The sequence below is a fragment of the Bacillus sp. MBGLi79 genome (assembly GCF_002953915.1).
Window position 1 is genome coordinate 4,322,120 of record NZ_CP026521.1, and the last position, 57,671, is coordinate 4,379,790.

Consider the following 57,671-nt stretch of genomic DNA (forward strand, 5'->3'; position numbering starts at 1 on the left):
TGTACAATTTGGTGTAAAACCCTTGGTTGCGAATCAATTGTAAATGGTTGCCCATCTCTTGAATCTCTCCGTCTTTTAGCACTAATATGAGATCTGCATCCTTAATCGTACTTAGCCTGTGAGCTATGACAATGCGCGTGCACTGATTGAACATCTAAATGAACCGGCCGAAAAAAGGTGTGAAAACCCTGCGCCAGCAAATGTTTTATTTACGAATCTTGACCAGCTGCCGCTCCTCAAAATAAAACATGCCTGCAATTTCATCGATGTATTTCTTTTTATCCAGCTTGACATGCTTGCCCAGCTGAAGAGCCTTTAGATCAATAAAAAAGTCTAAGCGGTCGTCTTTTTCTCTGTCTTCCTCACCGTCCCAGCAAGAGTAAACTTCAATATCTTCGCCATCGGCAATATTTGAATTGATATAGCTGAATAGCGCTCGTATACCATTTCCGGGTCTATGCAAACAGCCGGTTGCCTCATACACAAACGGCTTGCTGAATTTTGTTTTGATCATTTCGTACCCTTGATCAAGCTCATCGATGCTAATCAAACCTTCTTTTGTTTGGTCCTGGAAGCTCCCCAACGGAAGCTCCTGATCGGCTGCAATAAAATGATGGAGTGTCAACTGTCTTCCCTCTTCTTTCCGGTATAAAAAAGAACCCTATTAAAGGGTTCTTCAAATCGCTCATTTTTCCTGCTCAGCAGTTATTTCCGTCAAGGTCGCACTGCAAGCCGTCAACAGGTTTTTGTTTGCTTTCTTTTTCGATCACCTGTTCAAACACTTCCCTCGCAGCGGCCCCGGCGATCCGTTCATTGCCAATGATAAATGTCGGAACGGCCGTAATGCCTGCTTCTTCGTAAGCGTGTTGGAGCGCCTTCCGCTGCACGTCCTGATATGTTCTGGAGCTTAAAGCTTCTTTAAAAGCCTGCTCATCCAGTCCGGCTTCTTTAGCCAGCGCTGTTAATACGTCGATGTCGCCAATATTTTGATCTTCCTGGAAAAAGGCTTGATAAACCCGGTCATTGTACGCTTTCGCTTTACCGTGTTCTTTTGCAAAGTGATAGCCTTCATGAGCCAAATCTGTATAAGGATGCGGTGAGACGTTTGGCAGCTTCATGTTGACGCCCCAAGCCTCGATTCGCGGCTTAATGGCGCCGTCCCACATTGCCAATTTTGATGGATCATTTAACGGATCAAGCTGCTCCGATGGGCGCGGCCTCAGTTCGAATGGCAGCCACTCGACTTCCACATCTTTGCCTTCGATCGCTTTTTCGAATTGGTCTTTTCCGAGAAAACAGAATGGACAGACATAATCGGAATATACTTTAATATTTATCGTCATGTTTTTCTTCCTTTCTTTATCATATTTTCCAACTATAGCTGGATTCTTCTTTATGCTAGAATATGAAAATGCAAAAAGATATAGGGCAAGCTGCCTTTTGTGCTGCTTTCACTTTCTGTTCAAAATCACTTGAAATGCCGATGATATGTAGCCTTTTTCGCCCAAAAAGCATATACAGATTGTGACATGATTCATTCTTTTTTCGCCTTGATCATCACAGAAAAACGGAAATCTGCTACTATGCTACAGGCTGATACCTGATTACTTTTGAACATTATGTTACATACCAAAAAGAGGCTGACCGCTATCAGCCTCTTTTTTTCTTATTTAGATAACATCAATGATTGCTGAGTGAAGATTTTCTCAACATCTTTTTGTGTATAAGCAGGGAAGTATTCACCGCCGCCTACTTTCGCAATCGCGTTCAGCTGGCCTTTGTATCCCTCTTTATAATCAAAACCGATCACATTCACAGTGATATTGTCTTTTTGCAGTTCCTTTGCTGTTTTAATCGGATTTCCTCCGCACGTTTCCTCACCGTCTGTCAACAGATACACCACTTTTTCCACTTTTGCGTCAAGCTGGTCAAAAGAAGATTTCGCCTCATTCAGCGCTTTGGCAATTGGCGTCCAGCCAGTCGGCCCAATTGTATTAAGAGAATTGAGGAAGCTTTGCTCGTTAAAGCTTTGGAAGCCGTATACGTTGCGAATGGCTTCACATGACTGAACTTTTCCGGAATTTTTATTGTTTCCTTCAGAGCCAAACACACTCATTTTCACCTGAGTTCCTTCTGGCAGTGAGCTTGCAAACTTTGAAATTTCTTTTTTGGCTGAATTAAATTTAGAGACACCGTCTATTCTTTTCGCCATACTTCCGCTGGCATCAAGCAAGACTGCCACGTTCGCAGGAGCTTTAGCCTCCGTTTCTTTCTTTTCAGCTGCAAAAGCAGGTGAAGTTAATCCAAATAACAATCCCGTCATCATGATCAGTGAAAATCTTTTCTTCATGTTCGTACCCCTTTACCAATTTGTTTCTGCGTGCAGATGTTCAACGCTGAACATAACCTATCGTAATCGACAAAAACCGAGAAATAAATAGGGCGGGCTTCCCCATTGCTGTTGTTTACTTTTGCATAGAAACCTATGTTTTTATTAGTGATTTCCACCTAACGCTCCTATGAAAAAAGAAGATTGTCCGCCTTTCGGCTTTCGTTATATGAGTCTGTCGAAGTCTGTCGACAAATGTGGATGACTTTACCACAATCTTAAAACCTGCAATCAGGAAAAAAGGACTGGTCCTTAAAGACTGCCAGAAGCTCCTCTAAACCGTTTCAACCGTCCTTAGATAAAAGACATTCAGGAATAGAAAAAGACGCTCAATGAGCGTCTTTTTCTACTTTTTCGCCATATATTTATTCAAAAACGAATCGGCCTCAGAAATTTGTGTGCCCTGATAATAGTACTTCACGATGTCATCAACCGTTTTTCCTTCTTTCGCCATAAAATTCGCTCCGTATTGGCTCATCCCTACACCGTGGCCAAATCCTCTCGTCGTGACTGTAATTGTGTCTCCATTTCGCTTCCAATCAAAATCGGCGGAGTTGAGACCTAGCTTTTCACGTATGTCTCTTCCTTTCAGCGTCTTGCCGTTAATGACAGCTGTTGCGACCTGGTGGCCCGGTGTCTCTCCGGTAATCCTTCCTACTGCGCTAGACCCATCCAGCTTGACGCCAAGCTTTTGCTCAAACTCTGCCGCTGTAAAGGTTTTTGTTGACTTATATTTCGGAGACTTTTTATCCCATGGGCTTTTGACACTTTTTAAATATGGGATAGCACTTGTCCAATAAGCTTCTGCATTCTCTGTGTAGCCATTGCTTGTGGAGAAAAAGGAGGCTTCAATCGGCTGGTTGTTGTACGTTAGGATTTTGCCTTGCGTACTGGCAACCGCATCTGTGATTTTCTTCAGTTTTGCTTCATAGCTTGTGCCCCACTGCTTTTTTAGCTCCGCTTTGTTTTTATACACCTGGAACATCTGTGTATCATCCACCAGTGAACCTTTAGGGGCCTCAACCGCTGAATTTGACACCATCAGTCTGACAATAAATGTTCTGGCGGCGAGGGCCTGGGCTTTCAGCGCTTCAGGTTTAAAGGTTGCCGGCATTTCGGAGGCGACGACTCCAATCACATACTCTTCAAGCGGAATGTTTTCTACGGATTGATTTGCGGTTCGATAGACGGGAATAGAAACAGGTGATGTCTTCAATGTTTCTGCTCCTTTCGATGCTGGTTTCGTGCTGACTGCTGTCTTTTCTGATTCTACACTGGCCCCCGCTTCCTTATTATGCTGGAACGGTATAACCAAAAGGGTGGGAACCAAGAGAATCAATGCACATAGTACGGATAGTGTGATTGCGAATTGTTTCATATTCAGCTGCCTCCTGCTCGGGATTCGACTCTAGTCTAGTCTATGGGCAGGGACAAGCTAATATGACTCTCGTTTTGGACAGAAACTTTATTTGTCATTTACGTATTCTTTTTTGCTATTTTGCGCATAATGATGATAATACACAAAAAATAAAAAACCAGTATGCCAGAGTGACATACTGATTTTCAAGTAAGTTTATGCATTTAAGTCAGAAACGACTTCTTTATTCTCTTGCTCAGAAGCAGACTCATCATTTACACGTTCGATGTCTGCGCCCAGAGCGGCAAGCTTCTTATGGAAACCAACGTAACCGCGGTCTAAGTGCTTCAGTTCAGTAACACGTGTATGACCTTCAGCCACTAACCCCGCAAGAATCAGCGCTGCACCTGCACGCAAATCAGTCGCTGCAACTTCAGCTCCCTGAAGCTGTACAGGACCGTTAATGATGACAGAACGTCCTTCAATCTTGATATCACCATTCATACGGCGGAATTCTTCCGCATGCATAAAACGGTTTTCAAAAACAGTTTCTGTAATCATGCTTGTGCCGCTTGCACGAAGCAGAAGCGCCATCATTTGTGACTGCATATCAGTCGGGAAGCCTGGGTGAGGCATTGTTTTGATATCAATCGGTTTCAGTTCTTTCGGGCCGATGACACGCAGGCCTTCACCTTCATCCTTAATTGTTACACCCATCTCTTCCATTTTTGCGATTAAAGAGGTAAGGTGCTCAGGAACCGCTCCTTTTACTAATACGTTTCCTTCAGTGATTGCAGCAGCAACCATAAATGTGCCCGCTTCAATACGGTCAGGAATAATATGGTGTTTTACGCCGTGAAGCTTTTCGACTCCTTCAATTTTGATGGTGCCGGTGCCAGCTCCGCGGATTTTTCCGCCCATGCCGTTGATATAGTTTGCTAAATCAACGATTTCGGGTTCTTTTGCCACGTTTTCCAGCGTTGTTGTTCCTTCAGCTAAAGCAGCTGCCATAATCAGGTTCTCTGTAGCTCCTACACTTGGGAAGTCCAGATAAATTTTTGCGCCTTGCAGTCGGCCTTTTACTTCAGCTTCAATGAAGCCATTACCGACTTTGATTTCAGCGCCCATTGCTTCAAAACCTTTTAAATGCTGATCAATCGGTCTGGAACCAATTGCGCATCCACCCGGAAGCGCAACTCTTGCATGACCTGTACGCGCAAGAAGCGGCCCCATGACAAGCACAGACGCACGCATTTTACGAACATATTCAAAAGGTGCTTCAGTTTGCAAAGCGTATGAAGCATTCACAGTCACTTCATTATTCTCAAAATGCACATCTGCTCCTAAATGACGCAACACTTCGTTAATTGTATATACATCGGAGAGCGTAGGTACATCACAAATTACGCTTTTTTCTTCACTTGCTAATAAAGATGCAGCGATAACAGGTAAAACGGCATTTTTAGCGCCTTCAACTTTGACTGTGCCGTTTAACTTCTGACCGCCGCGGACGATGATTTTTTCCAAGGTATTCCCCTCCGCGTCCCTAAATTCTCTATATTAATATTCAGTCGTAACGATTGGTGTGCCAACCGTAACGGTATGTTTTCCGCCCATTCCTGCACTTCTAAGTGCAATTTGCAAATTCATCTTATGTTTCGAGGTCATAATGTACTCTTCCCACTCATCTGTAAACGCAGAAATAGAAACGAAATTTGGCTCAACTACATGTTCTACTGATCTTGCTTGAAATTCATTTAATAACTGATTTGCTTTTTTTTGCAAAACAATATTCATATTATCATCTAAATGACCATTTAGACAAGTAAAAATAACTACTTTTTCTTGGAATATCCCAAGTGTCTCCCGTTCAAACTGTTCATATGTATCATTCCAGCTATCCGGTGTCTCAAGACTCATTTGCTCATATAATAAATACGAAGTTGGGTTGTGTTTTTTGAGGGTTGTGACAAGCTGCAGTCTAAAAGAAGTGCGATTTTTTTTGTCAGTATATGTGCCAATTGCCTTTACGACTTTATCTTCCTGTGCAATCGTCCAATCATATTGACGATACTCTGATTTTAAACGTTGCACTTTTTGATCAAATTCTTTTTCGGTCAGTGACATGTTTTGTTTTGCATGCAATGTCCACTTATCTATTGACACATCTTGGCGTTCCATCCCCTCTGCTATTTGTGCCAACGGCGTTAATTCACTCGCATGAATGGTATGGAAAACAGCAATGACGAAGCTTAACATGACGGAAATCATAATGGCGTGGCTTACTTGTTTTTTCTTCATGTTTATCTCTCCCCCTTATCCCCAGTTTTACCGGAGGCAAGAGGCGCCATACGTAAAAATCTTCGTCAAAACTCGAGCTATAGCTTCAACCCCGCTTCCTCCAACCATTCCCATGATGACGATAGTCAAAACCTATTAAAATAGATAGGGAAGCTGCTGTGAATAATTGAGGTAATCTAAAAAGAAATTCGCAACCGCCGTTCCAATAGCGATTGTCAGCAAAATCATCAGGAGTCTTGCCTGCACGACTTTGCCTTTTTTGATTAACGGATCTATATTGACGGCTTGCAGCGCCCACCAAGTCACTGCTATAAAAATCAGGTGAACGACAATGCCGATTGCAGCCTGCTGTCCCAATACACTCATCTATTACACTCCTTTCTCTGCGCTCATACCCTTTCTTATTATATAAGAAGCGCAGATAAAGATGATACATTTTATACAGAACGGAATAATCAGCCAAATCTAGGGCTAACCCCCACTTAAAGTGTGATTCTTTTACATGATATACTTTATTGGAAAGGAGCTGGCAAATGTGAATCATTCTTTTTTTCAGCCTGAAAAGCAATATGGTGAGGACCTGCCAATTTTTGAACAGGAATGGGAAGCAATTGCATTCTATTATGATTATAGACAGTCACAGATTGAAGAACTGAATGAATTGTGTCAGTTTTTTAACATTTCTCTTACCTATACGAGAGAAAGCCTTGAAGAGCTGGAAAACCTCTATTTTCAAAGTATACAAGAGCTTTTGCTTGCTGATTGGAATCTTCCTATTGAAGAATTCGAGAAAATGATCAGTGTTTATCTTATAGATTGCGTGATTGCCCGCCATGAAGATGCTGAATGGGTTGTAAAACCTTATCCGTATAAAGACGGCGCTTATACACTGGGCTTTAGAAGACATCGCAAATCGTGGAATACCATGAATACCTGTGATGGTTTATACTTGCGCCAAAAAGAGGATCGCCCGCTGCTGTCGCTGTTTGATTCTCTAGTGCGTTCATAAAAAAATCCTTCTCATAAAGAGAAGGATTTTTTTCTTATTTCCCTGCTACATCCAATCTGTTCAAAGCCCGCTGTAACGCAAGCTCAGCCCGACGAATGTCAGTATCATCTGATTGAGAATTCAAACGCTCCTGCGCCCGCTGGCGTGCAGCTTCAGCGCGCTCTTTATCGATGCCTTCCGCTGTCTCGGCAGCCTGGGCTAGGATGGTGACCTGATCAGGACGGACTTCTACAAATCCGCCGCTGACGGCAACCATTTCAGTCTGTCCGTCTTTTTTCAGACGGACAGCGCCGATTTTAAGAGGAGCCACGGTTGGAATATGACCTGGCAAAATACCGAGATCGCCGCTTTCGGCTCTCACACTCACCATTTCGATATCCGCATCGTATACTGGGCCGTCGGGAGTAACGATATTGACTTTAACGGTCTTCATGCTTTTACCCTCCTAGGACCAGATTAAACTTCTACACCCATTTCTTTTGCTTTCTCAACAACTTCTTCGATACGGCCTACAAGACGGAACGCATCTTCTGGAAGATGGTCGTATTTACCGGCTAAGATTTCTTTGAAGCCTTGTACCGTCTCTTTTACAGGCACGTAAGAACCTTTTTGTCCAGTGAACTGTTCAGCCACGTGGAAGTTTTGAGAAAGGAAGAACTGGATACGGCGTGCGCGTTGAACGACAAGCTTGTCTTCATCACTTAATTCATCCATACCGAGAATCGCAATGATATCTTGAAGCTCTTTGTAACGCTGAAGCGTTGACTGTACTTCACGTGCAACAGCATAATGCTCTTCTCCAACAATTTCAGGAGCAAGGGCGCGTGATGTAGATGCCAACGGATCAACCGCAGGGTAAATACCCATTTCAGTTAATTTACGCTCAAGGTTTGTTGTCGCATCCAAGTGAGCGAACGTTGTCGCCGGCGCTGGGTCAGTGTAGTCATCGGCAGGCACGTAGATCGCCTGGATAGATGTAACTGATCCAACGTTCGTAGACGTGATACGCTCTTGGAGCTGACCCATTTCAGTTGCAAGCGTCGGCTGATAACCAACCGCTGAAGGCATACGGCCAAGAAGGGCTGAAACCTCAGAACCCGCTTGTGTGAAACGGAAAATGTTATCGATGAAGAACAGTACGTCCTGTCCTTGTACATCACGGAAGTGCTCAGCCATTGTAAGGCCTGTCAAAGCAACACGCATACGTGCGCCCGGCGGCTCGTTCATTTGTCCGAATACCATGGCTGTTTTGTTGATTACGCCAGAGTCACTCATTTCATAGAAAAGGTCGTTCCCTTCACGAGTACGCTCTCCTACGCCGGCGAATACAGAGATACCGCCATGCTCTTGCGCGATGTTGTTGATTAATTCCTGGATTAATACGGTTTTACCTACACCGGCACCGCCGAACAATCCGATTTTACCGCCCTTGATGTAAGGAGCAAGCAAGTCAACAACTTTAATACCTGTTTCAAGAATTTCAACTTCTGTTGAAAGCTGATCGAATGATGGCGCCTGTCTGTGAATCGGATCCTTTTTCGCATCCGCAGGAACCGGCTCATTCAAATCAATATTTTCTCCGAGAACGTTAAATACACGTCCGAGTGTTACATCACCAACCGGTACTGAGATTGGCGCTCCTGTATCTACAGCTTCCATACCGCGCTGAACACCATCCGTAGATGCCATTGCGATTGTACGTACTGTATCATCACCTAAATGAAGAGCGACCTCAAGCGTTAAATCAATACCTACTTCGTTTTCACTTGCAGCTGGCTGTGAAATTTTAATCGCATTATAAATTTCAGGCAAGTGACCGTCTTCAAAACGCACGTCGACGACCGGTCCTAATACCTGGCTAACGCGTCCTTTCTTCATCGCTATCCCTCCTGACAAAATCTTCCTATTCTAAAGCGGCTGCTCCGCCGACAATTTCCGTAATTTCTTGTGTGATGGCTGCTTGGCGAGCGCGGTTGTATGAAAGCGAAAGTGAATCGATAAGTTCCTTCGCGTTGTCCGTCGCATTTTTCATCGCCGTCATTCTTGCAGCGTGCTCACTTGCTTTACTGTCAAGAAGCGCACCGAAGATTAAGCTTTCTGCATATTGAGGAAGCAAAACCTCCAGAACCTCCTCTTCAGATGGTTCAAATTCATAAGACGCCGTTCTTTTTCCGCCGCTGCTGCCCAAATCAGATAACGGCAGAAGTTTTTTCTCCGTTACTTCTTGAGAAATGGCGCTGACAAAATGGTTATAAACAAGGTGCAGTTCATCAAACGCACCGTCTATAAACATTTGGATCGTTTGACGGGCAAGATCCTTAATTTCTGTAAACGTTACTTCATCTCCAAGCCCTGTTAACTCGGAAATGATCGGAATCTCACGCTTCCTAAAGAAATCACGGCCCACTCTTCCGATGGCAATCACCGCATACTCATCCTTAGACTGATGACGTTCCTGCATGGCCTGATAAGCACTTCGTAAAACCGAACTGTTAAAAGCGCCGGCAAGACCGCGGTCAGACGTAATGACAAGGTATGCCGTTTTTTTCACTTCTCTGCTGAGAAGCATCGGATGCTTCACGTTGCCGGAAACTCTCCCGACGTTTGACACAACCTCTTGGATTTTATCCATATATGGCACAAATGATTTTGCATTGTTTTCAGCACGATTCAGCTTAGCCGCAGATACCATCTGCATGGCTTTTGTAATCTGGCTCGTTTTTTTCGTTGACGTGATCCTTGACTTAATATCGCGTAATGAGGCCAAAGATTTCACCACCTTTTCTCTTCATCTGCGTAAAAAGAGAGAAAAAGAGAACCTTTTTCTCTCATCAGCATTCGAGTTAGTTGCTTGGTGCAAATGTACGTTTGAAGCCTTCGATTGCAGCTTTGAAGTCTTCATCAGCAGGAAGGTTTCCTGTTTTCGCAATTCCGTCAAGCAGGTCTCTATGGTTTTGGTCAAGGTACATGTAGTACTCTTCTTCAAAACGTCTGATATCCGCCACAGGAATATCATCAAGATATCCTTTTGTCAGCGCATAAAGAATGGCTACTTGGTTTTCAACCGGAAGCGGCTTGTTCAGATCCTGCTTCAGCACTTCAACTGTACGCGCACCGCGGTTCAGTTTTGCCTGAGTCGCTTGGTCGAGGTCAGAACCGAATTGAGCGAATGCTTCCAGCTCACGGTATGACGCAAGGTCAAGACGCAAAGTACCTGATACTTTTTTCATCGCTTTGATTTGCGCTGAGCCGCCGACACGGGATACAGACAATCCGGCGTTGATCGCTGGACGTACGCCTGAGAAGAACAAATCAGATTGCAGGAAGATCTGTCCGTCGGTGATGGAAATGACGTTCGTCGGAATATAAGCAGAGATATCTCCGGCTTGTGTTTCTACGAACGGCAGAGCTGTAATTGATCCTGCGCCTTTCGCGTCGCTAAGCTTTGCTGCACGCTCAAGCAGACGGGAATGAAGATAGAATACATCCCCAGGGAACGCTTCACGGCCTGGCGGACGGCGAAGAAGCAAGGACAGCTCACGGTAAGCAGCTGCTTGTTTAGAAAGATCATCATATACAACAAGAACATGCTTGCCGCTGTACATAAATTCTTCTGCCATTGTAACCCCAGCATACGGTGCCAGGTACAGAAGCGGTGCCGGCTGTGACGCAGACGCCGTTACAACAATTGTATAATCAAGCGCGCCGTGTTTACGCAATGTTTCTACTACGCCGCGGACTGTTGATTCTTTTTGACCGATCGCAACATATACGCAGATCATGTCTTGGTCTTTTTGGTTTAGGATCGCATCGATCGCAACAGAAGTTTTACCTGTTTGACGGTCGCCGATGATCAGCTCACGCTGGCCGCGTCCGATTGGAATCAGTGCATCGATCGCTTTGATACCGGTTTGAAGCGGTTCATGAACGGATTTACGGTCCATAACGCCTGGCGCAGGGCTTTCGATCGGACGAGTTTTGCTTGTCAGGATCGGGCCAAGTCCGTCTACCGGCTGGCCTAGCGGATTTACGATACGGCCGATTAACTCTTCACCAACAGGGACCTCCATGATGCGGCCTGTTCTTTTTACTTCGTCTCCCTCACGGATCTCACTGAAAGGTCCTAAGATGACGATACCTACGTTTGATTCTTCAAGGTTTTGAGCCATACCCAAAACACCGTTTGAAAATTCGACAAGTTCACCGGCCATACAGTTGTCAAGGCCGTGCACACGAGCAATACCGTCACCGACTTGGATGACTGTACCTACGTCTTGAACTTCAATATCAGATTGATAATTTTGTATTTGCTGTTTTATCAGTGTGCTAATCTCTTCAGCTTTGATGCTCACTTAGGTTTCACCCCTTCTATCGATTTTCTCCGGCTAATTGACGTTCGATGCGCTGAAGCTTCCCGCTTACGCTGCCGTCATAAATCCGGTTTCCAATGCGGACTTTAATGCCGCCTATTAAATCCGTCTGCACTTCATTTCTGATTCTCAATGAAGCGACTCCGGCTTTTTTTGCAAACACTTGTGATAATGGTAACATTTCTGCATCCGTCAGCGGTTTCACTGAATATACGATAGCGTCTTCTGTTTGACGGGCCACATTTGCGAGTTTGATAAACTCATCTGTGAGCTCAGGGACAATCGCGGCACGATGGCGGTCAATCAAAAGAAAAATCGTATTGAGTACGGACTGTGACAAAGAGCCAAATGCATGTTGAATCAGCTCTTTTTTCTTCGCAGCCGGCACCTTCGGATGGTTTAACACATCATTAAGCGCTTTTTCATTTTGAAATACTTGTTTTACAACAATTAGCTCTTCTTCTACTTGATTCAGCTGAGCAGACTCATTGGCTATATCAAAAAGAGCTGATGCATATCGTTTAGAGACAGCTGATCCACTCATCGGCTTTCTCCTACCTCTTTAAGATAGTCCTGGATTAATTTCTCTTGAGCTTGTTCATCCAGTTCTTTTTCGATCACTTTCGACGCAATCATGACAGAAAGAGACGCTACTTGCTCACGGAGAGCAGAAACCGCCTGTTCTTTTTCCTTCACGATTTCAGTTCTTGCTGCTTCTTTCAGACGTTCAGATTCTGCACGTGCAGCCTGAATAATCTCTTCTTTTTGCTTCTCTCCCAGTTTCTTTGCGTTTTCGATAAGAGTTTGGGATTCCTGTCTTGCTTCTTTTAAAAGAACGCGCTGCTCTTCAATCAGCTGCTGCGCTTCTTTATTTTTTTCTTCAGCAGACGTAATTTCTCCAGCGATGTGGTCTTCACGCTGTTTCATTATGTTTAATAGCGGCCCTAAAGCGTATTTCTTCAGAAGCGCTAATAAGATTAACATAGCTAACAGTTGGAACAGGATATCTCCGCCGTTAAACGACAATCCTAGTTCAAGTGGTAATTGAGACATCTACTACGGCAACTCCCTTCTGCAGGTTTTTCTTTGCTGATCCAGCAGCCGCACTTGTCTCTTTTCAGCCGGCAAGGCGGGATGCTTATCAGACATAAAGCAATGGCGAAGGTTCTCTTGGAATGATCTTCGCCATTTTTAGTTCATATAAGGCTTTTATGCTTAGCCAAAGAACGCTAAGAATGCGATAACGACAGCGATAATAGGAAGGGCTTCAACTAATGCGATACCCATGAACATAAGAGTTCTTAGTTCTTTACCTGCTTCCGGTTGACGGGCAATCCCCTCTACCGTACGTGAAACAATCAAACCGTTACCAATACCTGCACCAAGTGCGCCTAAACCAATTGCGATCGCAGCTGCTATTAAATTCATGAAAAAGTTCCTCCTTTAAAATGTTATCCGTTTGGATATAATGTTTTAATGATCATGACTGATTTTATGAGACATGTACACCATCGTCAGCATCGTAAAGATAAATGCCTGGATGGCACCAATAAATAAACTGAATGCTTGCCATGCCAGCATCGGCAGAATCGCGCCGACTGTACCGACAAGACCGAGAGCCACGCTTTGCGAATAGTGACTTGTCGCTAATCCTGCAAGCAGGCCGAGAAGAATTTCTCCGGCGAAGATGTTACCATAAAGCCGCAAACCGAGAGTCAGCGTATTCGCAAACTCTTCGATGATTTTCATCGGGAGCATGAATGGCACAGGTCTCAAATAGTCTTTGGAATATTCCTTGAGCCCTTTCATCTTCACACCATAGTAGTGGGTTAAAGCAACAACCATCACGGCTAGCGTTAATGTAATGGCAGGATCCGCTGTCGGAGACTTCCACCAGAGCTCATGTCCGATTGTAATAGAAAACGGCAGCCCCAGCATATTCGACACAAATATGTACATCAGCAATGTGACACCAAGTGCCAAGAAGTTAGCCCCTGTTTTTAAATCCATTGTACTGCCAATAATATTGCGGACGAAATCAACAATCCATTCCATAAAGTTCTGGGCTTTTCCAGGACGGATCGAAAGCGTTCTTGTCGTTAATATAGCAATCAATAAAACAATCACACTCGCCACAGTAATCATCAGAATGTTTGTCAGATTAAAAGTAAGACCTAGAAATTCTATAGTTCTGTAACCATGATTCAAAGGGTTTTCACCTCTCTTCCATTGATGAACGTTTAAGCTGGATAAAGGAATCTATCATAATGACAGGGTATATTGTCATTAATCCAATAACTGTACTTGCCATATGAAAATATTCGGGATTTTTATAGGCGACAGCCACAGCAAGAATCGCATTGCACCACCGCGCTGCGCTCCCGAGAGATCGTATGGACTTTCCTTTCTCAACAGCTCTGTCAAAAGCATTCATTCTCCTGACGAGCAGTAAAAAATTAAACAAACTGAAAACAGTTCCCAGAATAAGGCCTAAAAAAACGGTTTTATACGCTGTTAAACCATAACCCAGTACATACACTGCCAAAATGAACAATAAATATTTGCGTTGTCTGCTAAATGTAAGCTTGGGATCGTCCATCAATTATCTGTCTCCTGATGAAAAAATAATGTATAGCTTGGATACGGCAAAAATCAGCGGTTAACCCTTAGTAGAAGACCTTTTTTGATCGGCAAAAAACGGGCCTGTTCGAAAAAATCATTCATCCGCAAGCCTTGCAGGGATGCTGTTTCATTCGCTTAAATAAATCCTCATAATACGGGTTTGCTGAGAGGATTTACATTGGGGATGAGGACTATAATGAAAGCTATGAAAACCTTCTCATAATACCCTCGTTTAGCATACAATAGCCCCTAACATGTGTCAATCTGTTTAAAGTTAAAAAACTTTTTATACTTTACGTCTCCACAGAATGTTCACATTTTCACCTATAATTGTATACAAATTGACCGAATATCAAAAAACTGGATAAAAAAAGAACCCCCTTTATTTTGGGGTTTTCTTTTTTATTTTGTTCCAAACATGCGGTCTCCCGCGTCTCCGAGACCTGGAACAATATAGCCTTTTTCGTTTAATTTTTCATCAAGCGCCGCGATGTAAATATCAACGTCCGAATGATGCTTCTGCAATTCTTCCACACCCTCCGGCGCTGCTACAAGACACATGAAACGGATATTTTTCGCACCGCGTTTTTTGAGGCTGTGAATGGCTTCAACTGCGGAACCGCCTGTAGCGAGCATCGGGTCAACCACGATGAATTCACGCTCTTCCACATCAGAAGGAAGCTTGACATAGTATTCCACGGGTTTTAAGGTTTCAGGATCACGGTAAAGGCCGACATGCCCCACTTTTGCAGCGGGAATCAGCTTTAAAATGCCGTCAACCATTCCCAATCCTGCTCTTAGGATAGGAACCACTCCGAGTTTTTTCCCTGAGATGACTTTCGATTTTGCAGCCTGAACCGGTGTATTGATGTCCACTTCTTCCAAAGGAAGATCGCGGGTAATTTCAAATGCCATAAGTGTGGCTACTTCATCTACTAACTCTCTAAAATCCTTCGTACCTGTATTTTCATTCCGTATATATGTCAGCTTGTGCTGAATTAAAGGATGATCAAATACATAAACCTTTCCCATACTGTGTTTCAGCTCCTTTTTTATTGTCCCATCAACAATTACACACTTCTATTGATTCTACAAAAAAAGACATTGAGTTTCAAGAACATCGTCAAAAAACCCGCCTGGCATAAAGCCCCAAGCGGGTTTTTTGGATCTTAATAATCTAATTCTTTATATAAAGGAAATTTATCAGTCAGAGCAGCTACACGCTGTCTTGCTTCTTCAAGTTTCCCTTCATCTTCGTGGTTTTTCAATGCAAGCGCAATGATAGCACCGACTTCTTCCAATGCGTCTCCGTCAAAACCGCGGCTGGTTACAGCAGCTGTACCAAGACGGATACCGCTTGTAACGAAAGGTTTTTCAGGATCGTATGGAATCGCGTTTTTGTTAGATGTAATACCGATTTCATCAAGTACGTGCTCTGCAACCTTACCAGTCAGTCCGAGAGAACGAAGGTCAACAAGGATAAGGTGGTTGTCAGTTCCGCCTGAAACAAGCTGGATGCCCTCTTTCGTTAACGCTTCAGCCAAACGTTTCGCGTTTGAAATGACGTTTTGTGCATATGTTTTGAAATCGTCCTGCAATACTTCGCCGAATGAAACAGCTTTTGCGGCAATAACGTGCATCAGCGGGCCGCCTTGAATGCCAGGGAAGATTGATTTATCAATTTTCTTGCCAAACTCTTCACGGCAAAGGATCATACCGCCGCGAGGACCGCGAAGTGTTTTATGTGTTGTTGTTGTAACGAAATCAGCATAAGGAACCGGGTTTGGATGAAGGCCTGCCGCAACAAGTCCTGCGATATGCGCCATATCCACCATGAAGTAAGCGCCGACTTCATCAGCAATTTCACGGAATTTCTTAAAGTCGATTGTACGAGGATACGCACTTGCTCCTGCTACGATAAGCTTTGGTTTATGAGCGAGGGCTTTTTCACGCACGTCATCGTAATCAATATATTGAGTTTCTTTATCTACGCCGTACTCAACAAAGTTATATTGAACACCGCTGAAGTTGACTGGGCTTCCGTGTGTTAAATGGCCGCCGTGGGAGAGGTTCATCCCAAGTACAGTATCGCCTTGCTCCAAAATCGTGAAGTACACTGCCATATTTGCTTGTGCGCCTGAATGCGGCTGAACGTTTACATGCTCCGCTCCAAAGATTTCCTTCGCGCGGTCACGAGCGATATCTTCAGCGACATCGACGTGCTCGCATCCGCCGTAGTAGCGTTTGCCCGGATATCCTTCTGCGTATTTATTTGTCAAAACAGATCCTTGTGCTTCCATAACCGCTTCACTTACAAAGTTCTCAGAAGCAATCAATTCGATCTTAGTCTGTTGGCGTTCACGCTCATTTTTAATGGCGTTAAACACTTGTTCGTCTTGCGCAGGTAAATGTTTCATCAGCGAGATCCTCTCCTATCCGTATCCTGTTCTTTGTTTTACCATCACTATTGTACATGGTTTTTAAGGCTGATGTAAAAGATTATTTTTAAAAAATCTAAATTTTTATTGGTAAAAACGAATAATGATAACTTAAATTTAATTTAAAGTTCGGAATTTATATCACTGTCTTAAAATAAAAGAAAAGACTGGCCATGCAGTCCTTTCATTCGCAATCATAAACCGCCCGCACTCCGCCGATTAGTTTCGGCCGTGTACGCGCGAATGTCACATGGGCTGAACCGAGGCTGTTTTGAGAGACACGCACAGGGACAGCCACCGGCTTCAGATGCATGCCGATAAACGTATCGCCTATATCGATTCCTGCGTCAGCCTGAATGGTTTCAACAAGAACAGGAGACTTCATCTGGTTAAACGCATAGGACGCCATCGCGCCTCCCGCTTTTGGAACGGGCACGGCAGAAACGGTTGGAAGCCTGAACAGCCGGGCCGTGTCTGCTTCGACAACAAGCGCTCTGTTCAAATGCTCGCAGCATTGAAACGCGAGATGGATTCCCGTTTTTTCCCGAAGCTCGGCAAGTCCGCTGAAGATGCTTTCTGCAATGTCTACACTCCCCGATGTGCCGATCCGGCTGCCGGCCACTTCACTCGTGCTGCATCCAAGGACGAAAAGCTGATCTTGTTTCAATTCAGCTTGTTCCTGAAACTCAGACAGCATCGCCTTCCACGTTTGTTTCATCTCATTCATTAAACAGCACCCCTACAGGTTTTTCTCTTCATAATCTGAGATTTTTCCAATACGCGTTTGGTGTCTTCCCCCGGTAAACTCAGTGGTCAGCCAGATTTTTGCGATTTCCCGAGCCAGACCAGGGCCGATCACCCGTTCACCCATCGCAAGGATGTTTGTGTCATTATGCTCCCTCGTCGCCTTGGCGCTGAAGGTATCGTGCGCCAGCGCGCAGCGAACCCCTTTTACTTTATTTGCGGAAATGCTCATGCCGATGCCTGTCCCGCAAATTAAAATTCCTCTGTCAACTTCGCCGCTAACCACTTTTTCGGCCACCGGAAAAGCATAATCCGGATAATCGACAGAGCCGCTGCCGCAGTCGCAGCCCATATCAATATATTCAATTTGCAATTCGTCCATTAAATCTTTGATTTCATTTCGAATGTGAACGCCGCCATGGTCCGATGCAATGGCTACTTTCATCTGCTTTTCCTCCCAGCGTGTGTGATGCGGCCCGCCCGCTTTATTGACCGCGCAGCCTGTCCGCTCTTTGATTCACACCATATGATGTGCTTTTCACTATATTCTACTCCTTCACGCAGGATTTGCAAATGACCTGTTTGCAGATATTCTGGCAACTTACCTGCCTTCTTTTTTCAGCTGTTTTGCCAGCTGCCGAAGAAGTTCTTCAAGCTCATCTCGCGTTTGTTTATAGATGTCAATTGAGCCGCCGAACGGATCGATAACATCCCCATGGCTGCCTGTGACATATTCTTTTAATGTAAACACTTTATCACGATAACGTCCAAATTGGCTGGCAATGATCTGTTTGTGCTGATGGGTCATAGCCAGAACCAAATCTGCCGATTCCATATGTTCTTCAGTTAATGGAGAAGACACATGATTTAGGGCAATGTGTTTTTCAAACAGCGCTTCGACTGCATGAGGCGTCGCTCTCCCATTAGGCGAAGCAAACACGCCTGCCGAACGTACACTGACATTCAGCCCTTCCGTTTCTGCAATTGATTTAAAAAGCGCCTCAGCCATCGGGCTGCGGCACGTATTTCCAGTACAGACAAAAATAATATCCAAGTCAGTCACCCCTTATTTTTTTCTATTATATATGAAGAAAAAAGAAACGGCGACTTCGTTTCTTTTATTGGTATATTAAATTGGCAATAGCAGCTTTAGGCCGAATACGATTAATATGATGCCCCCGAGCGCTTCGCTGTATGTGCCAAGCCATGACTGCACTTGTTTTCCGACCAAAAGGCCAAGCCATGTCAGCATCATGCTGAACAGCCCAAAAAGGGTGATTGTGAGGAGCGGATGCGAGCCGTATATTCCCAAGCTCAAGCCGACGGAAAAGCTGTCAAGGCTGACGCCGACGGCAAACAGCAATAAGCCCGGCCCTGCCGGCGACATCAATCGTTCTTCTGACTGTTTAAAAGAAGCCATAAGCATTTGAACCCCAAGAACAAAAAGCAGCGCCCCTCCGATATAAACCGCTAACACGCCGAGGAGCCCTGACAGCATGTTACCGGCCGCCATCCCCGCGAGAGGCATGATAACGTGAAAAAGGCCGATGATGAAACCGATATAGAATATCTGCTTCTTTCTGAGTTTGACCATGCCCATTCCAAGGCCGACAGAAAAAGCATCCATCCCTAAAGCAAACGCCATGATGCTTAATGTCATCAGTTCGCCTATAAACAAATCCGACATACATAAATAACCCCCTTGGACACGCCCCGCTTTTTTAGCCTATGCGTGTCCAAAAAGGGTTAGAACATCCGACTGCTTTCAGCGAATCACTCTTCCTCCGGCGGCTTTCATCAGCCTGTTCATAATGGCGAGACCGACACCTGTGTCCGGAAAGGATTCCGAGATAATAACATCCACATAATTCTCATCAAAGCTGCGTAAAGCATCATACAGCCCTGCCGCAACAGTCTCAAGCTGAGCACGTCTTCCGCAGCTCTTTACATAATCAGCGGAATAAACGCCCGCGTTTTCTTCTGTTGTCAGGACACCGACCCGTTTTCCGCCCTGTTGATATTCTTGAATGAGGTGCTGCATGCGCTCTGGGCTGCCTTCGCAAATGGCAAGCGGCGCTGTCGGCGCATAATGTGTATATTTCATTCCTGGAGAAATCGGCTTCTCATTTTGGTCGCTGAGCCCTTTATCCACATGGATCGGTCCGATCACCGCTTCAATTTGTTCCTTCGTAATGCCGCCCGGGCGCAGGAGAACAGGGACGTCGCCCTCACATGAAAGCACGGTTGATTCGACTCCGATTCCGGTAGGGCCTCCATCCATAATACCGGCTATGCGGCCATCCAAGTCGTGAGCCACATGCCCCGCTTTTGTGGGACTTGGCTTGCCTGATAGATTGGCGCTCGGTGCTGCAATCGGCAGCCCCGATTCACGAATCAATGCAAGGGCAAGCGGATGATCCGGCATTCTAATAGCAACGGTTTCAAGACCTGCCGTTACACGAGGTGAAAGCGCACCGGGTTTGCAAGGCAGAATGAGCGTAAGTGCTCCCGGCCAAAACCGCTTCATCAATGTTTTCGCCTTTTCCGGCGCTGGGCCCGTTAAATCCTCAAGCTGGCTGATATCCGCGATGTGGACAATCAAGGGATTATCGCTCGGCCGCCCTTTTGCCTCATATATTTTTTGGACGGCATCCGTATTTTTCGCGTTTGCGCCTAGGCCATATACCGTTTCTGTCGGAAAGGCAACGACCTCATTTTCTCGAAGCAAAGCGGCTGCTTGTGCAATTTGTGGATCATTTGTGGATAACTCGTCAGTTACATCCACAAACCATCTTTTCGTTTTCATTTCTGACCAAACTCCTTATTCACAACAATAAAACGATTGTTTTACGCGTGTAATCCTTTTGAAAGTATAAAAGATGTCCTGTAATAAAACAAGCGTTATCCACAAATTGTGGACAACGCTAATAAAGAAGTGGATAAGTATGTGTATAAACTGCATTTATCCAGACGTTTTTTTCATCAAAACGGCCCCTTCTGTTTGCCGCGATTCACAGAAATGATCAGAAGAGAACAGTTCTTCCGGTACACTTTCAGCTCTTTCAAATCCCATGGCCGTCAGAAAGTCCGCAGAGGAAAGCTGATTCGCTACTAGATATACGGTTTTGATTTGATGCTTTTCGCACAGCACCTCCATGCTTTGAAAAAGCGTGACAATATGGCCTTGGTGAAGCTTGTCCGATATGACCAGCGACCGCAGCAGCCCCTGGTCACAGCTTATTTTTTCAATTCCGAGGCAGCCGGCAATGTTTTTCTCATTGTCCTCTAGCATAAGAAATTGAGTGAAGCCTTCTTTCACGCCTTCATAGCTGGTTTTCGCCTGTTTTAAAAATTCCTGAAGCACCTCTCCGTCTTTTTCCCTTGCCACCCGCAGTTGATAAAACATTCGTTCACCCCGTTTTTCGTTCTTTCTTCAAATCTATGAGGCAAATCTATTTTTAGACCAGATGATTAGGAAAAAAGGTCGGAAATCCATTCGACTAAGAAGAATTTCACTTCTGTGCCGTCTTCCTTCTCTTCTTTCTCTTCTTTTTTTGCTTTCTCTGCTTTAGCGGTTACGTCCTCAAGCACTTTTTCAGTCTGCTTTTTTGAGGCTTCTTTATCTTCTTGTTCTTTGACGGCTTCCCCGTTAGAAAAATCGAGAAAGCAGAGGGGTGGGAACAGCACACACCACCAGTTGGCGCCGTCGCCGTTTCCAAGCGTGATCAAAATCGCTTCATACTCACCGGCTGGATAAACCATGTTGCCGTAAAGCTTTGTCGGAAATGAGATTTTGTCAAAATCAACGGATACCGACTGATTCGCTCCTTCTTTCTCCATCGTTTCCTTTGCAATCGCTTTGATTTCAGGCAGCTTTGAGCGAATCACACGACGCGCTTCTTCAATAGAAGTAATATCCTTTACCCAAGTTGTGATTTCTTTATTCACCGCATCTCTGATATGACGTTTTAATTGCTGGTCTTGATCACTATCGCTGTTTGCCAATATTCTCAAACGAATCGCCTGATCTGGTATGACCACCGGCTGATTTTCTGATTGCTGTGCCGTCTCTTCTTTCGCAAGCCCTACGAGCGCTCCGGATAATAAAAGAAAGATATATATACAAATGATTACTGTTTTTTTCATCGGTCCCCACCGTTCCTCTCCGTGCTTTGTTTCTAGCCCTATTATGGACAAGGAGAACCTGGGGTAAACGTGCAGGGTGAAAAAAATCTAGCAAGCTGTTAATCTTATTTATGGTACGATAGTGTTTTAGGAGGTTTAAGATGAAATACAATTATACAGTGCTCTTATCAGCATTCACGATGTCGGTTCTTTATTCGGTTATTTATATTCATTCATTTATTATTGCCGCTCTCATCACAATGGCATTTTATTTTCTGTTTCCTTATTTGATCTTCGCACTGCCGCTTCAAATCATGATGAATAAAAAGCCGAAACGGTTCAGCCCTTTGTACCTGCTGTATTACCTTGCCGCTGCTTTTATTGCCAACGCGATCATTTTCGGCGTGCTTCAGCCTTCGGGACAATCTCTGTTTCAAAATACAGCCTTCTATCTTTTCGCTGTATTAACAGCTCTTATCTATTGGATATGGGACTCTGTTTTATTGCAAAAAAAGGAAGCCTAAAAGGCTTCCTTTTTTATTAAAACAAAACCGTCAGCAAATAACACAGAATGGAAGGTATCGCCGCAACAAAAAAAGCGGATGCCATTTTTAGACGTGATGTACGGCCTTCTTTGGTTTCTGAATGGTAGTTTGCCCGCTGATCGCTTCCGCTTACAGCAAAACCCGATGTGATGATCGCGAGCCCGACTAAAACGAGAGACGCAACGCCAAAAATCGCTTCATATGAAGGAGCCTGTGAAAAAATGGTGCCAATCATGCTCTCAATCGCGATGAGCAGGATTCCTGCTGTCAGGGCCTTTTTCATGTTTACATCCCCTTTGCTGGTGTTCAACAGCTTGATCCATTCACTCGCCGGCAAGCTGCTTATTTATTTTTATGAATCAGAGCGCATATGGTTCTGTCTTTTCCATTAATATCTTTCAGCACTTCCACTTCCGCATCCTTAAACGCCTTGAGGATCAGGTCTTTGACCGCCGCCCCCTGTTTCCAGCCGATTTCAAAAACGACAAATACGTTCTCCTTCATGACAAGCGGGATGTCTTCCATAAACCGCTTATAAAATTTCAGCCCGTCTCCGCCATCGGTGAGCGCGTGCAGCGGCTCATGAAAACGGACAATTTCTGATAGATCAGCCATTTCTTCCTCTGAAATATATGGCGGGTTCGAGACAATGATATCTGCTTTTTTTCCCGCCTTAATAAAAGGCTCAAGCAGATCGCCCTGATAAAAGCGCACATTCGCTCCAAGTTTTTCTGCATTGGCAGAGGCGACTTGCAGCGCCTCTTTCGAAATATCGACTGCTGACACAGAAAAGCTTTGGTTTTCAAGCGCAAGCGTGACGGCTATCGCGCCGCTCCCTGTACCAACGTCAACGACTTCGAGCCGGTCATCTTCAGAAAAGACATTACGATATTTTTCAAGCAAATGAAGGACAACCTCTTCTGTTTCCGGCCGCGGGATCAGCACATCATCATTCACCATAAATTCCCGCCCGTAAAAAAACTCTTTTCCGATAATGTATTGAACCGGCACGCCCTCTTTATGCATCTCAACGTGACGCGTAAAGCGATACAGTTCGTCTTCGCCAATCGGTTCCTGCAAGCTGGCGAGCAGCCTGCTTCTCTCCATTCCAGTATCATAAAGCAATAGCAGCTCGGCAGCATTTTCTTCTCTTCCCGCTTCGGTTAAATAAGAAGAAGCCCATTTCAGGGCTTCGAATATCGTCTTCATCTTAACCTTCCGACTGCTGAAGCTTGCTCGCCTGATCTTCTACGATCAGTGCTTCAACCACTTCGTCAAGTTTTCCTTCAAGAATCTGATCAAGCTTTTGAATCGTCAAACCGATTCTGTGATCCGTCACACGGTTTTGCGGGAAGTTGTATGTGCGGATACGTTCAGAACGGTCACCAGATCCGACTGCTGATTTCCGTGTTTGATCATATTCAGCCTGAGCTTCCTGCTGAAATTTATCATAGATTCTGGCACGAAGAACCTTCATTGCTTTTTCTTTGTTCTTGATTTGAGATTTTTCATCCTGGCATGATACAACAACACCTGTCGGCAAGTGCGTCAGACGAACGGCAGACATTGTTGTGTTGACGCTTTGTCCGCCCGGTCCGCTTGAAGCAAACGTATCGACGCGGATATCCTTCTCATGGATGTCAACCTCTACCTCCTCCGCCTCAGGAAGACAAGCTACCGTTGCAGTGGATGTATGGATACGTCCGCCCGATTCTGTTTCCGGAACACGCTGTACGCGGTGGGCGCCGTTTTCATATTTGAGTTTAGAATATGCGCCGCTTCCCGTAATCATAAAGATGATCTCTTTGTAGCCGCCTGTTCCGGTTACATTCGCTTCCATGACCTCTGTCTTCCAGCCTTGAAGCTCAGCGTAACGGGAATACATTCTGTACAGGTTGCCAGCGAATAAAGCAGCTTCCTCGCCTCCTGCAGCTCCGCGAATCTCCATGATGACGTTTTTGTCGTCATTAGGATCTTTCGGGATCAAGAGCACTTTCAAGCGTTCTGACAGTGTTTCCGTTTCCTTCTGAAGTTCAGAAATCTCTTCCTTCACCATGTCGCGCATCTCAGCGTCCAGCTTCTCTTCAAGCATTGCTTTTGCATCAGCCAGCTGTTCTGACGCATCTCTGTATTGTCTATATACGTCAACTGTTTCTTGTATATCAGATTGCTCTTTTGAATATTCTCTCAGCTTTTTCGGATCGTTGACTACTTCTGGATCGCTTAAAAGCTCATTTAATTTTTCGTATCGTTCTTCGATTGATTTTAAACGGTCTAACACGGTCTTCACCTCTGTTTTCCTGTGCGTAACATTCTCATTATAGTATAGTGATTAACCCCAGTCAAAAGCATTTCAATCCCAGCTTTAAAAGCCTCCTCTGCTATACTGGGAATCGAGGAGGGATATTGTTGCTGAAATCCATACATCATATTGCAATCATATGTTCAGATTACGAAAAGTCGAAAGCTTTCTACGTACATAAGCTTGGTTTTCAGGTGATTCAAGAAACGTACCGCGAAGAGCGCGGCTCCTATAAGCTTGATTTGTCGCTTAACGGCTCGTATGCCATTGAACTGTTCTCGTTTCCCGACCCGCCCGAACGCCAAACCCAGCCTGAAGCTGCAGGCCTGCGTCACCTCGCCTTTACAGTCAGCAGCTTGGATGAGGCGGTTCAGGCGCTTCATGAAAAAGGAATCGAAACAGAGCCGATCAGAACAGATTTGCTGACCGGAAAGCGTTTCACCTTCTTTTTTGATCCTGATCAGCTTCCTTTAGAACTGTATGAACAATAATATTTTTTGAAGAAAAAAAGGAGATACCCACTTTCTTTGCCGAATCTTTTCTTGTTTTGTCTAACGGGAAGGGAACCGCATTCTATGGTCGAATACCTAGCTAAAAAGGAGGTATGGGATCATGAATACAAATATGGTAGCAAGTGAACTCGGCGTCTCCGCAAAAACGGTGCAGCGGTGGGTGAAGCAGCTGAATCTCCCTGCCGAACGCAATGAGCTCGGACACTATTCGTTCACAGCAGAAGACGTGAAGGTTCTAAAATCTGTTCAAAAACAAATCTCTGAAGGCACGGCGATTCAGGATATTCATCTGCCGAAAAGCGCTAAAAAGCGCACAGGCTTCCTTGTCCAAAAAACAAATGGCGACACAGAACGAAGAATCGAGCAGCTTGAACAAAAGCTGGACACCCTTTTACAGCAAAGGCAGGACGAAAACGAACTGATAGCAAGGATTTCGGAGCTGGAACGCCAGCTGAAACAAAAAGCCGATGAAGGAGTATCTTACCAGCTGCTTCAGCACCGCAGAGAAATTGATGATATTCTTGCAGACCTGCAATCACTGACCTCACAAATGAAAGAATTCACCGCTCAGCCGATCCCCGAGACCGCTGCTGCTTCTGAAAAAACCAAAACAAGAAAAAAACCGCTGCTGTCACTGTTCAAATTTCAAACCTAAAGCAAAAAGCTCCCCGTAAAGGGAGCTTTTTTTGTTACGCAGTAAGCGCGATAATGATTGGAAGTGAAATCAAAGACAGAATCGCACTGACCACAAACGCAGTCGCAGTTTCTTCTTCTTGTTTCTCGAAACGAGTCGCAATCATGGCTGCAACGGCAGAACCAGGGAATGCAACAAGAAGGATCGCTTTTGTCATTTGGTCAGCTGGAAGTCCGACTGCAAGAGCAATCAGGAACATTAACGCAGGCTGAACCGCAACTTTTAGTAACGCAATACCGATAGCCGGCATACTGAGTTTAATTTTACGAATACCAACGGTAACACCGACAGCAAAGAGAGCAACACCAGATGTTGTGCTTCCAAGCTGATCGAGCATTTTAACACCCAGCTCAGGAAGAGTGAAGTTGAACACCAACACTAAGATCATACTGATTAACGGAGCAGCTGCAAGCGGCTCACAAAGACCATGCAGGATTGATTTTCCTGTCATCTTCCAGAAGCTGTCGCCGCCCTCTTCGTTTTTCTTAGAAGTCTCACCGACAGTAGCGATAATGATCGCGAGCGGATCAAGAATCGCGTTTACCACGATACCTGTGACCGCGATCGGAATCGCAACTTCATTCGCTCCGAATAAGCTTCCCAATACAGGAATACCCATAAACGCGAATGTCGGCTGTGCAGAGTTCAAAGAAAATACAGATGAGTTCGTTAAATCATACTTGAAAATAAATCTGCAAACCAAAAGAATGATGATATAGAAACCAACAATCCCAATAATTAAAGAAATCATTAATGGAACTTGTGATAAAAATTCACTTCTGGAAGTTGTCAAAATACCAGCGATAAAGTGAGCTGGAAGTGCGTATTTCGTTACTAACGTACTTACCCCTTTTGCCGACTTGGCATCATAACTTCCAAAATGTCCTGCAAACCAACCCAGCACGATAACAAAGAAGATCGGCGCCAGGAGGATTAAGATATCTAAGATGCTCAAAATATTCTCCTCCAAATCCTATGTCCGTATACTTTAGCTTTACAAAAAGCTTTCCCTCGGACAGAAAAATTTACTCGCTAATTATTTCGCGATGATTTTTTTGTATTCCGGTGTCCACATTGCATCAAGAACCGCTTGTTTCACATCTTCAGGCTGACGATTTGCCACGCCGTCTTTAATTGCTGCTTCAGCAACGGCAATCGCTACTTGAATAGAAACCTCTTGAAGCTTATCAATGCTTGGAAGCAGCCCTGCTCCAGGTGTTTCAAGATCAACCATTTCAGCAATCGCATCAGCAGTTGCAGCAAACATAGCAGGCGTAATGATACGCGCTTCAGCTACAATTGAACCAAGTCCAAGACCAGGGAACGCGAATGCGTTGTTAGATTGTCCGATTTCATAAGAAACACCGTTGTATTCTACATTGTCAAATGGGCTTCCTGTTGCAATAAGCACTTTTCCGTCAGTCCATTTGAACAGGTCTTCAGGAACTGCTTCAGCAAGGTGAGTCGGGTTAGACATCGGCATGATAACCGGACGGTCTACGTGAGATGCCATTTCTTTTACAATTTCCTCTGTGAACGCACCTGAAACCCCTGAAGTGCCAATCAAGATCGTTGGTTTCGCTTGGCGAACCACTTCATCGAATGGAATTTGACCTTTTTCATCGCGCTTCCAGTCTTTCACTTCATCCGCATTGCGAAGGTAAGGTTTTTGGAAATCAAGGATGCCTTCGATGTCTTCAGTCAGCAAGCCTCTGTAATCAAGTGTGTAGAAACGTTTGTTAGCTTCTTCTTCAGACAATCCGGCAAGCACCATTGTGTCACGGATTTGGTCAGCAATACCGATACCAGCAGAACCAGCACCGAAAATAACAACACGCTGATCTTTAATAGAAGCGCCTGTTTTCTTCATAGCGGCAAGCACACCAGCAAGTGTAATCGCGCCAGTACCTTGAATATCATCATTAAATGTCAGGATTTCATGATTGTATTTCTTCATGATATTGCGTGCATTTTTGTTGCCAAGGTCTTCCCAGTGAAGAAGCGCTTTAGGGAAGAATTTCAATGCAGCTTTTACATAAGCGTCAATGAAAGCTTCATAGCGTTCACCTTGAACACGTTCATGCTTGTTCCCAATATATAAAGGATCGTTTAGAAGTTTTTCGTTGTTCGTACCGACATCAAGCACAACCGGAATAACACGGCTAGGGTCAATACCAGCTGCAGCAGTGTAAACAGCTAATTTACCGATTGCGATGTTAATACCGCCTACACCCCAGTCACCGATACCGAGAATGCTTTCAGAGTCAGTAGCAACGATAAGATCAATATCGCCTGCTGTCGCATGAAGGTTTTCAAACGCTTTTTCAATACCGTCAATGTTGTCGATTGACAAGTAGATTCCTTGAGGTCTTCTATATTCATGGCTGTACTCCTGAATCGCTTCACCAACTGTTGGTGTGTACACAACAGGAAGCATTTCGCGAAGATGGTTTTGCAGCAATTTATAGAAAAGAACTTCATTGCGGTTTGCAAGATCACTTAAGTAAACATTTTGACGAAGGCGGTCAGGCTGCGCTTGGAACTGCTCGTACGCGCGTTGTGCTTGTTGATCAAGAGAAAGTACAGTTGGCGGAAGAAGCCCTTCTAAGCCAAGTTCTTGTCTTTCTTCTAGTGAAAAAGCAACGCCTTTATTTAAAGTAGGAATAGATAAAACTTCTTTTCCTCTAAGAGTTGTTTCTAAGTGCCCTTCTTTGGTTTTTTTTATGTTATTCAAGCAAATCTCCTTCTTTCTTGAAATAGTTAACCAAGTTAAGTAATAACCCATCTAAAATATGACCGATCATGATCTTTATGCGACTTTGTGACAATTATTCGAACAATGTCTCAAAACTATTTACATTACGTAAGCTATTGTATGCCTGTCAAAATCAAAATTCAAGGGAAGAAAATTACTTAATTTTTTAATATACTTAATTAAATTTTTTAATTGAATATTATCAGAATATAAAAAAAACACCGGTGTTTTCAGCCGGTGCTTTCTATCTTTATACCCATGTTTTGGACTATTTTTTAGATTTTCCTGGGACTTCATGATGATGTCTGCATCTGGCTTCATACGATTCAGAGGCACCAACCAAAATGACCGGATCATCGTAAGAAGCAGGTTTGCCGTTAATGAGGCGCTGTGTTCTGCTCGCCGGTGATCCGCAGACAGAACAAACGGCTTGCAGCTTTGTCACACTTTCTGCAATCGCCATAATATTCGGCACGACGCCGAACGGCTCTCCCCTAAAATCCATATCAAGGCCCGCTGCTATCACACGGTAGCCTTTATCGGCAAGAGATGATAAAACCTCAACAATTTCCTGATCAAAAAACTGCACTTCATCAACCGCAATCACATCTGTACTTTCACTGATGTGATCCCAAATGTCAGCAGCAGACGAAATGGCGTAGCTCGTCATTGATGTTCCATTATGGGAGACAACAGCAGCTTCGCTGTATCGATTATCAATCACAGGCTTAAATACCCTAACTTCCTGCTTGGCGTAAGTCGCTCTCTTCACTCTTCTGATCAGCTCTTCAGATTTCCCCGAGAACATGCTGCCGCAAATCAGCTCAAGCCACCCGCTTTGTTTCATTATGTACATATGCTTCGCCCCCCTCTCTCTGCCAGCTGTGCTTTAGACAATATAAAAAACAGGCAAGATTGCTTCTTGCCTGTTGAGAAATCTATTATTACTTAAGACCGTATTTTTTGTTAAAGCGATCAACACGACCATCAGCAGAAGCGAATTTTTGACGACCAGTGTAGAATGGGTGGCATTCAGAGCAAATCTCAACGCGTACCTCTTCTTTTACTGAGCCTGTTTCAAATTCATTTCCGCAAGCGCATTTAACTGTTGCTTTTTTGAAATTAGGATGAATTCCTGCTTTCATTGTATCCATCTCCTTCCGCCCTGAATCCCGTGTGGAAACAGAGTTATTATTTCGGAGCGTTGTCCGAAACGCATATGAGAAAATTATATCAGTGATTTACTTCTTTTGCAAATACAATTTACCTTCTTGCAGATGATAGATTTGCCTGTTTCCATTCTTGATTGAGAATATCGAAAAATTCCTGGTTTGTTTTGGTTTTTTTCATTTTTCTCATGAACTTTTCTGCGAAATCAGGTGAATCAGACATCGTTTTGCGGATCGACCATAGACGATCAAGATGCTCTTTAGGCACAAGCAGCTCTTCTTTGCGCGTTCCAGAACGGCGGATATCAATGGCAGGGAAGATGCGGCGCTCTGCCAGAGAGCGGTCAAGGTGAAGCTCCATGTTGCCTGTTCCCTTGAATTCCTCATAAATGACATCATCCATACGTGATCCTGTATCAACAAGAGCTGTAGCAAGGATGGTTAAGCTGCCGCCTTCTTCGATATTTCTCGCAGCCCCGAAGAAGCGTTTCGGACGGTGGAACGCCGCTGGGTCAATCCCCCCAGAGAGCGTTCTTCCGCTTGGCGGAATCACTAAGTTGTAGGCGCGGGCAAGCCGAGTGATACTATCCATCAGGATGATGACGTCTTTTTTATGTTCAACGAGACGCATCGCGCGCTCAAGCACAAGCTCGGCCACTTTGATATGGTTTTCCGGCACTTCATCAAACGTTGAGCTGACGACATCCCCAGCTACAGAACGCTCGATATCGGTTACTTCCTCAGGTCTTTCATCAATTAAAAGCACGATTAGCTCTGCTTCAGGCTGGTTCGCTGTAATGCTGTTGGCAATTTCCTTCAGCAGCATCGTTTTTCCGGCTTTCGGCGGCGCCACAATCAATCCGCGCTGTCCAAATCCGACCGGCGCCATCATGTCCATAATTCTTGTAGACAAGAAGTTCGGCTTTGTTTCAAGCACCATTTGGCGATCTGGATAAAGTGGCGTAAGAGCAGGGAAATGCACACGCTCTTTTGCTGATTCGGGATCATCCCCGTTCACTGCTTCAACGTGCAAAAGTCCATAGTAACGCTCATTTTCTTTTGGCGGGCGAACCTTGCCGGATACTTTGTCTCCGTTCCGCAAATCGAAACGGCGGATTTGTGAAGCTGAGATGTAAATATCTTCTGAGCTTGGAGAGTAGTTGATCGGTCTCAGGAAGCCGAAACCTTCAGACTGGATGATCTCAAGAACGCCTTCCATAAACAACAGGTCTTCCTGTTCTGCATTCGCTTTCAGAATGGCGAAAATGAGTTCTTTTTTTGTCAGTTTACTGTAATAGGAGATTTTATAATGTCTTGCAAGTTCATAAAGCTCTTTCAATTTCATATTTTCCAATGAGGAAATAGATACGTCTTTCATAAAAACACCACGCTTTTCATAGTCAATATCTTACTCTGAACATGTCATCTGCTGCTTTTGCACAACATCCGCCAAAGCACATTCTTTTTTTAACATAAAGGAACTTCTATCGGTAACACTTCCACCCATGATTGGCGCTTTTGTTAAAAGGATTGTCTTAATGAGTTTTGAAGGAAGCGAGGACAAAAACATGAGAAGATCAATACTTATATCGTCTGTATGCGGTAGAAATTGAAACTTTCCTAGTGCTTAAAAGAAGGTATTACGCAGTAAAATTCGCAGCACTCTTTATTTTTACCTTATTTCAAAAAATTATTCAACTGAAATAAGGTTTTGACATGGAATTGATAGAGTTGACGCTTTTCTGCAAAAGTTAAAGCGGGCTCTCACCCGCTTTTTCTGTTTGTTATGGACGGATTACAAGATTTGGTTTCTTTTTCAAGCTGTGTCTGCCGTCAACGAAACGGACAGTGCCTGATTTTGCACGGATAACTAAGCTTTCAGTTGTTCCGACAGAGCCTTTAAATTGAACTCCTTTTAACAGCTCGCCGTCAGTAACCCCTGTAGCTGCAAAAATCGCGTCATCACCCTTCACAAGGTCTTCCATGCGAAGGACTTTGCTTAAATCAAGGCCCATTTTGTGACAGCGTGTGATTTCTTCTTCGTTTTGCGGAAGAAGTTTACCAATGATTTCTCCGCCGAGCGCTTTTAGCGCGACAGCGGATAGCACACCCTCAGGAGCGCCGCCTGATCCGAACAGGATGTCAACGCCCGTGTGGTCGAAAGCCGTGTTGATGGCGCCAGCGACATCGCCGTCATTGATCAATTTGATTCTGGCGCCGGCCTCACGAAGCTCGGAAATGATTTTTTCGTGTCTTTCACGGTTTAAAATGGTGGCAACGACGTCCTCAACGTCCTTGTTTTTTGCTTTTGCCACCGCTTTAAGGTTGTCAATGACAGGTGCTTCAATATCTATGCAGCCCACCGCCTCCGGACCGACTGCAATTTTTTGCATATACATGTCAGGAGCATTCAGCAGCGTGCCATGGTCTGCGACCGCGATCACCGTCAGCGCGTTCCAGCCGCCGCTTGCTAAGATGTTTGTGCCTTCAAGAGGGTCAACTGCGACATCAACGCGCGGGCCGTACCCGTTTCCGAGTTTTTCCCCGATATACAGCATTGGCGCTTCGTCCATTTCTCCCTCACCGATTACAACGGTCCCTTTCATCGGCACTGTATCAAAAACGTCTCTCATTGCACTTGTTGCCGCTTCATCAGCCTCGTCCTTTTTTCCCCGGCCCATCCATCTCGCCGATGCTAATGCCGCAGCTTCGGTTACACGTACCAATTCCATTGATAAACTTCTTTCCATTTCAACACGATCTCCTCTCACAAGAAACCATTATGAATTTTGAAGCTGTTCTATTTCTTCGTCTGTCATTCTTTCACGCCAAATTGTAGCTCCAAGCCCCTCAAGCTTCTTCTCAAGGCTGCTGTAGCCGCGGTCAATATGCTCCAGCCCTGTAATTTCCGTGACGCCGTCAGCCATCAGTCCGGCTACCACCAAGCAGGCTCCGGCACGAAGATCGCTCGCCTTCACTTTTGCGCCTTGAAGCTCGACAGGACCTGTGATGATGGCGGATCTGCCTTCTACTTTCATATTGGCACCCATCCGTCTCAGCTCATCAATGTGCTTGAATCTTGCCGAGTAGATGGTGTCTGTAACGACGCTTGTCCCTTTTGCCCTTGTCAGAAGCGCCGTCATCGGCTGCTGTAAATCCGTCGGAAACCCCGGATATACGAGGGTTTTGACGTCAACCGGCTTTAAGTTCTTCTGCCCGCCGACAATAAGAAGCTGGTCGTCGCTTGTTTCGATATGATAGCCCATTTCTCTCAGCTTTGCCGTTAACGACTCAAGATGAGTGGGAATGACGTTATCGATAATGACTTCCTTGCCCATTGCAGCGCCCGCAATCATAAATGTCCCGGCCTCAATTCTGTCCGGTATGATCGTATGCTTGCAGCCGTGCAGTTCCTGAACGCCGTCGATTCGGATCACATTGGTGCCCGCGCCTTTGATTTTGGCGCCCATGCTTGTAAGTAATGTCGCGACGTCAATAATCTCAGGCTCTTTGGCAGCGTTTTCGATAATCGTTTTCCCTTCTGCCAAAACAGCGGCGAGCATAATGTTAATCGTTGCTCCTACGCTTACGACATCTAAATAAATCCGTGCGCCTCTCAGCCTTTCAGCTCGCAAATAAATGGCGCCTTGTTCATTGGTTACTTCAGCTCCGAGCGCCTCAAAGCCTTTGATATGCTGATCAATCGGGCGGGGCCCTAAGTGACAGCCGCCAGGCAATCCAATGACTGCTTGCTTAAAGCGGCCTAGCATCGCCCCCATTAAATAATACGACGCGCGAAGCTTTTTTACTTTCCCGTTAGGAAGCGGCATGCTGATCATCGATGTAGGGTCAACAACCATTTCCCCATTCTCAAAATGCACGTTGCCGCCGATTTCCTTTAACAGGTCACGCAGCGTTTCAATATCTGAAATCTCTGGAAGCCCTTCAATTGTCACCTCGGAATTTGCCAAAATGGTTGCAGGTATTAACGCAACAGCGCTGTTTTTAGCGCCACTGATATGTACTGTACCGTTTAACGAGTCACCGCCGGCAATATTCAACTTTTCCATGATAGTCTCCTTCCATAAGAAGATAGCTGCGGAGCTAAATAAAATGTCATTTTATTCTGTCTCTGCAAATAAAGCTCATGTCCAAAATCTAGCCAATTCGAAGAGAAAGAATACAACACATTGTAAAATATCAGGAAGAAAATAGCGAAGCTTTGCGGGGCACAGATTTCAAAAGTTGCACAGAGACCCGCCGGCTTAAGAGACATCGTCTTCATCCGGCAAAAGCAGTACGCAAACCCTTCATTCCGATATCAGCTTCTGCAGCCCAATGATTCCTTCTCTGTAAAGCGGCGTCAGCATCTGAAGGTCCGCTGTATCAGGTCGGTGAAAAACAAAGGCCGCGGCAAACAGGCATAAAGCTGTTTGCCGCCCCTTTCATTATTTGTTCCAGTCTGCCAGGAATTGTTCGATTCCTTTGTCTGTTAACGGGTGTTTAGTGAGCGCATGAATGACTTTCAGCGGCATTGTGCCGATGTGAGCCCCTCTTAAAGCGGCTTCTGTCACGTGCTGCGGGTGGCGGATAGACGCTGCAATGATTTGCGTGTCAAGTCCGTGAATGTCAAAAATCTGTTTAACTTCTGAAATCAGGTCAAGCCCATTGTGGCCGATGTCATCTAAACGTCCCAGGAATGGAGATACATACGTCGCCCCCGCTCTTGCAGCAAGAAGCGCCTGGTTGGCATTGAAGATCAATGTAACGTTTGTTTTGATGCCTAAGTCAGTAAGTGCTCTCACCGCTTTTAAACCGTCAGACGTCATTGGAATTTTGACCGTAATGTTCGGAGCGATTTTCGCCAGTTCTTTTCCTTCCTCGATCATTTCCTCAGCTTTCAAAGAAATAACCTCTGCGCTTACAGACCCTTTCACGACGTCTGTAATCTCGCGAAGACGGTCGTGGAATGATACGTTAGCTTCCTTTGCTACTAAACTAGGGTTCGTCGTAACACCGGCGAGAATTCCTAATTCATTCGCTTCTTTAATTTCATCGATATTCGCTGTATCAACAAAGAATAACATTTTCAAAAAGCCTCCCTGATTAAGAAATTTTCTGAACTGTGAATTATGATTGCGCTTTCTATAGATAGACGGAAAACCGCCTGTCAAGCTGTCAGGCGGCTATAAAAAGTTCCAATTGAATTAAGCTTGGTTTGAAGAACCAAATTCACGCATTTTACCGATAACTGTTTCTTTGATCGCTTCACGAGCTGGTCCAAGATATTTACGTGGATCGTACTCGTCAGGCTTAGCTGCCAATGTTTCGCGAACAGCTTTTGCAGAAGAAATTTGGTTTTCAGTATTCACGTTGATTTTAGCTGTACCAAGTGAAATTGATTTTTTGATGTCAGCAGTCGGAATTCCAGTACCGCCGTGAAGAACTAGCGGAAGACCAGTTGATTTCCCGATTTCTTCCATTTCTTTGAAACCAAGGTTTGGTTCGCCTTTGTAAGGGCCGTGAACAGAACCTAATGCAGGTGCAAGGCAGTCGATGCCAGTGCGCTCAACAAGCTCTTGGCACTCTTTAGGGTCAGCGTAGATTACGCCTTCAGCGATAACGTCATCTTCTTGTCCGCCGACTGTTCCAAGCTCAGCTTCTACAGATACTCCGTGGAAATGAGCAAGCTCAACAACTTTAGCAGTTGTTGCTACGTTTTCTTCAAATGGATGGTGAGAAGCGTCGATCATTACAGATGTGAAACCTGCATGAATCGCTTTCGCACAAGATTCAAAGCTTGAACCGTGGTCTAAGTGAATCGCAACAGGAACTGTCACTTTGTACTCTTCCATAAGTGCTTTTACCATAGCAACGACTGTTTTGAAGCCGCCCATGTAGCGTCCCGCACCTTCGGAAACACCAAGGATCACTGGAGATTTTTCTTCTTCAGCTGCTTGTAAAATCGCTTGAGTGAACTCAAGGTTGTTTAAGTTAAATTGTCCTACAGCGTACCCTTTTTCTTTAGCTGTATTCAACATTTCCGTCATAGAAACTAAAGGCATGTCGAATGTCCTCCTTATGTAGCCTGATTGTCTTCTAGCGAAAAAAGCTTTCCACCCTAGCATGACCCATATATTGCTGTCATATGTAAATACTCAGATCGCTTTTTCTCCATAACTAGGATACCAACTTTTCGACAAATCGGCAACACAATGACATCATTCATTTGTTTCTTCTTTTTGTCAGTTAGACTTCAGGGGCAGATATTTTTTGACGGCGTCTCTGATTTCGTCGATGTCAAACGGCTTTGCAAAGTGCGTCAGAGCGCCCAATTCCTTTGATTCCTGGATCATGTCGAGCTCTCCGTATGCCGTCATGATAATGACCCGGATGTTTTCGTCAATGACCTTCATCCGTTTTAGGATTTCGATTCCGTCCATGCCGGGAATTTTCATGTCTAAAAGCACCAGGTCGGGCCGTTCTTTTGTCACAATGTCAAGCGCCTGCAGGCCGTTTGCAGCCTGAAACGTCTGGTAGCCTTCTTTATTGAACACTTCATTAAGCAAAATACGAATGCCGTATTGATCATCAACGATTAAAATTTTTTCATTCATCATTTTACACCCCAATATTATGATTTTCGTCAAAAGTAAGCAGTAGTGTATGTATTCTGTTTGATTTTCCTATTTCCTTTAATTATAATAGTCTACTTTACGACATTTTCTGAGCATTTTCTCTTTTGTTGTATACTGATATTGTACGTTATAAAGGAGGATTCACTTATGTTGAAAATATTTACGACGCAGTTAACAGGTATTTTTTCCCGCATTCAGGATAAGGAATCTGACGCGATTGAAGATGGGGCGCGGCTGCTTGCTCAAGCGGTGATCAGCGGGCATTCCATTTATTTATACGGAGCGAACGAGCTTCAGGGCGTCTTTTATGAGGCCACTGAAAGCAAAGAACCCTTTCCATCTGTCAAAGCCTTTCCAGAAAGCGCTGAAGAAGTGACAGAAAGCGACAGGGTGCTGATGTTTTGCTCAGGGACAGGCACAGCCGAAGAGCAGGCGCTCGCAAAAGAGCTGTATGAAAAAGGCGCGGGAGTCGTATGCGTATCGCCCACAGCCAAAGATAGCGCGGGAATAGAACAGTATTGTGATGTGCATATTGATTCCAAATTAAAAATGCCGCTTGTTCCCGATGAAGACGGCACCCGTTACGGATTTCCCTCTTTAATGACGGCACTGTATGTCTATCACGCTTTATCGTTTACCCTAAAAGAAATTCTGCAAGAGTATGCATAATATCTTATTGTACATGCTTGATCTTGCCGAAAACAAATAAAAAAGACTTGCCCGCTTTTGACAAACGGCAAGTCTTTTTTTGTTACTTCTGATTCGCAGCTTCGACAGACGCTCCGATAAAGCCTTTGAATAGAGGCTGAGGTCTTGTCGGTCTTGACTTGAACTCTGGGTGGAACTGAGAAGCCACGAACCAAGGGTGGTCTTTCAGCTCGATGATTTCAACAAGGCGTCCGTCAGGGCTTGTGCCTGAGAATACGAAGCCTTGCTCTTCCATTTGCTGTCTGAATTCATTGTTAAACTCATAGCGATGGCGGTGGCGCTCGTACACCACTTCATCCTGATACACTTCAAAGGCTTTCGTGCCTTCTTCAAGCTTACAAGGGTAAAGGCCGAGACGAAGCGTTCCTCCGAGATCCTCAACATCCTTCTGTTCAGGAAGAAGGTCAATGATCGGGTATTGAGTTGACGGATCAATTTCCGCTGAGTGAGCGCCTTTTAAGCCCAATACGTTTCGTGCGTATTCAATAGACGCCACCTGCATGCCCAAGCAAATGCCCAAGAACGGAATGTTGTTTTCGCGCGCGTATTTTGTTGCGACGATTTTGCCTTCAACACCGCGGTCTCCGAATCCGCCCGGCACAATGATGCCGTCAGTTCCGCTTGTGAGTTCTGCGATATTGTTTTCTGTCACTTCTTCCGCGTTGATCCATTTCACTTTTACATCTGTGTCAAACGCATAGCCCGCATGGCGAAGGGACTCGACAACAGAAATGTATGCGTCAGGAAGCTCAACGTATTTGCCGACAAGGCCGATTGTAATCGTTTGAGACAGGTTGCTGACCTTGTTAACAAGCTCTTTCCACTCGGACATTTCCGCTTCTTCGCATGCCAATTTCATGTGCTCGCAAACAAGCTTATCAAGCCCTTGTTTTTGAAGCTCAAGCGGAATGGAGTAGAGGTTGTCCGCATCTTCACATTCAATAACCGCTTTTGTATCGATGTCGCAGAATAGCGCGATTTTATCTTTCATATCTTGAGAAATCGGCATTTCTGTACGAACGACGATGATGTTTGGCTGAATGCCCAAGCTGCGCAATTCTTTTACGCTGTGCTGTGTCGGTTTTGTTTTTAATTCCCCAGCAGCTTTAATGTAAGGAACAAGCGTACAGTGGATGTACATTACGTTTTCACGGCCGATGTCGCTCTTCATTTGGCGGATTGCTTCAAGGAATGGCAATGATTCGATGTCTCCGACAGTACCGCCGATTTCTGTAATAACGACATCTGCGTTTGTCTCTTTTCCTGCGCGGTAAACACGGTCTTTCAATTCGTTTGTGATGTGCGGGATGACCTGCACGGTTCCGCCAAGGTAATCTCCGCGGCGTTCTTTTTTAAGAACTGTTGAATAGATTTTACCTGTTGTCACGTTGCTGAATTTATTCAGATTAATGTCGATAAAACGCTCATAGTGACCAAGGTCCAAGTCTGTTTCAGCGCCGTCATCCGTTACGAATACTTCACCGTGCTGGTACGGGCTCATTGTTCCCGGGTCAACATTGATGTATGGATCGAATTTTTGAATCGTCACGTTCAGTCCGCGGTTTTTCAGCAAACGTCCTAATGAAGCTGCTACAATACCCTTTCCAAGTGAGGATACAACTCCCCCGGTTACAAAAATATATTTCGTCATTTCGTTTGCTCCTCTCTTCGCTCTTAGCTACATTTTTAAAATGTACTATTTTATAAAAAATCATTTAGCCTTTTAAATGATTTATAAGAAAAATGAGGGGTGAAAATAAGAAAGCTCCCTTTCAATTTCTTGAAAGGGAGCATAACGTACTATGTTCTCTCTTCGTTTTTGAAGAGCCCAAAATACATACTACCTAGTTCGACTATGAAAGTCAAGATCGTTTTGAAGATGAAATCTGATACTATTTAATTTCCTCTTCTTCATCGTCATAGTCTTCATCATCTTCATCAATAATATCTTCTTCAATCTCAAGATCGTCATCGTCTTCATCAATATCTTCATCATCAAAATCGTTGGTCTCAAGATCAAGTTCTTCCTCAACTTCATCCAAATCAAGGTCGTCCTCGTCGATCTCTTCAAACTCGTCAAGATCAAGATCTTCCTCGACTGCTTTCTTCGCTTTTTTCTTTTTCGCCTTGACTGTCGGCTGAGTTTCTTCATCAAGCTGATCATACGGATACCAGCTTCGAAGCCCCCACGTCTGGTCAGAAAGCGCCAGGAAGCGGCCGTCAATGTTTAAATCTGTATAAAATTGAGCGATGCGGTCTCCAAGCTCTTCTTTTTTCACGCCGAGCAAAGATGCAATTTCATTTAAAAGCTCCTGAAAAGGAACTGGTTTTTTATGTTCTTCAAATAATTCGTGAGCGATTTCAACTAAAGCCATTTCCTTTAGCTCTTCCTGTGAATATTGTTTGATACCCAAGGTCGGACACTCCCTTTCTATTACTTATATGTATCTGTTTTATCAATAATGAAAGCGATTTTGTATCGTTCTTATACAAACCATACCTCTCATTATAAACAAAATAAAACAGAATATGCTACCCTTAACAGCGTTAATTTAAATAATTTTACAAGAGTGATCCGACTGAGAGATGTTTTCCGTTAATCCGCGAGCATTCTTGAGATGACAAGTCTTTGAATTTCTTGAGTGCCTTCATAGATTTGCGTGATTTTCGCATCACGCATATAGCGTTCTACTGGATAATCTTTTGTATAGCCGTAGCCGCCGAAAATCTGCACGGCTTCAGTCGTCACCTTCATCGCCGTATCCCCAGCCATCAGTTTGGACATGGCGGAAGCTTTTCCATATGGAAGGCCTGATGATTCTAACCATGCAGCCTGATAGGTCAGTAGCCTTGAAGCTTCTATCATTGTCGCCATATCCGCGAGTTTAAAAGCGATGCCCTGCTGCTCAGCGATCGCTTTTCCGAATTGCTTTCGCTCTTTTGCATATTGAAGCGCCGCGTCAAGCGCCCCTTGAGCGATGCCCACGGCTTGTGCGGCGATGCCGTTTCTGCCTCCGTCAAGCGTCTTCATCGCGATTTTGAAGCCTTCTCCTTCTACTCCGAGACGGTTTGATGCAGGGACTACACAATCTTCGAACATGATTTCCGTTGTCGGTGAAGAACGGATGCCCAGCTTCTTTTCTTTCTTGCCTGTAAAAAATCCTTCAAAATCCTTTTCTACTATAAAAGCGGTAATGCCTTTTTTCTTTTTCTCGGGATCGGTGACTGCGAAAACAATATAAATATCAGCAACACCGCCGTTTGTGATAAACACTTTTGAACCATTTAACACATAGTCATCGCCGATTCGTTCAGCAGTTGTTTTCATGCCGCCGGCGTCAGAACCTGACCCTGCTTCGGTCAAAGCGAATGCGCCGATTTTCTCTCCTAGGGCCAGCTGTGTTAAGTACTCTGTCTTCTGTTCCTCCGTCCCAAAGGCAAACAGCGGCCAGCTGCAAAGAGAGATATGGGCGGAAAGCGTCACACCGGTGGAGGCGCACACTTTTGACAGCTCCTCCACCGCGATGACGTAGGCCAAATCATCACTCCCGATTCCACCGTAATCTTCAGGCCACGGAATACCCGTCAGCCCCAGATTTGCCATTTCCCGAAACAGTTCGCGATCGAAGCGTTCTTGTTCGTCTCGTTCTGCCGCTGTCGGAGCCACCTCATGTTTCGCAAAATCGCGCACCAATTTTCGTATCATCTCGTGTTCTTCTGATAATGAAAAATTCATTCCTTCTCCCCCATTTTCAGGTCAGCGCCTAAAACGGATTGAGCCAGAAGCTCGACGACGTCGTATGTTTTGACTTGGTCTTCGGCTTCCTTCGCCTTTGTGCCGTCCCCAAGCATCGTGAGACAGTACGGACAGCCGGAACTGATCACCGATGGGTTGACCGCTAGCGCTTGCTCAGTCCTGGCGACGTTAATCCTGTTGCCCGTTTCCTCCTCCATCCACATTAATCCCCCGCCGGCTCCGCAGCACATGCCGGTTTCCCGGTTCCTCTCCATTTCAATCAGCTGCACGCCCGGAATGGCTTTCAAAATCTCTCTCGGCGGATCATAGACTTCATTGTACCGGCCCAAATAGCACGAATCATGGAAGGTAATCGTCTCATGAAGCGGGTGCTGCGGCTTTAACTTTCCGTTTTTCACAAGCTCGGCCAGCACCTCTGTATGATGATAAACCTCGCCTTCAAATCCGAAATCCGGATATTCGTTTTTAAATAAATTGTATGCATGGGGATCGATCGTAACGATTTTTTTGACATCATTTTTTTCAAATTCAGAAATATTCTTCTCAGCCAGCTCTTGGAACAAAAATTCATTTCCGAGGCGGCGCGGGGTGTCTCCTGAATTTTTTTCTTTATTGCCGAGGATCGCGAAGGACACGCCTGCGTGATTGAGCAGCTTGGCAAAGGAAATCGCGATTTTCTGGCTTCTGTTGTCGTAGGACCCCATGGAACCAACCCAGAAAAGGTACTCAAACTCTTTTCCTTCTTTTTTCATTTCTTTCACGGTCGGAATCTCAGCATCCGGCGCCGCGTCACGCCAGTTTTCGCGTTCCTTGCGGTTCAATCCCCACGGATTTCCCTGCCGCTCGATACTAGTCATCGCGCGCTGGGCGTCACTGTCCATTTTTCCTTCAGTCAGTACGAGGTAGCGGCGGAGGTCGATGATTTTATCCACGTGCTCATTCATGACCGGGCATTGATCCTCACAGTTTCGGCAAGTGGTGCACGCCCAAATTTCTTCCTCTGTGATGACGTCGCCGATCAAGCTTGGACTGTAATCCAGCGCCGCTGCGGCTTCCTGCGATCCGCTGCCCGCTGACGCTGCCGCCAGCTGATTGCCTCTCGTATGTTGGAACGCTGCCGCGGGCACCCATGGCGAGCGCGAGGTGACGGCGGCGCCTTTTTCCGTGAGATGGTCTCTGAGACGCAAAATCAAGTCCATCGGAGACAGCATTTTTCCGGTGCCTGTTGCAGGGCACATATTGGTGCAGCGGCCGCACTCAACACATGCGTACAAATCAAGCAGCTGGGACTGCCTGAAATCTTCAATTTTCCCCGCTCCGTAGCTTTCTTTCGTTTCGTCGGTAAAATCTATTTTTTCAAGTTTTCCGGCAGATTCCATTCGATTGAAAAATACATTTGCCGGGCCGGCGAGTAAATGGGCATGCTTCGACTGAGGTACGTACACTAAAAAGCTAAGCAAGAAGAGGAGATGGATCCACCATGCGATATAGAAAATCACCGCCGCGCCTGTTTTCCCGACCCCGCTAAGCATAAACGCAATACCTGAAGCAATTGGCTCGCTCCAAGAAAGCCCATGCTCATGCCAGATCAGATTCATCCCGTTTCCAAGCAGAACGGTCAGCATTAACCCTCCGATGAAAATGAGAACGAGTCCGGCTTTGAAATTGCGTTTCAGCCTCACGAGCTTTTCAATATAACGTCTGTAGAATGCCCATCCCACAGCAATTAAAATGAGAAACGTAACGATTTCCTGAAAAAAAGTGAAAGCTGGATAGACCGGGCCAAGCGGCAGATTTCGGCCGGGAGCCAGTCCTTTGATGATAAAGTCAATCGCTCCGAACTGAACCAAAATAAATCCATAGAAAAACATGACGTGAATGATACCGCTTTTCTTGTCCTTGAGCAGTTTTTTCTGCCCGAATACATTCACCCAGATGGCGCGAAGCCGTTCCTTGAACCGTTGATCAAATTGTTCTTTCTGGCCGAGCTTGATGTAGGCCAGTCTCGTTTTGACCAAGTACACAAACAAATAGACAGCGTAAGCGGTTACAATCAAAAATAATAATGCATTTGCGATGAGAAAGCCGCTCATTCCAATTCCCCCTTTTTACTGGATAAAGACCGCGATCCCCTACCCCCGAATCTGTATAAGATTACCTTTATGATAAATAATGAATGAGTGTTCAGTCAATAATTAAATTCCCGCTGTTCGGGCACACTACCTTTACTACGGAAAGGAGTGCCGGTATGAAGGTATTTATCGTGATTATGATCATTGTCGTTATTTTTTTTGCTTTGATTCTGCTTGATATCTTCATGGGCCGTGCCGGATACAGAAAGAAGGCGTACGAGCCTGTTTTTTCAAAAAAGAAGAGTGACATCGAATTAATCCACTGCGGCGCTGATCTTGTCGAACGGATGATGGAAGACATCCGCCAGGCTGTTTCCTCTGTTCACGTGATGTTTTTTATTATGAAAAATGATGAGGTCAGCCACAATATGTTTACGCTACTGAAAGCAAAAGCTAAAGCCGGTGTTTCTGTTTATTTGCTGCTGGATTGGTCAGGCAGCCAAAAAATTAAAAAACCGGCGCTGAAGACGATGAAAAATGCCGGGGTCCATGTTCATTTTCTTAACAAGCCCCGTTTTCCTTTTTTCTTTTTCCATATGCACAAACGAAATCACCGAAAAATCGCTGTGATAGACGGGAAGATCGGTTATATCGGCGGGTTTAACATCGGTGAGGAATACCTTGGAAAGAAGGCGAAGTTCGGCAATTGGGAGGATTATCATCTGCGCATGAAGGGAGAAGGTGTCCGCGATCTTCAGACGCTTTTTACAGCCGATCTAAAACGAAATACCGGATCAGCTGAACTGGCCCCGGATGTTTGGCCGGAGCTTCCGCAAGGGAATATCTCTCTTAAGATTTATGCGACTGATGGTTATTCTCTTGAAAAAACGTATTTGGCAAATATCGCGCAGGCAAAAGATCGCATTACCATTTGCACACCTTATTATATTCCGACAAAACCGCTTCAGCAGGCATTGGTCAAAGCAAGAAAAAACGGTGTAACTGTTACGCTCATCGTGCCGATGAAATCAGATCATCCGCTGGTCAGAGAGGCAGCTTTTACGTATTATTCAGAGCTCTTGGATGCCGGCTGTCTTATCTACCGTTTTTACCAGGGGTTTTATCATGTGAAAGCCCTGATCATTGACGATCACTTCAGCGTCATCGGCACCGCCAATTTTGATCAGCGAAGCTTCTTTTTAAATGAAGAGGTGAATGTTGAAATCGATGATAAGGCTTTTACAAAAGAAGTCTATGCCACGATTGAAGAGGATATTAATAGGTCGGAGCTGCTGACAAAGGAGAATTTCAAAAAGCGTACGTTCAGACAGCGCCCGGCGGAATGGCTCGGCAAGGCGTTATCTTATTTCTTATAAAGGAGAGTTCCTATGATTTTCAGATTTGGGTTCGTTTCAAATGCGATGAGCCTTTGGGATGCGTCTCCCGCTAAAACATTGACATTCGCGCGTTATTCAAAGCTTTCAAAGACTGAAAGAAAAGAAGCGCTTCTGACAGTGACAAAAGCCAATTTACGCAATACGATGAGAACCCTTCACTATATCATCGGACACGGCATTCCTTTGTACCGTTTTTCCAGTTCGATTGTGCCGCTGGCTACGCATCCCGAGGTGATGTGGGATTTTGTAACACCATTTCAAAAAGAGTTTCGGGAGATTGGAGAGCTTGTGAAAACACATCAACTGAGAACAAGCTTTCATCCAAACCAATTCACTCTGTTTACGAGCCCGAAGGAATCTATCACAAAAAATGCGGTAACCGATATGGCGTATCATTACCGTATGCTTGAAGCCATGGGCATTGCTGATCGCTCCGTGATCAATATTCATATTGGCGGCGCTTATGGAAATAAAGACACCGCCACTGCGCAATTTCATCACAATATAAAACAGCTGCCACAGGAGATCAAGCAGCGGATGACACTTGAAAATGATGATAAAACATATACGACGGAAGAAACGCTTCAGGTCTGTGAGCAGGAGGATGTTCCGTTCGTCTTTGACTTTCATCATTTTTACGCCAATCCAGATGATCACGCCGACCTGAATGAAGCGCTGCCCCGGATGATCAAAACGTGGGAGCGGATCGGCCTTCAGCCTAAGGTTCACTTGTCTTCCCCAAAATCGGAGCAAGCCATGCGCAGCCATGCCGATTATGTTGACGCCAACTTTTTGCTGCCGCTGTTGGAACGCTTTAGGCAATGGGGAACAAATATAGATTTCATGATCGAAGCAAAGCAGAAAGACAAGGCGCTTCTCCGCTTGATGGATGAATTAAGCTCCATCCGCGGTGTCAAACGCATCGGCGGCGGCGTGCTGCAATGGAAGTCATAAATGTGCAAAAACAGGTTTACGGCTTGCTCGCTCTGGGAACATAGGCTATATAAGACAACAATCGATGGAGGAGAAAGATCATGAAAAACATCAAGTCTCTGAAAGTAGCCGCACAGGCATTTACTTTAAGAAATTTGATTCATCTTTATAAGATGTGCCATTCCGGAAGTCACGAGGTTTATATTTACTCAAAGAAAACGATGTGCAAAATCAAAAGCTTAATTGAGCTTGAAACATTCCGCATGGCTCATAACGAAAAGGAATATCTGATCGTAGTGGAAGGAACAAAAGCGCCACAGCTGATTGAGAAATTCCAAAATCTCATCGAGCCTGCTGAAAGAGAAGCGCTTTAAATTTACATATAAAAAGGATAGACATCTTGTCTATCCTTTTTCTTATGATCTTACATAATGGAGCTGAACCGCTTGTCCAAATTGTTTCATCCCTTTTAGCCGCAGCTTTGTTTCGTTCGTTAGCTCTTGAAACAGCGGGATGCCGCTTCCTAACACAACCGGAATAACGGTGATGATGAATTCGTCGATGGCATCTTCTTTCATAAAGGCATTCACCAGCTCTGCCCCGCCAGCTATCCAGATGTTTAAGCCTTTTTCCTGTTTCAAACGGTCAGTGAAGACTCTGGCTCCCTCATTGATAAACGTCACATGTTCATCCTGATAACTGTCGGGTGATCCTGTAAAAACATAGCAGGTTTTACCCTGATACGGGAAAACGGGGGTTAGCACTTTAACGTGCTCATATGTGCTCCGCCCTAAAATGACTGTATCAACAGTCTGATAAAAATCACTGTAGCCGTTGTCGCCTTCACCTTCAAATTCCTCCAGCCAATCGATGCTTCCATCTTCTCTTGCGATCATTCCGTCCAATGAAACAGCAATGTACAGCACATTTTTTCTGTCCATGTTCTCCCCCTATCGCTGCACCATTTGCCCGAATTGCGCTTGATGCAGCCTGCTGTATAGGCCTCCGGCTTCGATCAGGTCTTGATGACGGCCTTGTTCTTCAATCCCATTGTTTGTAACGACTACAATTCTGTCCGCGTCTTTGATTGTCGCCAGCCTGTGGGCGATGACGAGCGTCGTGCGCCCCTCGGACAACTCTTGAAGCGCCTTTTGGATCGCCGCTTCCGTTTCCGTATCAAGGGCTGAGGTGGCTTCGTCGAGAATCAGGATCGACGGATTTTTCAAGAACATCCGCGCAATTGACAAACGTTGTTTTTGTCCGCCGGAAAGCTTCACGCCGCGTTCGCCAATCATAGTATCCAATCCATCCGGCATGCTATGGACGAGATCTTCCAGATGCGCCTGCTTCACAGCCTGCCAAATGTCTTCTTCTGATGCGCTTAATCGGCCGTAGGCGATATTTTCTCTAAGCGTACCCGCGAATAAGAAAACGTCCTGCTGTACGACGCCAATTTGCCCGCGCAATGAAGAAAGCGTCATGTCTTTTATGCTGATACCGTCAATTGTAATGTCGCCCTCCGATGCTTCATAAAAGCGCGGTAGCAGGCTGCAAAGCGTTGATTTTCCCGCACCTGACGGACCAACGAACGCAACCGTTTCCCCCGCTTGAATGGATAGGTTAATGTCATTGAGGACGTTGTGATGGTCATCATAGCCAAACGAAACATGTTCATAGCGGATATTGCCCTTCAGGCCGGAAACATCTCTCGCATCAGGTAAATCCTGAATATCCGGCTCGGTCTCCATGAGTTCCATATAGCTTTTGAAACCGGCGATCCCCCTCGGATACATTTCAATAATGGCATTAATTTTGTCAATAGGCCTGAACAGCACATTCGTCAGGAGCACAAACGCCACAAATTCCCCGTACGATAAGGAGCCGCGAATAACAAACCACGTCCCGCACAAAAGGACAAACAGCGTGACAAACCTGGTCAGCATATAGCTGATTGAACCGTTTTTCGCCATGATTTTGTAGGAAGAAAGCTTTGTGACACGAAAACGCTGGTTGTTGACGGCGAAGCGTTCTTTTTCAAACGCTTCATTGCCGAACGCCTGCACAAGCCGGATCCCGCCGATATTATTTTCTACCCGCGCGCTGAAGTCCCCGATATCTTTGTTCAGTGTGGTAAATGCTTTGGTCATTTTTTTGTTGAAATAAAGCGCCAGCCAAATGACGATCGGCATAATGATAAACGTTAATAATGCCAGCTGCCAGTTAATAAACAGCATCACTCCGAACGCACCGAGTATGGTCATGACGGCAATGAATAAGTCTTCCGGACCGTGATGGGCAACTTCACCGATATACATTAAATCGTTCGTCAGCTTCGACATCAGTGTTCCCGTCTTGTTGTTGTCGTAAAATTTAAACGGGAGCTTTTGCAAATGGTCAAAAAGCGACTTTCTCATATCCGTCTCGATATTAATTCCGAGCATGTGCCCCCAGTAGGTCACAATATACTGAAGAGCTGAGCTGAGCGCGTACACCGCAAATAAGCCGATTGAGGTCGCGATGATCAACCCCCAGTCCCTGCCCGGCAGCAAGGTATCAATAAAATAATTGACGATCAAAGGAAAGCTCAGCTCCATTAAACCTCCCGCGATCGCTGAGAAAAAGTCGAGAAAGAACAACGTTTTATATGGTTTATAATATGAAAAAAATTGCCGCAGCACCCTATCTTCCCCCAATGTATAAATAACTGATAATATTTCTCAATTATACTATACACAGGCCGTTTTGAAAGATCAGATTTCTTTTTTCTTACAGAACCCCTGAAAACAAGCGGGCAAATGACTCTTTTGTCCGGTCAGCCACGCCTCTTTTATAAAAGCCGACAGGGCTGAGCTTTTCACTTTCCTGCATATCCTCTTCAAAATGGGCCTCAAGGGTGCGGATCGCTTCGGCATCCGTGAAGAACACATTCACTTCAAAGTTGAGCTGAAAGCTGCGCATGTCCATATTCGCCGTGCCGACGGAGGCGAGATCGCCATCAATGATCATGACTTTTTGATGCATGAAGCCTTTTTGGTAGGAGTACACTTCAATCCCCTCAAGAAGCAGCTCCGGGAAATAGGACCTCGACGCGTATTGGGTCAAAAAGCTGTCGTTCCTCTCCGGCACCATAACCCTTACCTCCACGCCTTTTGTCGCTGCTGCTTTCAGCGCTGTGCGAATGGATTCATTGGGGACAAAATAGGGCGTGGCAATCCAGATTGACTTCTGTGCGGAAGAAATCATTTCATAGTATAGGTCGCTCATGCTTTCCTTCATGTCAGGGCCTGTCGCGACAATTTGATAAATGCCCCCTCCCTCCACGGGCACAGGGGTATTGTACTCTTCTTGATCAATTAACACTTCATTGGAGACGTATTCCCAATCCAGCATAAAGATGGCGTGAAGCGTTTGCACAATCTCACCTTCCAACCGAAGGTGAGTGTCTCTCCAAAACCCGATGTGCGGATCCCGGCTGATATATTCCTTCCCGACATTTAAGCCGCCCACAAAGCCGATTTTTCCATCGATGATCACAATTTTTCGGTGATTTCTGAAATTCAGCTTCTGGTTGAAGAACCCGTATTTCAGCGGAGAGAACGGAACGATATTCACTCCCGCTTGTTTCATTCTCATAATGTCTCTTCTTGCCAGCTTCATGCTCCCTGCCGCATCGTATAAAAACCTCACCTCGACACCCTGGCGCGCTTTCTCCATCATAATGTCCATCATGCCGCGCCCAAGCATGTCTGATTTAAACATGTAGTATTCAATATGTATGTAAGACTCCGCTTTTCTCATCGCTTTGAAAAGTTCAGGAAAGGTTTCTTCGCCGTTTTTCAGCACTTTGATCTTGCTTTTCGTATTGATATTCATATGGGCAGCCTTGATGGAATATGTAAAGAACCTCTCTTGATTGTCCTTCAGCCCTGTCACTTCGGGCGTTTCCTCCTTGTCAAACAGCTTCCTGAGCTTCTCCCTGTTGTACATTCGTTTTGTCTTAAACAGCTTGCCCTTTACATAAAGCTGTCCGGAAAAGAGATAAAACACGTAGCCGACGATTGGAAAAAAGACAAGAATGTGGATCCATAACAGCGTGTGCTGCGAGGTGCGGTTTTCAAGAATTAATGAATAGATGCTGAACAAAATAATGCTTATATAGCAAAGCAATCCTCCGTAAAACTCAAGTCTGGAAACCGGAAAAAACCATATGACATATGCCCCGATGAGCATCATATATAAAAAGAAAAATTCCAGTCTCCTTTTCAGCATCCTAATTCTCTCCTATCTGATTCGATTACCTCTGTATTACCTCTTTTTTCTAGTCTGTAAACCTTCTATGCAAAAAGCCTCACCGCAAAAAAAGCGGAAAGGCCTATGATGAGGCTTCCTGAGATTGGCCGGGTGTCATGTTCTTGAGCAAAATCGGATTGAGGGAGTAGCTGCTTTTGATTTTATTTTTGAAGAAGCCGACGATCAGGCCCGTGACCGCGATGGACACTAAGGAGCAGAGCCCTTTCAGCAAGCCGACTGAGAAAATGCCGGCCAGCACTGCGGCAAAATCGAAGAGAAAATTAACTGTCCCGGGGTTCCAGCCGTATCGTTTTTGCAGAAATAAAGCGAGAATATTGGCACCGCCGAGTGAAGCCTGATGGTAAAACATGAGCGACAGGCCGAGCCCGATCAGCGCCCCGCCGCAAATCGCCCCGGCAAGCGGTGAAAAAGAGGCAGACGGCAGCCAGATATCCGCGCTTGTGAACAGAGTCAGCGCTGTGACTGCAAATGCGGTGGATAGCGTGAATTTGATGCCCATTCTGATGAGAGAAAACACATAAAACGGGATATTGATCAGAAAGAAGGTGATGGCAAACGAGGAGTGAAACAAGTATGTCAGGCTTAGTGACAGTCCAGCCGTGCCGCCGGTTAATACATGAGAATGTCTGAGTGTCAGGACCCCGGCGCTTGTCATAAGACAAGCCATTAAAATGAGTAAAATCCGCTTCATTCTTCACTCTCCTTTTCAGATGATGCAATACAAACATAACAAGACTGCCGGCCGCCCAGCCATTATCTTGGCAGAAAATATCTTATGTTTTCATCAAGATAAATAAATCCCCCTCTTGCAAGGGGGATTTTTACGAGCGTTTCCGATACACGACATAGCTGCGGGTCAGATACTTTAGCGGCAGACTGAACACATGAACCAATCTTGTAAACGGCCACAGGATAAAAACAACGTAGCCTATCACAATATGAAACTTAAACCATAGCGGGACACTCTCCATCAACGAGGGGTCAGGCCGGAACAAAACGATTTCCCTGAACCACGGCCCGACTGTTGTCCGGTAATCAAAGCCTTTCGAATCAATGTTGAGAAACGTGGCCGCAACACCCGACAGCATCATGAAAAGCAGCAGGATGAGCGTAAGGATATCCGATGGCGAGCTGGTTTTGCGGATTCTTTTGTCAAACAGCCGTCTGTACGTCAGGATGACAAGTCCGGTACATGCCGCAATCCCCGCCGGCAGGCCTGCACCAATCGCCATTTTGTGATACATGTGCTCTGAAATGCCAATTGCACCATACACGCCTTCCGGGATCAAAATTCCCATGACATGCCCGCCGACAACGCACAGCAGTCCCCAATGAAAAAGAGCGCTGCCCGCCGCAAGTTTTTTCTTTTCTAACATCTCGCTTGATTTCGCCGTCCAGCCAAATTGGTCATGCTGGTATCGGTAAATATGGCCGCCGATAAAGATCGTCAATACAATGTATGGCATCACGCCCCAGAGGATCTGTCCGTTCATGCCTGAACAGTCCCTTCAATGCTTTCACGAACGCTGAGGTTTTCCAGCGCGGCCAGCAGCACGTGCAGCAGCCCAGCGTATATGCTGTCATTTTTTTCGAGGCGGGATGCCAGCTCCCTTACATTTGACAAATACTTCTCAAACACACTTCTCGCTGCTTCAATTTCTGCAACTGCGGCAAATTCCAGCATCAGCGGCAGGTAATCTGGCAGTTCCTTCTCTGTCGGCAGGAAACCGGATTGCTGATAGGTGTTTTTTAAATGCAGCAATTCGATGCCGCGTTCCCTTTGCTCGCCTGAGTTAAAGTAGGTGACATACATATTTGTTTTTTTCCCGAAGTCGAATGTATAGACATAGTGTTCAATCAGCGCTTCCGGAGAAAAGCTGGCTGACGTCTCGAAAAAGTGCAGCAGCTTCTCCCGGATTTGCCGGTTGCCGATTTCATGGATAAGAGCCTTCCAATCGGGAAGCTCGGCTCTCCACTCTTCATCCGGATAAGAGAGAAGACAGGAAAGAGCAGAGAACGTGATTTGCCGATCTGTGGTGTTCATCTTGTTACACCTCATTTATCAAAAGTTAGAAACAGGAGCCGGGGCCGCCTGAAAATGATAAGCCGCAGCTTCCTTGTTCAGCGTATAAATCTGATACTTCTTCTCGATGGCTGCTCGGAATCACAAAGCGGTCATCATATTTAGCAATCGCAAGCAGCCGATACATGTCTTCAATTTGCTGTTCTGTTAAGCCGACACTGGAGATCAGTTCCGGATCGATTGATTTATTCGTCTGGACCGCTCTCATATACTGGCGCATGACAGACATTTTCTTTAATGTTGACCGAATATGATCCGTATCACCGGCTGTTAACAGCTGCGCCAAGTAATCTATCGGGATTCTCATTTGGTCGATAGCCGGAAAAATATCTTCCGCCGTTTGCCGGCTGCCTTTTCCTTCAAAGAGATTCATAATCGGGCTGAGCGGCGGAATGTACCACACCATTGGCAGCGTGCGGTACTCAGGATGAAGCGGCAGCGCTATCTTCCAGTCAATGATCATTTTATAGATTGGTGATTGCTGCGCGGCCTCTATCCATTCAGCCGGAATGCCCTGTTCTTTTGCCAATTTGGCAATCTCAGGATCATTCGGATCAAGAAAAACATCCAATTGAGAATGGTAGAGATCCTTTTCGTTTTCAACAGATGCCGCTTCCTCCACTTTGTCCGCGTCATACAGCATGACGCCGAGGTAGCGGATTCTGCCAACACACGTCTCGGAGCAGATGGTCGGCAGTCCCGCCTCCAAACGCGGAAAGCAGAGTGTGCATTTTTCCGCTTTGTTCGTTTGCCAGTTAAAATAGACTTTTTTATAAGGACACGATGAGACGCAATATCTCCATGAACGGCATGCGTTTTGATCCACAAGCACAATGCCGTCCTCCTCGCGTTTGTACATGGCGCCGGACGGACAGGATGAAACGCACGCCGGGTTGATGCAGTGCTCGCAAATACGGGGCAGATACATCATAAAGACCTCATCGAATTCTGTTTTGATCGATTCCTCCATCTTTTGCACGTTTGGATCTTCAAGTCCCGTTATGTGGCCGCCTGCGAGATCATCCTCCCAGTTCGGCCCCCATTCGATATTCATGAAATCCCCCGTCAAGGACGATTTCGGTCGTGCCACTGGCTGGTGTTTTTTCTGCGGGCTATTCGTTAATGTTTCATAATCATAGTTCCAAGGTTCATAGTAATCATCAATTGATGGCTGATTTGGATTATAGAAAAGGCCTGCAAGCCGGTTTGTTTTCGAGCCTGATTTCAGCTCGAGCTTTCCTTTTTTCAATGTCCAGCCGCCTTTATATTTGTCCTGGTCCTCCCATTGCTTCGGGTAGCCGATGCCCGGCTTTGTTTCTACATTATTGAAGTACATATATTCCGCACCGGAACGGTTTGTCCACGTGTTTTTGCAGGTGACGCTGCACGTGTGGCAGCCGATGCATTTATCCAAGTTCATGACCATACCGATTTGCGCTTTAATCTTCAAGCCAATCGACCTCCTTCAGCTTGCGGATGACGACATTCAGGTCGCGCTGATTCCCCGTTGGGCCGTAATAGTTAAAGCCGTAGCTGAGCTGGGCGTAGCCCCCGATCATCTGTGTCGGCTTGACGTGAATCCTTGTAGGGCTGTTATGGGTGCCTCCGCGGTTATTCGTCAGCTTTGTTCCTGGCACGTTGATGTGGCGGTCCTGGGCATGGTGCATAAACGCCATTCCTTTAGGAATCCGATGAGACAAAACCGCTCTCGCGACGACAACGCCGTTTCGGTTGAAGCATTCAATCCAATCGTTGTCTTTAATATCCGTGTCCTCTGCATCATCTTTATTCATCCATACGGTCGGCCCGCCGCGGAACAGCGTCAGCATCGGCAAGGAATCAAAATACATGCTGTGGACGGACCATTTGTTATGCGGCGTCAAATAATTGAGGACGATCTCTTTTCCCTCTTGATCAGGCCGCTTGCTTAGAAACGGGCGGTGCTGGAGGATCGGTTTAAATGTCGCCATCGTTTCACCGAATTCCATCATCAGTTCATGATCGACATAATAGGATTGTCTGCCTGTCAGCGTTCGCCACGGGATTAATTTCTCCACATTCGTCGTAAACGGCGAATACCTGCGCCCGCCTTTTTCAGAGCCGGTAAACGCCGGAGATGTGATGACCGTTTTCGGCTGGGCTGTAATTTGTTCGAACGTAAAGCATTCTTCCTCACGCTCTTCCGCCAGGTCTTTCAGCTTCAGGTTTGTGATGTTTTCAAGTGATTCCCATGCTTTTACGGCGACCTTTCCATTCGAAGTGGACGATAGGGTTAAAATCGCTTCTGCCGCCTGCTTTGCTTCACTTATATTTGGACATCCCTTTGCCACGCTGTCTGAGGTGATTTCTCCCAGTCTCTTTTTGAGCGATTCATATTCATCGGCTATTGACCAGCTCATCCCTTTTGTTCCGCTCGGCTTTAAAGCAGCGTTAGGACCGAGTGCGGTCATTTTATGAAAAATGTGTTTGTAATCCCGTTCAACGACTTGGATGTTCGGCATCGTTTTTCCCGGAATGGCTTCACATTCGCCCTTGCTCCAGTCATTGATTTTGCCGAATGGCTGGGCCAATTCCTGCATGGTGTCGTGGAGGAGCGGCGTCGCAACCACTTCTTTCACCGGCTCCATATCGACTTCTTCTGCCAGATCTGAAACGGCTTTTGACAGCGCCTTGAAAATATCCCAGTCTGACTTCGATTCCCACGGAGCCGAGATCGCCGGAGCAAATGGATGAATGAACGGATGCATATCCGTGCTGCTGAGATCATGTTTTTCATACCATGTCGCCGCCGGCAGCACGATATCAGAATACAGCGCCGTACCCGCCATTCGAAAATCAAGATTGATTAATAAGTCGAGCTTTCCTTCCGGCGCCTGCTCCCGCCATTTGATTTCTTCAGGGCGGATGCTGTCGCTGTCGTCATTCATTAAACCATTCGTCGTCCCCAGCAAATGCTTGAGAAAATATTCATGCCCTTTTCCTGAGCTTGAGATCAGATTTGCCCGCCATACAAAGAGATTCCTTGGGAAATTCACTTCATTGTCAGGATCTTCAATCGCGAATTTCAGTTTTTTCTCTTGGAGCTGTGAGGCCACGTACGCACCTACGTCTTCAGGTGTTGCTGCCCCTGCTTTTTCAGCTTCTTTATACAGATCGATGCCATTTTGATTGAAAGTCGGGTAAGACGGAAGCCACCCTAGCCGCGCCGCCAGCACATTGTAATCAGCGTGGTGCTTGTAGCGGGATGACGCAGCAATCGGTGATGCCAAATCACTGATCGGCTGGTCCTCGTAACGCCACTGATCTGTCGCAAAGTAGAAAAATGAAGTGCCGTTTTGCAGCTTGGGAACGCCCTCCCAGTCCTTTGCAGTTGCAATCGTCTGCCATCCTTCAGCAGGTCGGAGCTTTTCCTGCCCGACGTAATGGGCCCAGCCTCCGCCATTTACGCCTTGGGCGCCTACAAGCAAAACAAGATTTAACACCGCTCGGTAGATCGTGTCGGAGTTGAACCAGTGGTTAATGCCGGCTCCTACGATAATCATGGACCGGCCGTCTGTATCGATCGCATTTTGAGCAAACTCTCTGGCAATCTTAACGACAGCTTCTTTTTTGATTCCTGTCATTTGTTCCTGCCATGCAGGCGTAAACGGCTCTGGATCATCATAGGAGACAGCTTGTTGTTCGCCGATGCCCCGATTTACGCCGTAGTTAGCCAGTATCAAGTCAAACACGGTCGTGACGTACGTCTCTTCACCGTTCAGGTTCATTTTTTTAATAGGAAGATCCCGCTCGAGCACTTTGTTTCCGTCATTTGAAAAATACGGGATGCGCACCGTGCCGATTTCATCCTCTATTCCGAGCACAGAAAGACGGGGTTCAATCGCTTCTCCTGTTTCTTCATCAATCATATGCAGGTTCCATTTCTGCTTCCCGTCCCAGCGGGAACCCATTGTCCCCTGCGGTATGGCAAATGCGCCTGTCTGTTCATTCCAGACTGCGGGCTTCCACTGATCATGCTTTGTCTGCCGCCCGATGTCCTTCGCATGCAAAAACCGGCCCGCTGTGTATACGCCATTTTCTTTTGATAAGGTGACGAGAAATGGAAAATCAGTGTATTGCTTCGCATACTCAATAAAACGTTCAGTTTCTTGGTTCACGTAGAATTCCTGAAGAATGACGTGACCCATGGCCATCGCAAGCGCCCCGTCAGTCCCTTGGCGGATACTCAGCCAGTCATCCGCGAACTTTGAGGATTCCGCAAAATCCGGACTGATCGAAATGACCTTAGCGCCTTTATAGCGGGCCTCCGCCAAAAAGTGCGCGTCAGGGGTTCTCGTTAACGGCACGTTGGAGCCCCATGTGATGATATAGCCTGAATTGTACCAATCACTGCTTTCTGGAACGTCCGTCTGGTCACCCCAAATTTGCGGGGACGCCGGCGGAAGATCCGCATACCAGTCATAAAAACTGAGCATAGGGCCGCCGATTAACGACATAAACCGGGAGCCTGACGCGTGGCTGATCATGGACATGGCCGGAATCGGAGAAAAGCCGACATTCCGGTCGGGCCCGTATTTCATCACTGTATACAGCAGAGAGGCTGAAATCAGCTTCAGCACCTCCGGCCATTCAGCACGAACAAAACCGCCTTTCCCTCTCGCCTGTTTATAGGACTTCGCTTTTTCAGGGTTTTCAACGATAGATTTCCAGGCATCCAGCGGATTTTGATGCATCTGCAATGCTTCCCGCCACAAATTGATCAGCACACTGCGCACGTATGGATATTTCACACGGAGCGGGCTGTAGATATACCATGAAAAACTGGCCCCCCGCGGACAGCCTCTCGGTTCGAAATCAGGCATATCCGGGCCTGTTGATGGGTAATTCAAATTTTGTCCTTCCCACGTGACAATTCCGTTTTTCACATAAATATTCCAGCTGCAAGACCCCGTGCAGTTAACGCCGTGGGTGGAGCGAACGACTTTGTCGTACTGCCATCTGTTTCTGTATACATTCTCCCAATCGCGATCTTCGCGGGTGGTTTGGCTATGTTTATTTGAATGGTGTTCTATAGGAGAGAAAAAATTCAATCTCCTAAACAACGGACTCATTTTCTTTTTCTTCATGAGAGTTCACTCCTTCCGAGTCAGGTGGTGCTAAGTTCACTATAAACAGAGACAGCGTGTTCCCTTGTGAACTATGTCACACACTCTGCTTTTTTCACAAAATGTTCACACAAAGGAGAAGGAAGGATTTTCACAGGATGTGAGGAAGGCCGCGTTTGCAGGACGCCTGATCATGAGCCGCCTTTTCATTCAAAGATCAAAAAACCCGGCTCTATTTAAGAACCGGGCTCAGCATTTTCGTCTTGTGATGTATGCAAATACCGCAAAAATAACTGATAGGAACAAAAAACATTTTGCTGAAGCATGGCCAAAAAGTTCATTTGCAGCTGCGGATTGTAAGACATCATTTTTTTAAATACGTAATAAGGGATATTGAGAATCAGAATGTCTGAAGTGGCATTGACTGAGATAAAAGGCGATAAATAAAGCCCGCCTTTTTCATCAATCGGAAACACATCGCCTTTTTCCCACAGCGCAACGGTTTTCGACCCTTCAGGGAGCCTGGTGTCCATAAAACGGACACTGCCTTTTAATACAATATAAACAGATTGTGAATGAAGAAAGGATGGAGTTTGATCACATGGGCCGCTGATAAACGTGCCGTTTTTCAGCAAGGTTTCGACAATAGATAGAGGCACTTCATTAAACATGGGAAATTGTTTCAGAAATAATAAATAGTCACACTGATTCATAAGAAAGCCTCCTTCCTGTGCTAAGGATAGCTTTAGTGTAGCTCGACTGAGCCTGTACAGCAGTGATGTATTTCACAGCCTGTATGATGAATGTCACTTATCAGGAGGGTGACTGCATTTATAATGAAAGAAAAAAGGAGGGTTTCGATGAAAGCGCTGATTCCGAAGCAGCACGGCGCATGGGCGATGCTGCTGATCCCATTTTTACTAGGCATAGTCAAGGGAGGCCCCGTTATCTGGCATATCCCGCTCTTCCTTGGCTGGCTTTTCCTATACTTAGCCGTTTATCCCGTTACACTTGCCTTAAAAAAGAAACAAATCAAACCATATCAAAAGTGGATGTGTTATTACGGTTTTCCCGCCTGCTGCTTTTTGATGATCTCGGTCTTTCATAAGCTGCCTCTCATCTGGGTAGGCGTTTCTTTACTGCCGCTGTTTCTCATCCATATGTATTTTGCCCGCCGAAAAAATGAACGAGCCCTATTGAATGATGTTGCGGGTGTTTTGTTCTTTTGTTCGGGAGGTCTTGCAAGCTGCTGGCTGGGGATGGGAACCCTTGACGGCGGGGCTTGGTTTATTTTCTTGCAGTCTGCTTTATTTTTTATCGGGAGTTCCTTTTATG

The 57,671-nt window shown here is 45.5% G+C and carries 61 protein-coding genes (1 of these 61 cut by a window edge); 9 read left to right on the plus strand and 52 right to left on the minus strand.

The features are described 5' to 3' along the window. Positions 1-205 precede the first annotated feature (205 nt). The 7 genes from C1T29_RS22060 to C1T29_RS22090 form a co-directional block, all read right to left on the minus strand. Positions 206-625, minus strand: a complete 420-nt coding sequence (locus tag C1T29_RS22060) for a hypothetical protein (protein WP_103750374.1) — start codon at positions 623-625, stop codon at positions 206-208. A gap of 73 nt (positions 626-698) precedes the next feature. Further along, entirely contained in the window at positions 699-1,343 is a 645-nt protein-coding gene (locus C1T29_RS22065; RefSeq protein ID WP_103750375.1) for a DsbA family oxidoreductase, read from the minus strand. Positions 1,344-1,666: 323 nt separating this feature from the next. Then, positions 1,667-2,350, minus strand: a complete 684-nt coding sequence (locus C1T29_RS22070) for a vWA domain-containing protein (RefSeq protein ID WP_103749268.1) — start codon at positions 2,348-2,350, stop codon at positions 1,667-1,669. 385 nt (positions 2,351-2,735) lie between these two features. Then, on the minus strand, positions 2,736-3,767 hold the full coding sequence (gene spoIID, locus C1T29_RS22075; protein ID WP_095432234.1) for a stage II sporulation protein D: 1,032 nt from the start codon (positions 3,765-3,767) through the stop codon (positions 2,736-2,738). 195 nt (positions 3,768-3,962) lie between these two features. Further along, positions 3,963-5,273, minus strand: a complete 1,311-nt coding sequence (murA, locus tag C1T29_RS22080) for a UDP-N-acetylglucosamine 1-carboxyvinyltransferase (RefSeq protein WP_040081555.1) — start codon at positions 5,271-5,273, stop codon at positions 3,963-3,965. Positions 5,274-5,306: 33 nt separating this feature from the next. Next, positions 5,307-6,047: a YwmB family TATA-box binding protein gene (locus C1T29_RS22085; protein ID WP_040081554.1), complete on the minus strand. Its 741-nt coding sequence runs from the start codon at positions 6,045-6,047 to the stop codon at positions 5,307-5,309. A gap of 135 nt (positions 6,048-6,182) precedes the next feature. Further along, complete coding sequence (locus tag C1T29_RS22090) at positions 6,183-6,413, minus strand: DUF1146 family protein (protein WP_003227691.1); 231 nt, start codon at positions 6,411-6,413, stop codon at positions 6,183-6,185. 169 nt (positions 6,414-6,582) lie between these two features. Here C1T29_RS22090 and C1T29_RS22095 point away from each other — a divergent pair, with 169 nt between their 5' ends. Then, positions 6,583-7,056, plus strand: coding sequence for a hypothetical protein (locus C1T29_RS22095; protein WP_041521440.1), 474 nt, complete (start codon positions 6,583-6,585; stop codon positions 7,054-7,056). A gap of 34 nt (positions 7,057-7,090) precedes the next feature. Here C1T29_RS22095 and C1T29_RS22100 read toward each other — a convergent pair whose 3' ends face one another. The 18 genes from C1T29_RS22100 to spoIIR form a co-directional block, all read right to left on the minus strand. Then, positions 7,091-7,489 carry a F0F1 ATP synthase subunit epsilon gene (locus C1T29_RS22100; protein ID WP_014478254.1) on the minus strand — a complete coding sequence of 133 codons (399 nt, stop codon included), beginning with the start codon at positions 7,487-7,489 and terminating at the stop codon, positions 7,091-7,093. A 23-nt stretch (positions 7,490-7,512) separates the two neighbouring features. Continuing rightward, positions 7,513-8,934, minus strand: coding sequence for a F0F1 ATP synthase subunit beta (atpD, locus tag C1T29_RS22105; RefSeq protein ID WP_003235764.1), 1,422 nt, complete (start codon positions 8,932-8,934; stop codon positions 7,513-7,515). Between the two features lie 25 nt (positions 8,935-8,959). Beyond that, on the minus strand, positions 8,960-9,823 hold the full coding sequence (gene atpG / locus C1T29_RS22110) for an ATP synthase F1 subunit gamma (protein WP_040081552.1): 864 nt from the start codon (positions 9,821-9,823) through the stop codon (positions 8,960-8,962). 76 nt (positions 9,824-9,899) lie between these two features. Continuing rightward, positions 9,900-11,408, minus strand: coding sequence for a F0F1 ATP synthase subunit alpha (gene atpA / locus C1T29_RS22115; protein WP_040081551.1), 1,509 nt, complete (start codon positions 11,406-11,408; stop codon positions 9,900-9,902). A gap of 16 nt (positions 11,409-11,424) precedes the next feature. Beyond that, positions 11,425-11,970, minus strand: coding sequence for a F0F1 ATP synthase subunit delta (locus C1T29_RS22120; protein WP_014665718.1), 546 nt, complete (start codon positions 11,968-11,970; stop codon positions 11,425-11,427). Next, on the minus strand, positions 11,967-12,479 hold the full coding sequence (gene atpF, locus C1T29_RS22125; RefSeq protein WP_003244051.1) for a F0F1 ATP synthase subunit B: 513 nt from the start codon (positions 12,477-12,479) through the stop codon (positions 11,967-11,969). Before atpF ends, C1T29_RS22120 begins: the two co-directional genes overlap by 4 nt. A gap of 162 nt (positions 12,480-12,641) precedes the next feature. Beyond that, on the minus strand, positions 12,642-12,854 hold the full coding sequence (atpE, locus tag C1T29_RS22130) for a F0F1 ATP synthase subunit C (RefSeq protein ID WP_003151167.1): 213 nt from the start codon (positions 12,852-12,854) through the stop codon (positions 12,642-12,644). A 45-nt stretch (positions 12,855-12,899) separates the two neighbouring features. Then, complete coding sequence (gene atpB / locus C1T29_RS22135; protein ID WP_014665720.1) at positions 12,900-13,634, minus strand: F0F1 ATP synthase subunit A; 735 nt, start codon at positions 13,632-13,634, stop codon at positions 12,900-12,902. 7 nt (positions 13,635-13,641) lie between these two features. After that, the gene (atpI, locus tag C1T29_RS22140) at positions 13,642-14,025 is read right to left on the minus strand and encodes an ATP synthase subunit I (protein ID WP_003243159.1); all 384 of its coding nucleotides are present in this window, start codon (positions 14,023-14,025) and stop codon (positions 13,642-13,644) included. A gap of 425 nt (positions 14,026-14,450) precedes the next feature. After that, the gene (upp, locus tag C1T29_RS22145; protein WP_003227670.1) at positions 14,451-15,080 is read right to left on the minus strand and encodes a uracil phosphoribosyltransferase; all 630 of its coding nucleotides are present in this window, start codon (positions 15,078-15,080) and stop codon (positions 14,451-14,453) included. A gap of 137 nt (positions 15,081-15,217) precedes the next feature. Beyond that, entirely contained in the window at positions 15,218-16,465 is a 1,248-nt protein-coding gene (gene glyA / locus C1T29_RS22150) for a serine hydroxymethyltransferase (RefSeq protein WP_014665721.1), read from the minus strand. A gap of 205 nt (positions 16,466-16,670) precedes the next feature. Further along, positions 16,671-17,213, minus strand: coding sequence for a TIGR01440 family protein (locus C1T29_RS22155; RefSeq protein ID WP_095432236.1), 543 nt, complete (start codon positions 17,211-17,213; stop codon positions 16,671-16,673). A 12-nt stretch (positions 17,214-17,225) separates the two neighbouring features. Next, positions 17,226-17,675, minus strand: coding sequence for a ribose 5-phosphate isomerase B (gene rpiB, locus C1T29_RS22160; protein WP_095432237.1), 450 nt, complete (start codon positions 17,673-17,675; stop codon positions 17,226-17,228). A gap of 156 nt (positions 17,676-17,831) precedes the next feature. Next, positions 17,832-18,284, minus strand: a complete 453-nt coding sequence (gene prpB / locus C1T29_RS22165; protein ID WP_040081549.1) for a protein arginine phosphatase PrpB — start codon at positions 18,282-18,284, stop codon at positions 17,832-17,834. A gap of 75 nt (positions 18,285-18,359) precedes the next feature. Beyond that, entirely contained in the window at positions 18,360-18,917 is a 558-nt protein-coding gene (locus C1T29_RS22170) for a manganese efflux pump MntP (protein ID WP_069150488.1), read from the minus strand. Between the two features lie 78 nt (positions 18,918-18,995). Beyond that, a complete protein-coding gene (locus C1T29_RS22175) occupies positions 18,996-20,036 on the minus strand; it encodes an L-threonylcarbamoyladenylate synthase (RefSeq protein WP_095432238.1) in 1,041 nt (346 codons plus the stop codon). A 156-nt stretch (positions 20,037-20,192) separates the two neighbouring features. Beyond that, the gene (locus tag C1T29_RS22180) at positions 20,193-20,636 is read right to left on the minus strand and encodes a GNAT family N-acetyltransferase (RefSeq protein WP_103749267.1); all 444 of its coding nucleotides are present in this window, start codon (positions 20,634-20,636) and stop codon (positions 20,193-20,195) included. Between the two features lie 65 nt (positions 20,637-20,701). After that, entirely contained in the window at positions 20,702-21,376 is a 675-nt protein-coding gene (gene spoIIR, locus C1T29_RS22185) for a stage II sporulation protein R (RefSeq protein WP_069150490.1), read from the minus strand. Between the two features lie 140 nt (positions 21,377-21,516). On the opposite strand from spoIIR, the gene C1T29_RS22190 reads away from it, so the two are divergent. Then, the gene (locus C1T29_RS22190; RefSeq protein ID WP_014478265.1) at positions 21,517-21,879 is read left to right on the plus strand and encodes a UPF0715 family protein; all 363 of its coding nucleotides are present in this window, start codon (positions 21,517-21,519) and stop codon (positions 21,877-21,879) included. Positions 21,880-21,895: 16 nt separating this feature from the next. On the opposite strand, the gene C1T29_RS22195 is transcribed toward C1T29_RS22190, so the two are convergent. Genes C1T29_RS22195 through prfA form a run of 3 tightly spaced genes read right to left on the minus strand, consistent with a single transcriptional unit; the run spans position 21,896 to position 24,181 of the window. Further along, the gene (locus C1T29_RS22195; RefSeq protein ID WP_103749266.1) at positions 21,896-22,183 is read right to left on the minus strand and encodes a DUF5316 family protein; all 288 of its coding nucleotides are present in this window, start codon (positions 22,181-22,183) and stop codon (positions 21,896-21,898) included. A gap of 59 nt (positions 22,184-22,242) precedes the next feature. After that, entirely contained in the window at positions 22,243-23,109 is an 867-nt protein-coding gene (gene prmC / locus C1T29_RS22200; RefSeq protein ID WP_103749265.1) for a peptide chain release factor N(5)-glutamine methyltransferase, read from the minus strand. Between the two features lies 1 nt (position 23,110). Next, complete coding sequence (gene prfA, locus C1T29_RS22205; protein WP_003227645.1) at positions 23,111-24,181, minus strand: peptide chain release factor 1; 1,071 nt, start codon at positions 24,179-24,181, stop codon at positions 23,111-23,113. A gap of 125 nt (positions 24,182-24,306) precedes the next feature. Between prfA and C1T29_RS22210 the strand changes: the two genes are divergently transcribed. Beyond that, a complete protein-coding gene (locus tag C1T29_RS22210) occupies positions 24,307-24,693 on the plus strand; it encodes an SMU1112c/YaeR family gloxylase I-like metalloprotein (RefSeq protein WP_080488049.1) in 387 nt (128 codons plus the stop codon). Positions 24,694-24,814: 121 nt separating this feature from the next. After that, a complete protein-coding gene (gene racA / locus C1T29_RS22215; RefSeq protein ID WP_069150493.1) occupies positions 24,815-25,369 on the plus strand; it encodes a chromosome-anchoring protein RacA in 555 nt (184 codons plus the stop codon). A gap of 34 nt (positions 25,370-25,403) precedes the next feature. Here the strand turns inward: racA and C1T29_RS22220 are convergent, their stop codons facing one another. From C1T29_RS22220 to spo0F, 11 genes are all read right to left on the minus strand, one after another. Continuing rightward, complete coding sequence (locus tag C1T29_RS22220; RefSeq protein ID WP_103749264.1) at positions 25,404-26,363, minus strand: AEC family transporter; 960 nt, start codon at positions 26,361-26,363, stop codon at positions 25,404-25,406. An 81-nt stretch (positions 26,364-26,444) separates the two neighbouring features. Beyond that, a complete protein-coding gene (gene malS / locus C1T29_RS22225; protein WP_040081540.1) occupies positions 26,445-28,142 on the minus strand; it encodes an oxaloacetate-decarboxylating malate dehydrogenase in 1,698 nt (565 codons plus the stop codon). Positions 28,143-28,431: 289 nt separating this feature from the next. Further along, positions 28,432-29,019 (minus strand): thymidine kinase, encoded by a 588-nt coding sequence (locus tag C1T29_RS22230; RefSeq protein WP_095432242.1) that lies wholly within the window; start codon positions 29,017-29,019, stop codon positions 28,432-28,434. Between the two features lie 88 nt (positions 29,020-29,107). Further along, a complete protein-coding gene (gene rpmE, locus C1T29_RS22235; protein WP_003151132.1) occupies positions 29,108-29,308 on the minus strand; it encodes a 50S ribosomal protein L31 in 201 nt (66 codons plus the stop codon). Positions 29,309-29,426: 118 nt separating this feature from the next. Continuing rightward, positions 29,427-30,710, minus strand: a complete 1,284-nt coding sequence (rho, locus tag C1T29_RS22240) for a transcription termination factor Rho (RefSeq protein ID WP_003221939.1) — start codon at positions 30,708-30,710, stop codon at positions 29,427-29,429. 30 nt (positions 30,711-30,740) lie between these two features. After that, positions 30,741-30,902, minus strand: coding sequence for a hypothetical protein (locus tag C1T29_RS22245; RefSeq protein ID WP_003227632.1), 162 nt, complete (start codon positions 30,900-30,902; stop codon positions 30,741-30,743). A gap of 214 nt (positions 30,903-31,116) precedes the next feature. Next, on the minus strand, positions 31,117-32,082 hold the full coding sequence (gene glpX / locus C1T29_RS22250) for a class II fructose-bisphosphatase (protein ID WP_040081539.1): 966 nt from the start codon (positions 32,080-32,082) through the stop codon (positions 31,117-31,119). A 30-nt stretch (positions 32,083-32,112) separates the two neighbouring features. Beyond that, a complete protein-coding gene (locus C1T29_RS22255) occupies positions 32,113-33,402 on the minus strand; it encodes a UDP-N-acetylglucosamine 1-carboxyvinyltransferase (protein ID WP_014665738.1) in 1,290 nt (429 codons plus the stop codon). 378 nt (positions 33,403-33,780) lie between these two features. Next, the gene (gene fsa, locus C1T29_RS22260; protein ID WP_014665739.1) at positions 33,781-34,419 is read right to left on the minus strand and encodes a fructose-6-phosphate aldolase; all 639 of its coding nucleotides are present in this window, start codon (positions 34,417-34,419) and stop codon (positions 33,781-33,783) included. A gap of 120 nt (positions 34,420-34,539) precedes the next feature. Further along, positions 34,540-35,397 carry a class II fructose-bisphosphate aldolase gene (locus C1T29_RS22265; protein WP_003243339.1) on the minus strand — a complete coding sequence of 286 codons (858 nt, stop codon included), beginning with the start codon at positions 35,395-35,397 and terminating at the stop codon, positions 34,540-34,542. A 180-nt stretch (positions 35,398-35,577) separates the two neighbouring features. After that, positions 35,578-35,952 (minus strand): sporulation initiation phosphotransferase Spo0F, encoded by a 375-nt coding sequence (gene spo0F, locus C1T29_RS22270; RefSeq protein ID WP_003227621.1) that lies wholly within the window; start codon positions 35,950-35,952, stop codon positions 35,578-35,580. 165 nt (positions 35,953-36,117) lie between these two features. On the opposite strand from spo0F, the gene C1T29_RS22275 reads away from it, so the two are divergent. After that, positions 36,118-36,639, plus strand: a complete 522-nt coding sequence (locus C1T29_RS22275; protein ID WP_095432243.1) for a DUF2529 domain-containing protein — start codon at positions 36,118-36,120, stop codon at positions 36,637-36,639. A gap of 82 nt (positions 36,640-36,721) precedes the next feature. Here C1T29_RS22275 and pyrG read toward each other — a convergent pair whose 3' ends face one another. From pyrG to C1T29_RS22295, 4 genes are all read right to left on the minus strand, one after another. Continuing rightward, complete coding sequence (pyrG, locus tag C1T29_RS22280; protein WP_014665741.1) at positions 36,722-38,329, minus strand: glutamine hydrolyzing CTP synthase; 1,608 nt, start codon at positions 38,327-38,329, stop codon at positions 36,722-36,724. Positions 38,330-38,570: 241 nt separating this feature from the next. Continuing rightward, entirely contained in the window at positions 38,571-39,092 is a 522-nt protein-coding gene (rpoE, locus tag C1T29_RS22285; RefSeq protein WP_095432244.1) for a DNA-directed RNA polymerase subunit delta, read from the minus strand. Positions 39,093-39,274: 182 nt separating this feature from the next. After that, a complete protein-coding gene (acdA, locus tag C1T29_RS22290) occupies positions 39,275-40,414 on the minus strand; it encodes an acyl-CoA dehydrogenase AcdA (protein WP_095432245.1) in 1,140 nt (379 codons plus the stop codon). After that, positions 40,411-42,528 (minus strand): heterodisulfide reductase-related iron-sulfur binding cluster, encoded by a 2,118-nt coding sequence (locus tag C1T29_RS22295; protein WP_095432246.1) that lies wholly within the window; start codon positions 42,526-42,528, stop codon positions 40,411-40,413. Before C1T29_RS22295 ends, acdA begins: the two co-directional genes overlap by 4 nt. Positions 42,529-42,683: 155 nt before the next feature. On the opposite strand from C1T29_RS22295, the gene cls (C1T29_RS22300) reads away from it, so the two are divergent. The 3 genes from cls (C1T29_RS22300) to C1T29_RS22310 all read left to right on the plus strand — a co-directional run bounded on the left by cls (C1T29_RS22300) (position 42,684) and on the right by C1T29_RS22310 (position 45,211). Further along, the gene (cls, locus tag C1T29_RS22300) at positions 42,684-43,883 is read left to right on the plus strand and encodes a cardiolipin synthase (protein ID WP_095432247.1); all 1,200 of its coding nucleotides are present in this window, start codon (positions 42,684-42,686) and stop codon (positions 43,881-43,883) included. A gap of 12 nt (positions 43,884-43,895) precedes the next feature. Then, positions 43,896-44,858: a UV DNA damage repair endonuclease UvsE gene (gene uvsE / locus C1T29_RS22305; protein WP_095432248.1), complete on the plus strand. Its 963-nt coding sequence runs from the start codon at positions 43,896-43,898 to the stop codon at positions 44,856-44,858. An 80-nt stretch (positions 44,859-44,938) separates the two neighbouring features. Beyond that, a complete protein-coding gene (locus C1T29_RS22310) occupies positions 44,939-45,211 on the plus strand; it encodes a hypothetical protein (RefSeq protein WP_014665748.1) in 273 nt (90 codons plus the stop codon). Positions 45,212-45,253: 42 nt separating this feature from the next. On the opposite strand, the gene C1T29_RS22315 is transcribed toward C1T29_RS22310, so the two are convergent. The 9 genes from C1T29_RS22315 to arfM all read right to left on the minus strand — a co-directional run bounded on the left by C1T29_RS22315 (position 45,254) and on the right by arfM (position 57,049). Then, entirely contained in the window at positions 45,254-45,778 is a 525-nt protein-coding gene (locus C1T29_RS22315) for a dihydrofolate reductase family protein (protein WP_095432249.1), read from the minus strand. 9 nt (positions 45,779-45,787) lie between these two features. After that, positions 45,788-47,515 (minus strand): ABC transporter ATP-binding protein, encoded by a 1,728-nt coding sequence (locus tag C1T29_RS22320; protein ID WP_069150499.1) that lies wholly within the window; start codon positions 47,513-47,515, stop codon positions 45,788-45,790. Positions 47,516-47,603: 88 nt separating this feature from the next. Continuing rightward, positions 47,604-49,106 carry a cardiolipin synthase gene (cls, locus tag C1T29_RS22325; RefSeq protein WP_095432250.1) on the minus strand — a complete coding sequence of 501 codons (1,503 nt, stop codon included), beginning with the start codon at positions 49,104-49,106 and terminating at the stop codon, positions 47,604-47,606. Positions 49,107-49,209: 103 nt separating this feature from the next. Continuing rightward, positions 49,210-49,839 carry a YitT family protein gene (locus C1T29_RS22330; protein ID WP_095432251.1) on the minus strand — a complete coding sequence of 210 codons (630 nt, stop codon included), beginning with the start codon at positions 49,837-49,839 and terminating at the stop codon, positions 49,210-49,212. Positions 49,840-49,969: 130 nt separating this feature from the next. Next, a complete protein-coding gene (narI, locus tag C1T29_RS22335) occupies positions 49,970-50,641 on the minus strand; it encodes a respiratory nitrate reductase subunit gamma (RefSeq protein ID WP_095432252.1) in 672 nt (223 codons plus the stop codon). Further along, positions 50,638-51,192 (minus strand): nitrate reductase molybdenum cofactor assembly chaperone, encoded by a 555-nt coding sequence (gene narJ, locus C1T29_RS22340; protein WP_095432253.1) that lies wholly within the window; start codon positions 51,190-51,192, stop codon positions 50,638-50,640. Before narJ ends, narI begins: the two co-directional genes overlap by 4 nt. Before the next feature lie 25 nt (positions 51,193-51,217). After that, a complete protein-coding gene (gene narH / locus C1T29_RS22345) occupies positions 51,218-52,681 on the minus strand; it encodes a nitrate reductase subunit beta (protein WP_095432254.1) in 1,464 nt (487 codons plus the stop codon). Continuing rightward, positions 52,671-56,357 carry a nitrate reductase subunit alpha gene (locus C1T29_RS22350; RefSeq protein ID WP_095432255.1) on the minus strand — a complete coding sequence of 1,229 codons (3,687 nt, stop codon included), beginning with the start codon at positions 56,355-56,357 and terminating at the stop codon, positions 52,671-52,673. Before C1T29_RS22350 ends, narH begins: the two co-directional genes overlap by 11 nt. A 215-nt stretch (positions 56,358-56,572) precedes the next feature. Continuing rightward, a complete protein-coding gene (gene arfM / locus C1T29_RS22355; protein ID WP_095432256.1) occupies positions 56,573-57,049 on the minus strand; it encodes a Crp/Fnr family transcriptional regulator ArfM in 477 nt (158 codons plus the stop codon). A gap of 147 nt (positions 57,050-57,196) precedes the next feature. On the opposite strand from arfM, the gene C1T29_RS22360 reads away from it, so the two are divergent. Beyond that, on the plus strand, positions 57,197-57,671 hold the 5' portion of the coding sequence (locus C1T29_RS22360; RefSeq protein WP_095432257.1) for a YwiC-like family protein. It continues 245 nt past the right edge of the window; the window shows 475 of its 720 coding nt (coding positions 1-475); its start codon is at positions 57,197-57,199; its stop codon lies beyond the right edge, outside the window.

What these genes read in the sequence shown, in the direction of transcription:
- C1T29_RS22065 (WP_103750375.1), bottom strand. Translation starts at nt 1,343, where the DNA reads ATGACGATAAATATTAAAGTATATTCCGATTATGTCTGTCCATTCTGT.
- C1T29_RS22070 (WP_103749268.1), bottom strand. Translation starts at nt 2,350, where the DNA reads ATGAAGAAAAGATTTTCACTGATCATGATGACGGGATTGTTATTTGGA.
- spoIID (WP_095432234.1), bottom strand. Translation starts at nt 3,767, where the DNA reads ATGAAACAATTCGCAATCACACTATCCGTACTATGTGCATTGATTCTC.
- C1T29_RS22085 (WP_040081554.1), bottom strand. Translation starts at nt 6,047, where the DNA reads ATGAAGAAAAAACAAGTAAGCCACGCCATTATGATTTCCGTCATGTTA.
- C1T29_RS22090 (WP_003227691.1), bottom strand. Translation starts at nt 6,413, where the DNA reads ATGAGTGTATTGGGACAGCAGGCTGCAATCGGCATTGTCGTTCACCTG.
- C1T29_RS22100 (WP_014478254.1), bottom strand. Translation starts at nt 7,489, where the DNA reads ATGAAGACCGTTAAAGTCAATATCGTTACTCCCGACGGCCCAGTATAC.
- atpD (WP_003235764.1), bottom strand. Translation starts at nt 8,934, where the DNA reads ATGAAGAAAGGACGCGTTAGCCAGGTATTAGGACCGGTCGTCGACGTG.
- C1T29_RS22120 (WP_014665718.1), bottom strand. Translation starts at nt 11,970, where the DNA reads ATGAGTGGATCAGCTGTCTCTAAACGATATGCATCAGCTCTTTTTGAT.
- atpF (WP_003244051.1), bottom strand. Translation starts at nt 12,479, where the DNA reads ATGTCTCAATTACCACTTGAACTAGGATTGTCGTTTAACGGCGGAGAT.
- atpE (WP_003151167.1), bottom strand. Translation starts at nt 12,854, where the DNA reads ATGAATTTAATAGCAGCTGCGATCGCAATTGGTTTAGGCGCACTTGGT.
- atpI (WP_003243159.1), bottom strand. Translation starts at nt 14,025, where the DNA reads ATGGACGATCCCAAGCTTACATTTAGCAGACAACGCAAATATTTATTG.
- upp (WP_003227670.1), bottom strand. Translation starts at nt 15,080, where the DNA reads ATGGGAAAGGTTTATGTATTTGATCATCCTTTAATTCAGCACAAGCTG.
- glyA (WP_014665721.1), bottom strand. Translation starts at nt 16,465, where the DNA reads ATGAAACATTTACCTGCGCAAGACGAACAAGTGTTTAACGCCATTAAA.
- C1T29_RS22155 (WP_095432236.1), bottom strand. Translation starts at nt 17,213, where the DNA reads ATGAATGAGATGAAACAAACGTGGAAGGCGATGCTGTCTGAGTTTCAG.
- rpiB (WP_095432237.1), bottom strand. Translation starts at nt 17,675, where the DNA reads ATGAAAGTAGCCATTGCATCGGACCATGGCGGCGTTCACATTCGAAAT.
- C1T29_RS22170 (WP_069150488.1), bottom strand. Translation starts at nt 18,917, where the DNA reads ATGTCGGATTTGTTTATAGGCGAACTGATGACATTAAGCATCATGGCG.
- C1T29_RS22175 (WP_095432238.1), bottom strand. Translation starts at nt 20,036, where the DNA reads ATGAAAACGAAAAGATGGTTTGTGGATGTAACTGACGAGTTATCCACA.
- C1T29_RS22180 (WP_103749267.1), bottom strand. Translation starts at nt 20,636, where the DNA reads ATGTTTTATCAACTGCGGGTGGCAAGGGAAAAAGACGGAGAGGTGCTT.
- spoIIR (WP_069150490.1), bottom strand. Translation starts at nt 21,376, where the DNA reads ATGAAAAAAACAGTAATCATTTGTATATATATCTTTCTTTTATTATCC.
- C1T29_RS22190 (WP_014478265.1), top strand. Translation starts at nt 21,517, where the DNA reads ATGAAATACAATTATACAGTGCTCTTATCAGCATTCACGATGTCGGTT.
- C1T29_RS22195 (WP_103749266.1), bottom strand. Translation starts at nt 22,183, where the DNA reads ATGAAAAAGGCCCTGACAGCAGGAATCCTGCTCATCGCGATTGAGAGC.
- prmC (WP_103749265.1), bottom strand. Translation starts at nt 23,109, where the DNA reads ATGAAGACGATATTCGAAGCCCTGAAATGGGCTTCTTCTTATTTAACC.
- racA (WP_069150493.1), top strand. Translation starts at nt 24,815, where the DNA reads ATGAATACAAATATGGTAGCAAGTGAACTCGGCGTCTCCGCAAAAACG.
- C1T29_RS22230 (WP_095432242.1), bottom strand. Translation starts at nt 29,019, where the DNA reads ATGTACATAATGAAACAAAGCGGGTGGCTTGAGCTGATTTGCGGCAGC.
- rpmE (WP_003151132.1), bottom strand. Translation starts at nt 29,308, where the DNA reads ATGAAAGCAGGAATTCATCCTAATTTCAAAAAAGCAACAGTTAAATGC.
- rho (WP_003221939.1), bottom strand. Translation starts at nt 30,710, where the DNA reads ATGAAAGACGTATCTATTTCCTCATTGGAAAATATGAAATTGAAAGAG.
- C1T29_RS22245 (WP_003227632.1), bottom strand. Translation starts at nt 30,902, where the DNA reads ATGTTTTTGTCCTCGCTTCCTTCAAAACTCATTAAGACAATCCTTTTA.
- glpX (WP_040081539.1), bottom strand. Translation starts at nt 32,082, where the DNA reads ATGGAAAGAAGTTTATCAATGGAATTGGTACGTGTAACCGAAGCTGCG.
- C1T29_RS22255 (WP_014665738.1), bottom strand. Translation starts at nt 33,402, where the DNA reads ATGGAAAAGTTGAATATTGCCGGCGGTGACTCGTTAAACGGTACAGTA.
- fsa (WP_014665739.1), bottom strand. Translation starts at nt 34,419, where the DNA reads ATGTTATTCTTTGTTGATACAGCGAATATCGATGAAATTAAAGAAGCG.
- C1T29_RS22265 (WP_003243339.1), bottom strand. Translation starts at nt 35,397, where the DNA reads ATGCCTTTAGTTTCTATGACGGAAATGTTGAATACAGCTAAAGAAAAA.
- spo0F (WP_003227621.1), bottom strand. Translation starts at nt 35,952, where the DNA reads ATGATGAATGAAAAAATTTTAATCGTTGATGATCAATACGGCATTCGT.
- C1T29_RS22275 (WP_095432243.1), top strand. Translation starts at nt 36,118, where the DNA reads ATGTTGAAAATATTTACGACGCAGTTAACAGGTATTTTTTCCCGCATT.
- pyrG (WP_014665741.1), bottom strand. Translation starts at nt 38,329, where the DNA reads ATGACGAAATATATTTTTGTAACCGGGGGAGTTGTATCCTCACTTGGA.
- acdA (WP_095432245.1), bottom strand. Translation starts at nt 40,414, where the DNA reads ATGAATTTTTCATTATCAGAAGAACACGAGATGATACGAAAATTGGTG.
- C1T29_RS22295 (WP_095432246.1), bottom strand. Translation starts at nt 42,528, where the DNA reads ATGAGCGGCTTTCTCATCGCAAATGCATTATTATTTTTGATTGTAACC.
- cls (WP_095432247.1), top strand. Translation starts at nt 42,684, where the DNA reads ATGAAGGTATTTATCGTGATTATGATCATTGTCGTTATTTTTTTTGCT.
- uvsE (WP_095432248.1), top strand. Translation starts at nt 43,896, where the DNA reads ATGATTTTCAGATTTGGGTTCGTTTCAAATGCGATGAGCCTTTGGGAT.
- C1T29_RS22310 (WP_014665748.1), top strand. Translation starts at nt 44,939, where the DNA reads ATGAAAAACATCAAGTCTCTGAAAGTAGCCGCACAGGCATTTACTTTA.
- C1T29_RS22315 (WP_095432249.1), bottom strand. Translation starts at nt 45,778, where the DNA reads ATGGACAGAAAAAATGTGCTGTACATTGCTGTTTCATTGGACGGAATG.
- cls (WP_095432250.1), bottom strand. Translation starts at nt 49,106, where the DNA reads ATGCTGAAAAGGAGACTGGAATTTTTCTTTTTATATATGATGCTCATC.
- C1T29_RS22330 (WP_095432251.1), bottom strand. Translation starts at nt 49,839, where the DNA reads ATGAAGCGGATTTTACTCATTTTAATGGCTTGTCTTATGACAAGCGCC.
- narI (WP_095432252.1), bottom strand. Translation starts at nt 50,641, where the DNA reads ATGAACGGACAGATCCTCTGGGGCGTGATGCCATACATTGTATTGACG.
- narJ (WP_095432253.1), bottom strand. Translation starts at nt 51,192, where the DNA reads ATGAACACCACAGATCGGCAAATCACGTTCTCTGCTCTTTCCTGTCTT.
- C1T29_RS22350 (WP_095432255.1), bottom strand. Translation starts at nt 56,357, where the DNA reads ATGAAGAAAAAGAAAATGAGTCCGTTGTTTAGGAGATTGAATTTTTTC.
- arfM (WP_095432256.1), bottom strand. Translation starts at nt 57,049, where the DNA reads ATGAATCAGTGTGACTATTTATTATTTCTGAAACAATTTCCCATGTTT.